59 protein-coding genes and 1 tRNA gene (2 of these 60 only partly in view) are annotated in these 57499 nt (G+C 39.4%); 47 read left to right on the top strand and 13 right to left on the bottom strand.

The window, feature by feature from the left end; all coding sequences use genetic code 11:
• On the top strand, positions 1-535 hold the final stretch of the coding sequence (gene flhB, locus G6W41_RS05965; RefSeq protein WP_002942594.1) for a flagellar biosynthesis protein FlhB. The gene continues 539 nt to the left of window position 1, outside the view; 535 of the gene's 1074 nt are visible here — the last part of the coding sequence; its start codon lies off the left edge, out of view; its stop codon occupies positions 533-535.
• Between the two features lie 44 nt (positions 536-579).
• Here flhB and G6W41_RS05970 read toward each other — a convergent pair whose 3' ends face one another.
• On the bottom strand, positions 580-2247 hold the full coding sequence (locus G6W41_RS05970; protein ID WP_087582132.1) for an anaerobic C4-dicarboxylate transporter: 1668 nt from the start codon (positions 2245-2247) through the stop codon (positions 580-582).
• 333 nt (positions 2248-2580) lie between these two features.
• Here G6W41_RS05970 and G6W41_RS05975 point away from each other — a divergent pair, with 333 nt between their 5' ends.
• Positions 2581-3012, top strand: a complete 432-nt coding sequence (locus G6W41_RS05975) for a DUF2809 domain-containing protein (RefSeq protein WP_242039917.1) — start codon at positions 2581-2583, stop codon at positions 3010-3012.
• A 95-nt stretch (positions 3013-3107) separates the two neighbouring features.
• Here the strand turns inward: G6W41_RS05975 and polA are convergent, their stop codons facing one another.
• A complete protein-coding gene (gene polA / locus G6W41_RS05980) occupies positions 3108-5744 on the bottom strand; it encodes a DNA polymerase I (protein WP_194170933.1) in 2637 nt (878 codons plus the stop codon).
• A gap of 175 nt (positions 5745-5919) precedes the next feature.
• Between polA and obgE the strand changes: the two genes are divergently transcribed.
• The 27 genes from obgE to G6W41_RS06115 all read left to right on the top strand — a co-directional run bounded on the left by obgE (position 5920) and on the right by G6W41_RS06115 (position 28153).
• Positions 5920-6978: a GTPase ObgE gene (gene obgE / locus G6W41_RS05985; RefSeq protein ID WP_103596185.1), complete on the top strand. Its 1059-nt coding sequence runs from the start codon at positions 5920-5922 to the stop codon at positions 6976-6978.
• A gap of 46 nt (positions 6979-7024) precedes the next feature.
• Entirely contained in the window at positions 7025-7360 is a 336-nt protein-coding gene (locus tag G6W41_RS05990; protein ID WP_103607551.1) for a GDP-mannose dehydrogenase, read from the top strand.
• Positions 7361-7376: 16 nt separating this feature from the next.
• On the top strand, positions 7377-8282 hold the full coding sequence (gene fmt / locus G6W41_RS05995) for a methionyl-tRNA formyltransferase (protein ID WP_194170934.1): 906 nt from the start codon (positions 7377-7379) through the stop codon (positions 8280-8282).
• 16 nt (positions 8283-8298) lie between these two features.
• Positions 8299-9087 carry a bifunctional hydroxymethylpyrimidine kinase/phosphomethylpyrimidine kinase gene (thiD, locus tag G6W41_RS06000; RefSeq protein WP_194170935.1) on the top strand — a complete coding sequence of 263 codons (789 nt, stop codon included), beginning with the start codon at positions 8299-8301 and terminating at the stop codon, positions 9085-9087.
• A gap of 1 nt (position 9088) precedes the next feature.
• Positions 9089-9724: a biotin--[acetyl-CoA-carboxylase] ligase gene (locus G6W41_RS06005; protein ID WP_194170936.1), complete on the top strand. Its 636-nt coding sequence runs from the start codon at positions 9089-9091 to the stop codon at positions 9722-9724.
• On the top strand, positions 9721-10503 hold the full coding sequence (locus tag G6W41_RS06010) for a ParA family protein (protein WP_194170937.1): 783 nt from the start codon (positions 9721-9723) through the stop codon (positions 10501-10503). Before G6W41_RS06005 ends, G6W41_RS06010 begins: the two co-directional genes overlap by 4 nt.
• A gap of 15 nt (positions 10504-10518) precedes the next feature.
• A complete protein-coding gene (locus tag G6W41_RS06015; RefSeq protein ID WP_009294347.1) occupies positions 10519-11379 on the top strand; it encodes a ParB/RepB/Spo0J family partition protein in 861 nt (286 codons plus the stop codon).
• A gap of 95 nt (positions 11380-11474) precedes the next feature.
• Positions 11475-11897 (top strand): FoF1 ATP synthase subunit B', encoded by a 423-nt coding sequence (locus tag G6W41_RS06020; RefSeq protein WP_194170938.1) that lies wholly within the window; start codon positions 11475-11477, stop codon positions 11895-11897.
• A 9-nt stretch (positions 11898-11906) separates the two neighbouring features.
• A complete protein-coding gene (locus G6W41_RS06025; protein WP_012001332.1) occupies positions 11907-12419 on the top strand; it encodes a F0F1 ATP synthase subunit B in 513 nt (170 codons plus the stop codon).
• On the top strand, positions 12419-12949 hold the full coding sequence (locus G6W41_RS06030) for a F0F1 ATP synthase subunit delta (RefSeq protein WP_194170939.1): 531 nt from the start codon (positions 12419-12421) through the stop codon (positions 12947-12949). The genes G6W41_RS06025 and G6W41_RS06030 overlap by 1 nt, the downstream gene beginning before the upstream one ends.
• A gap of 14 nt (positions 12950-12963) precedes the next feature.
• On the top strand, positions 12964-14481 hold the full coding sequence (atpA, locus tag G6W41_RS06035; RefSeq protein ID WP_103612135.1) for a F0F1 ATP synthase subunit alpha: 1518 nt from the start codon (positions 12964-12966) through the stop codon (positions 14479-14481).
• A gap of 9 nt (positions 14482-14490) precedes the next feature.
• On the top strand, positions 14491-15378 hold the full coding sequence (atpG, locus tag G6W41_RS06040) for an ATP synthase F1 subunit gamma (protein ID WP_103567600.1): 888 nt from the start codon (positions 14491-14493) through the stop codon (positions 15376-15378).
• An 11-nt stretch (positions 15379-15389) separates the two neighbouring features.
• Positions 15390-16787, top strand: coding sequence for a F0F1 ATP synthase subunit beta (gene atpD, locus G6W41_RS06045; RefSeq protein ID WP_002939420.1), 1398 nt, complete (start codon positions 15390-15392; stop codon positions 16785-16787).
• A gap of 18 nt (positions 16788-16805) precedes the next feature.
• Complete coding sequence (gene atpC, locus G6W41_RS06050) at positions 16806-17195, top strand: ATP synthase F1 subunit epsilon (protein ID WP_002939398.1); 390 nt, start codon at positions 16806-16808, stop codon at positions 17193-17195.
• Positions 17196-17780 carry a MotA/TolQ/ExbB proton channel family protein gene (locus G6W41_RS06055; RefSeq protein WP_009294341.1) on the top strand — a complete coding sequence of 195 codons (585 nt, stop codon included), beginning with the start codon at positions 17196-17198 and terminating at the stop codon, positions 17778-17780.
• Positions 17781-18179: a biopolymer transporter ExbD gene (locus G6W41_RS06060; RefSeq protein WP_002939405.1), complete on the top strand. Its 399-nt coding sequence runs from the start codon at positions 17781-17783 to the stop codon at positions 18177-18179.
• Position 18180: 1 nt separating this feature from the next.
• The gene (locus G6W41_RS06065) at positions 18181-19128 is read left to right on the top strand and encodes a TonB C-terminal domain-containing protein (protein WP_012001335.1); all 948 of its coding nucleotides are present in this window, start codon (positions 18181-18183) and stop codon (positions 19126-19128) included.
• Positions 19129-19152: 24 nt separating this feature from the next.
• Entirely contained in the window at positions 19153-20409 is a 1257-nt protein-coding gene (tolB, locus tag G6W41_RS06070) for a Tol-Pal system protein TolB (protein WP_009294339.1), read from the top strand.
• 64 nt (positions 20410-20473) lie between these two features.
• Entirely contained in the window at positions 20474-20980 is a 507-nt protein-coding gene (locus tag G6W41_RS06075; protein WP_002939415.1) for an OmpA family protein, read from the top strand.
• A 21-nt stretch (positions 20981-21001) separates the two neighbouring features.
• On the top strand, positions 21002-21844 hold the full coding sequence (locus G6W41_RS06080; protein ID WP_002939416.1) for a tetratricopeptide repeat protein: 843 nt from the start codon (positions 21002-21004) through the stop codon (positions 21842-21844).
• Positions 21845-21899: 55 nt separating this feature from the next.
• On the top strand, positions 21900-22484 hold the full coding sequence (locus tag G6W41_RS06085; protein WP_223154902.1) for an FKBP-type peptidyl-prolyl cis-trans isomerase: 585 nt from the start codon (positions 21900-21902) through the stop codon (positions 22482-22484).
• 9 nt (positions 22485-22493) lie between these two features.
• Entirely contained in the window at positions 22494-23423 is a 930-nt protein-coding gene (gene fabD / locus G6W41_RS06090) for an ACP S-malonyltransferase (RefSeq protein WP_194170940.1), read from the top strand.
• Positions 23420-24103: a 5'-methylthioadenosine/adenosylhomocysteine nucleosidase gene (locus G6W41_RS06095; RefSeq protein WP_021084954.1), complete on the top strand. Its 684-nt coding sequence runs from the start codon at positions 23420-23422 to the stop codon at positions 24101-24103. Before fabD ends, G6W41_RS06095 begins: the two co-directional genes overlap by 4 nt.
• Positions 24100-24858: a tRNA 2-thiocytidine biosynthesis TtcA family protein gene (locus G6W41_RS06100; protein ID WP_194170941.1), complete on the top strand. Its 759-nt coding sequence runs from the start codon at positions 24100-24102 to the stop codon at positions 24856-24858. Before G6W41_RS06095 ends, G6W41_RS06100 begins: the two co-directional genes overlap by 4 nt.
• 136 nt (positions 24859-24994) lie before the next feature.
• Entirely contained in the window at positions 24995-26098 is a 1104-nt protein-coding gene (locus G6W41_RS06105; RefSeq protein WP_194170942.1) for a Cj0814 family flagellar-dependent secreted protein, read from the top strand.
• A gap of 69 nt (positions 26099-26167) precedes the next feature.
• Positions 26168-27349 (top strand): Cj0814 family flagellar-dependent secreted protein, encoded by a 1182-nt coding sequence (locus G6W41_RS06110; RefSeq protein WP_194170943.1) that lies wholly within the window; start codon positions 26168-26170, stop codon positions 27347-27349.
• Between the two features lie 12 nt (positions 27350-27361).
• A complete protein-coding gene (locus tag G6W41_RS06115) occupies positions 27362-28153 on the top strand; it encodes a cell surface protein (protein ID WP_430733018.1) in 792 nt (263 codons plus the stop codon).
• A gap of 80 nt (positions 28154-28233) precedes the next feature.
• Here G6W41_RS06115 and G6W41_RS06120 read toward each other — a convergent pair whose 3' ends face one another.
• A complete protein-coding gene (locus G6W41_RS06120) occupies positions 28234-29070 on the bottom strand; it encodes a hypothetical protein (protein ID WP_194170944.1) in 837 nt (278 codons plus the stop codon).
• Positions 29071-29270: 200 nt separating this feature from the next.
• On the opposite strand from G6W41_RS06120, the gene G6W41_RS06125 reads away from it, so the two are divergent.
• The gene (locus G6W41_RS06125) at positions 29271-30419 is read left to right on the top strand and encodes a Cj0814 family flagellar-dependent secreted protein (RefSeq protein ID WP_194170945.1); all 1149 of its coding nucleotides are present in this window, start codon (positions 29271-29273) and stop codon (positions 30417-30419) included.
• On the opposite strand, the gene recO is transcribed toward G6W41_RS06125, so the two are convergent.
• The 7 genes from recO to bamA form a co-directional block, all read right to left on the bottom strand.
• Positions 30416-31030, bottom strand: a complete 615-nt coding sequence (gene recO, locus G6W41_RS06130) for a recombination protein RecO (protein ID WP_103590054.1) — start codon at positions 31028-31030, stop codon at positions 30416-30418. The two genes, G6W41_RS06125 and recO, sit on opposite strands and share 4 nt — an antisense overlap.
• The gene (locus G6W41_RS06135) at positions 31031-31954 is read right to left on the bottom strand and encodes a tRNA dihydrouridine synthase (RefSeq protein WP_194170946.1); all 924 of its coding nucleotides are present in this window, start codon (positions 31952-31954) and stop codon (positions 31031-31033) included.
• Entirely contained in the window at positions 31951-32949 is a 999-nt protein-coding gene (locus G6W41_RS06140; RefSeq protein WP_194170947.1) for a LapA family protein, read from the bottom strand. Before G6W41_RS06140 ends, G6W41_RS06135 begins: the two co-directional genes overlap by 4 nt.
• A gap of 9 nt (positions 32950-32958) precedes the next feature.
• Positions 32959-33315, bottom strand: coding sequence for an RNA polymerase-binding protein DksA (dksA, locus tag G6W41_RS06145; protein WP_009294329.1), 357 nt, complete (start codon positions 33313-33315; stop codon positions 32959-32961).
• An 11-nt stretch (positions 33316-33326) separates the two neighbouring features.
• On the bottom strand, positions 33327-33782 hold the full coding sequence (locus G6W41_RS06150; RefSeq protein WP_009294328.1) for a 23S rRNA (pseudouridine(1915)-N(3))-methyltransferase RlmH: 456 nt from the start codon (positions 33780-33782) through the stop codon (positions 33327-33329).
• 2 nt (positions 33783-33784) lie between these two features.
• Entirely contained in the window at positions 33785-34702 is a 918-nt protein-coding gene (gene accD, locus G6W41_RS06155) for an acetyl-CoA carboxylase, carboxyltransferase subunit beta (protein WP_194170948.1), read from the bottom strand.
• A 129-nt stretch (positions 34703-34831) separates the two neighbouring features.
• Positions 34832-37087: an outer membrane protein assembly factor BamA gene (gene bamA, locus G6W41_RS06160; RefSeq protein ID WP_107848304.1), complete on the bottom strand. Its 2256-nt coding sequence runs from the start codon at positions 37085-37087 to the stop codon at positions 34832-34834.
• 89 nt (positions 37088-37176) lie between these two features.
• Between bamA and G6W41_RS06165 the strand changes: the two genes are divergently transcribed.
• The 11 genes from G6W41_RS06165 to ribD all read left to right on the top strand — a co-directional run bounded on the left by G6W41_RS06165 (position 37177) and on the right by ribD (position 48177).
• Positions 37177-38007 carry a prephenate dehydrogenase gene (locus G6W41_RS06165; protein ID WP_009294324.1) on the top strand — a complete coding sequence of 277 codons (831 nt, stop codon included), beginning with the start codon at positions 37177-37179 and terminating at the stop codon, positions 38005-38007.
• A 61-nt stretch (positions 38008-38068) separates the two neighbouring features.
• Positions 38069-39439, top strand: a complete 1371-nt coding sequence (locus G6W41_RS06170) for a M23 family metallopeptidase (protein WP_194170949.1) — start codon at positions 38069-38071, stop codon at positions 39437-39439.
• A gap of 60 nt (positions 39440-39499) precedes the next feature.
• Positions 39500-40384: a UDP-3-O-acyl-N-acetylglucosamine deacetylase gene (gene lpxC / locus G6W41_RS06175; RefSeq protein WP_004317248.1), complete on the top strand. Its 885-nt coding sequence runs from the start codon at positions 39500-39502 to the stop codon at positions 40382-40384.
• A gap of 41 nt (positions 40385-40425) precedes the next feature.
• The gene (locus G6W41_RS06180; RefSeq protein WP_194170950.1) at positions 40426-40827 is read left to right on the top strand and encodes a glycoprotease; all 402 of its coding nucleotides are present in this window, start codon (positions 40426-40428) and stop codon (positions 40825-40827) included.
• An 8-nt stretch (positions 40828-40835) separates the two neighbouring features.
• Complete coding sequence (thrB, locus tag G6W41_RS06185) at positions 40836-41720, top strand: homoserine kinase (RefSeq protein WP_194170951.1); 885 nt, start codon at positions 40836-40838, stop codon at positions 41718-41720.
• A gap of 21 nt (positions 41721-41741) precedes the next feature.
• Complete coding sequence (locus G6W41_RS06190) at positions 41742-41996, top strand: hypothetical protein (RefSeq protein ID WP_004317260.1); 255 nt, start codon at positions 41742-41744, stop codon at positions 41994-41996.
• Complete coding sequence (gene infB / locus G6W41_RS06195; RefSeq protein WP_194170952.1) at positions 41983-44640, top strand: translation initiation factor IF-2; 2658 nt, start codon at positions 41983-41985, stop codon at positions 44638-44640. The genes G6W41_RS06190 and infB overlap by 14 nt, the downstream gene beginning before the upstream one ends.
• The gene (gene rbfA / locus G6W41_RS06200) at positions 44637-45002 is read left to right on the top strand and encodes a 30S ribosome-binding factor RbfA (RefSeq protein ID WP_004317240.1); all 366 of its coding nucleotides are present in this window, start codon (positions 44637-44639) and stop codon (positions 45000-45002) included. Before infB ends, rbfA begins: the two co-directional genes overlap by 4 nt.
• Entirely contained in the window at positions 44995-45411 is a 417-nt protein-coding gene (gene rimP / locus G6W41_RS06205; protein WP_194170953.1) for a ribosome maturation factor RimP, read from the top strand. The genes rbfA and rimP overlap by 8 nt, the downstream gene beginning before the upstream one ends.
• 1 nt (position 45412) lies before the next feature.
• Positions 45413-47062, top strand: coding sequence for a formate--tetrahydrofolate ligase (locus G6W41_RS06210; RefSeq protein WP_148803937.1), 1650 nt, complete (start codon positions 45413-45415; stop codon positions 47060-47062).
• A 53-nt stretch (positions 47063-47115) separates the two neighbouring features.
• Positions 47116-48177 (top strand): bifunctional diaminohydroxyphosphoribosylaminopyrimidine deaminase/5-amino-6-(5-phosphoribosylamino)uracil reductase RibD, encoded by a 1062-nt coding sequence (gene ribD, locus G6W41_RS06215; RefSeq protein ID WP_194170954.1) that lies wholly within the window; start codon positions 47116-47118, stop codon positions 48175-48177.
• On the opposite strand, the gene G6W41_RS06220 is transcribed toward ribD, so the two are convergent.
• The 3 genes from G6W41_RS06220 to G6W41_RS06230 all read right to left on the bottom strand — a co-directional run bounded on the left by G6W41_RS06220 (position 48174) and on the right by G6W41_RS06230 (position 49533).
• A complete protein-coding gene (locus G6W41_RS06220) occupies positions 48174-49037 on the bottom strand; it encodes a VIT1/CCC1 transporter family protein (protein ID WP_103597324.1) in 864 nt (287 codons plus the stop codon). The two genes, ribD and G6W41_RS06220, sit on opposite strands and share 4 nt — an antisense overlap.
• Positions 49038-49097: 60 nt before the next feature.
• Positions 49098-49182 (bottom strand) — tRNA-Leu (locus G6W41_RS06225).
• 48 nt (positions 49183-49230) lie between these two features.
• Entirely contained in the window at positions 49231-49533 is a 303-nt protein-coding gene (locus G6W41_RS06230; protein WP_004317263.1) for a F0F1 ATP synthase subunit C, read from the bottom strand.
• Positions 49534-49739: 206 nt separating this feature from the next.
• Here G6W41_RS06230 and G6W41_RS06235 point away from each other — a divergent pair, with 206 nt between their 5' ends.
• From G6W41_RS06235 to G6W41_RS06260, 6 genes are all read left to right on the top strand, one after another.
• The gene (locus G6W41_RS06235; RefSeq protein WP_194170955.1) at positions 49740-51086 is read left to right on the top strand and encodes a sodium-dependent transporter; all 1347 of its coding nucleotides are present in this window, start codon (positions 49740-49742) and stop codon (positions 51084-51086) included.
• On the top strand, positions 51086-52417 hold the full coding sequence (locus tag G6W41_RS06240) for a sodium-dependent transporter (protein WP_148803945.1): 1332 nt from the start codon (positions 51086-51088) through the stop codon (positions 52415-52417). The genes G6W41_RS06235 and G6W41_RS06240 overlap by 1 nt, the downstream gene beginning before the upstream one ends.
• 1 nt (position 52418) lies before the next feature.
• A complete protein-coding gene (locus tag G6W41_RS06245; RefSeq protein WP_107714289.1) occupies positions 52419-53771 on the top strand; it encodes a sodium-dependent transporter in 1353 nt (450 codons plus the stop codon).
• Positions 53764-54285, top strand: coding sequence for a TRAP transporter small permease subunit (locus G6W41_RS06250; protein WP_103648143.1), 522 nt, complete (start codon positions 53764-53766; stop codon positions 54283-54285). The genes G6W41_RS06245 and G6W41_RS06250 overlap by 8 nt, the downstream gene beginning before the upstream one ends.
• Positions 54273-55661 (top strand): TRAP transporter large permease, encoded by a 1389-nt coding sequence (locus tag G6W41_RS06255; protein WP_148803947.1) that lies wholly within the window; start codon positions 54273-54275, stop codon positions 55659-55661. The genes G6W41_RS06250 and G6W41_RS06255 overlap by 13 nt, the downstream gene beginning before the upstream one ends.
• 122 nt (positions 55662-55783) lie before the next feature.
• Positions 55784-57499 carry the 5' portion of a biotin/lipoyl-containing protein gene (locus tag G6W41_RS06260; RefSeq protein ID WP_103645678.1) on the top strand. It continues 87 nt past the right edge of the window, so 1716 of the gene's 1803 nt are visible here — the first part of the coding sequence; the start codon lies at positions 55784-55786; its stop codon lies beyond the right edge, outside the window.

The following is a 57499-nucleotide window of genomic DNA, read 5'->3' on the forward strand; positions in this document are numbered from 1 at the left end:
GCTTGCATGGCTAAAAGAGAAACTAATCATCCTAGTTAGCGTCATGCTTTTTATACTTTTTGTGATCGGTCTTGCTGACCTGCTCATCGTGCGTTTTCAGTATTTTAAAGACCTTCGCATGAGCAAGCAAGAGATCAAGGACGAGTATAAGCAGATGGAGGGTGATCCGCAGGTTAAGGGCAGGATCCGCCAAGCGCAAATGCGTGCTGCCAAGCGCCGTATGATGCAAAACATCCCACAAGCTGACGTCGTCATTACAAACCCAACTCACTACGCCGTGGCGATCAGATACGACAAAAGCCGCGACGAAGCGCCGATAATACTTGCTAAAGGGGTTGATTTCTTAGCACTTCAGATAAAAAAGGTAGCGGTTGAAAACGGAGTGCAAATTTATGAAAATCCACCTCTTGCAAGGGAGCTTTATAGGGTTTGTGAGGTCGATGATACGATACCAGCGCACCTTTTTAGGGCTGTGGCTGAGGTGCTTAGCTTTGTTTATATGAGTAACAAGCAGAAATTTCAAGATAAGCTTTGATGAAGAAATTTCTTGCCACCAAAAGGCAGCAAGAAATTTATCTATTATAGATAGCCAAACGCAGTAGCGAAGATATAGCCAAATATACAAGAGACTATAACGCCGATAAGGCCTGGGAAGATGAAGCTGTGGTTGATAACAAATTTACCAATATGCGTTGTACCACTTCTATCAAACTGAATAGCCGCAAGGTCGCTTGGGTATGTTGGTAGGATGTAGTATCCATAGCAAGCTGGCGCAAAGGCTAGGATTACAGCAGGATTTACATCGATATTTAGTGCTAATGGCACGAACGCAACCAAAGCTGCAGCTTGAGAATTAACAAATTTAGAGATGATAAGTAGCATAACCGCATAGGTCCAAGGGTGCTCTTTTACGATGCCACCTAGTGCTTCTTTCATCATCGGAGTATGCACTGCAAACATAGTCTCAGCCATCCAAGAGATACCAAATACAGCAACAAGAGCGATCATGCCTGATCTAAAGATCTCATTTTTACCGATCTTACTAGCATCTGTTGGAGTAAATATCAAGATGATTGCACCTGTTAAAAGCATGAAAATTTGGATAACATGAACCATGCTTAGACTCTTTGAAGAGGCTAGTTTGTTGCTTATGTTGATATAAGCACCTTGGAATTCCTCTTTTGCACCTTTTTCATTTATATATGTTACTGCACCATCAGCTGTGCGAGTAAGAGTTTGATTTGCATCTTTGCCGATGATTTTGACTGATTGAGCTTTTTGATTTGAATTTAGCTTGTCGTTTGAAACTTTTAGCTCAGCAGCTTCAGTTTGGATGCTGGCGTCTTTTATCTTTAAGGTTTTTAAGACTTTTTGCTCAGTTGGAAGGTTTGCTACTATTTGAACGACTGTTGCGTCTTTATAAGTAGTCCAGCTTGGGCGAAGATCTTTAAAATATCCAAGAAGTGCGACTACAAGGATAGAGCCTAAAAATATCCACATTGCAGCCCATTGGTGCATAGGAAGTTTTTTGCCTAGAAGTGTTGCGCTGTCGCCATAAACGTATTTTTTAAACTCAGGGTCTTGAAGTTTTGCTTGAAAGACTTCGTCTTTATCAAGGTCTTTGCCTCTAAACCAGCTAAAAATTCCTATCGCCAAAACGCCACAAAATGTTGATGGGATAGTGATCTTTAAAAGGTCTAAGTATCCATCAAAGCCAGCTAAGTGAGTTTTAGCATTGATAAGAAAGCTAGTGAGGGTTACAACAGCGACTGAAACTGGGCTAGCGATGATACCCATTTGTGAAGCGATAGAACTTGCAGCCATAGGACGCTCTGGGCGGATGCCATTTTTGATAGCGATATCATAAACGATAGGAAGCACGGTATAAACAACGTGTCCAGTTCCGCATAAAATAGTAAGCGTACATGTTACAAATGGAGCTAGGATACTTACATATTTTGGATTTTTTCTAAGTATGGTTTCTGCTATTTGAAGCATGACATCAAGACCGCCACTAGCTTGAAGTGTAGCACTTGCCACAACGACAGCAAGGATAGTTAGCATAACATCGATGGCAGGCTTACCAGGTTCGATGTTAAATCCAAAAACGAGAACTATAAGACCGATACCGCCTAGCATACCAAGCGCGATGCCGCCTTTTTTAGCTCCGTAGAACAAACAGATAAGGACGATGAGAAGCTGGATAGCAAACTGCACGCCTTCACTTAAATTCATGAGAAAATCCATGAAACCTCCTAAGTTAAATGTAAATTTAATGTTGATTATATCTCTTATGAATTGAGATTAAACTTATATTTTAAGATTAATTTGACAAAAGCGAGAGTTTTGCATTAGATAAAAGCTTGTGTTAGGTGATTTTGGTCTAAATTTCTGCATCACCACCACTCTTTTGAAATTTATAAATTTTACTTTGTATAAACTATAAAATCTAATTTTTTCATACTTTGTTTTTAAAAATTATTAATAAAAAAATTTAAGTTTTATTTTATATAACCCTAAAATATGAGAAGCATTTTTTATCTGTGTTAAAATCCGCGAGATAAATTTAAAAGGATAAATTTGAAAGAAGATGCTAAAGAAGCTATAAATTTGCCTGTAAAAAAAGATGAGTTTAGCCAAAAAAGAAGAGTAGGTTGGGTGGTGACTGGCGTTATTATTTTGTCGATAGAAATTTACATCGCTACCTTTATAAAAGGTGGTTTTATAAGGCACTATATCGGCGATGTGCTAGCTACTGTGATGCTTTATGCGTTTGGGCGAGCTATATTTAGGGTAGCTCCTATAAATTTAGCCATTGTTGTCTTTGCCATTTCACTTTTTATAGAAGCCTTGCAATACCTCAAAATTCTTGAAATTTTAGGTGTCAAAAGCTCAATATTACGGATAATTTTTGGTGGGACATTTGACTGGACGGACATTGTTTGCTACCTGGCTGGTTGCATTTTGGCTTATATGTTTGAAAATTTATCTATGCAAAAAAGCAAGCGCTAAAATTTACCTATTATATGCCGTTTAAATTACAAGATAAAAACAAAGTAAAAATAGGCTAGCTCATTTAAATTTAGATAGGCCAGCCAAAATTTACTCTACTTTAACTCGCCCCAGTTTTTGGCGATATTTAGCGATGTTTTAAGTGGCACATTTAACGTGTAAATTTCCTCCATCGTCTTTTGCGTCGCTCTGCCAAATTCCTGCGCAAATTCGTCTTTTACTTCAAAGATCAGCTCGTCATGTATCTGAAGCAACATACTCGCTTTTTCATCTAAATTTTCTCTAACTTTTACCATCGCCATCTTGACAAGGTCTGCTGCGGAGCCTTGAAAAACCGTATTTACCGCCTCGCGCTCAAACATGGCTATTTGCATAGGTGTGGCACTTTTAAAGTCAAAGTAGCGCTTTCTACCAAGTAGTGTCTGCACAAAGCCGTCGTTTTTGGCTGAAATTTTTATGCTCTCCAAAAACTCTTTGATCGTCGCAAACGCCTTAAAATAGCGCTCTATATACTCTTTTGCCTCTGCTCTTGTGATATTTACTTGATTTGCCAGCTTGCTTGAGCCCATGCCGTAAATGAGGCCAAAATTTATACTCTTTGCCACGGCTCTATTTTGTCCGTCGCTGCTACCAAATATGCTAATAGCCGTCCTTGCGTGGATATCCTCGTCATTTTTAAACGCCTCAAGAAGCGCAGGATCACGGCTAAAGTGAGCTAGCAGTCTAAGCTCGATCTGGCTGTAGTCAAGCCCCACAAAGCTATATCCCTCGCGCGCCTCAAAGCACTCTCTGACGTCCTTTGCGAGGCTGCCGCGTGCTGGGATATTTTGCAAATTTGGATTTTTACTTGAAAGCCTGCCGGTACTCGTGCCAGTTTGTAAAAAGCTCGTATAAATTCGCGAGCCCTCGTCCTTTTTCGCAAGTGCTAAAAGTGGCTCGCAGTAGGTGCTTTGCAGTTTATATAGCTCGCGATAAGCTAAAATTTTTTCAATCACTGGATGAGCGTCCGTAAGCTCAGCTAGCACGCTCTCATCGGTGCTGTATCCTGTTTTTGTCTTCTTTTTGGTAGGGAGCTTTAGGTGCTCAAAAAGTATGACGCCAAGCTGTTTTACGGAGTTTATGTTGAAATTTTCGCCACTTAGCTCGTAAATTTCACTTGTTAGCGCCTTTAGTTTGGTGTCGTTTTCAAGGATGAGCTTTTGCATCTTAGCTTCGTTTATCTTGATGCCGTTTTGCTCCATGTCAAAGAGTGTGAGGATAAAAGGAAACTCGTGCGTATCGGCAAGGGCGAGCAAATTTTTATCAAGCGTGTTTTGAAAAGTTTTATAAAATTTAAGCGTTATCCAAGCGTCCTCACTCGCGTATTTAGCGGCATTTTCTAGTGGCACATCGCCAAAAGTTTGTCCCTTTTTGACCACATCTTCAAATTTGATCGTGTCGTAGTCATAAAGCCTCTTTGCCAGCGCGTCCATGCCGACACTCGAGTTTGGATCGCTAAGCCACGCAAGTATCATCGTGTCTTTAAAATTTGCTGGAGGGTTGAGCCCAAGGTTGTTTTTTACGATCTCAAAGTCGTATTTTAAATTTTGTCCGATCACGCAACCTTTATAAATTTGCCCTACCGCCCAAGTGGCAAATTTTAGGCTGATTTGCTTTGGCGCACCTAGGTAGTTGTGAGCCACTGGCACGTAGTAGGCGTCTTCGTCGTTAAAGCAAAAGCTAAAACCAACGATCTTTGCGCTCTTGCTATCAACGCCCGTGGTCTCAGTGTCAAAGGCGACGATGGTCTCTGGCGTGACGCTTGAGAGCAGCTTTTCGATGCTTGCCTCATCAAGTAGTAAATTTGCTCTAAAGCCAAGCTTAAATTCAGCATTTTCTTCTTTTTGCAAGCTCTTAAGAAGCCTGTTTAGATCGTATTCTTTTAAAATTTCTGAGATATTTATCAAAGGATTTTGCTCTGGAAATTTAGAGTGCTCAAGATCAAGCGAAGTGATCGCGTCATAAAAGAGCGTGGCTAGCTTTTTGCTCAAAAACGCCTCGTCCCTTGCAGCTGCTAGCATATTTTTGGTGCGCTCGTTTCTAAGAAGGGCTAAATTTTCATAAATTCCTTCTAAGCTGCCATACTCGGCTAAAAGCTTCTTAGCTCCCACTGCGCCGATACCTTTGACGCCTGGGATGTTGTCTGAGCTGTCTCCTGCGATGGCTAAAAAGTCCCTTACCTGAGCTGGATAGACGCCATACTTTTCAAAGCAGCTAGCGCTATCGTGGTCGATCTTGCTTTGTGGGCTGTAGATGCTCACTTTGCCGTCCTCTATGAGCTGGTAAAGGTCCTTATCATGCGTGACTATTCGCACAAATATATCTTTATCTTTGCAAATTTTAACCGCACTTGCGATGATATCATCGGCCTCGTAACCCTCACGGCTAAGGCTGTAAAGTCCCATTTTTTCTATCATATCTATACAAACTGGCAGCTGCTCTTTTAGCTGAGCTGGCGGCTCGCTCCTGTTTGCCTTGTATTCGCCTAAAATTTCATGGCGCAGGGTCTTGCCCTTGCTATCAAGTGCGAAGATGAGGTAGTCGCTTTGGTACTCATCTTTTAGGCTCGCTATGAAATTTGCAAAGCCACTTATCATGCCACTTGGTTTGCCCTCTCTGTTTTTAAGCCCACTCATAGCGTAGTAAAGCCTAAAAAAGAAGCCAAAAGTATCAATAATCGTAAGTGTTTTCATTCTCTATCCTTTTGCGCCATTTTATGAAATTTAGGCAAAAATTTGGCTGATTTTATAAATTTGTTAGACGCTAAAAGCAAAGTGAGATTTTAAACGCAAAACAAATTTTAATCATTTAAAAGATATAATCTCGCCTAAAATTCAAACTAAATAATAGATAAATTTAAGGTAAAAAATGTTTATAGATAGCGTGAAATTAACCCTAAGCTCAGGGCATGGCGGTGCTGGTGCAGTAAGCTTTCGCCGCGAAAAGCACGTCATTTTAGGCGGCCCAGACGGCGGTGATGGCGGTGATGGCGGAGATGTATATTTTGTCTGCGACAACAACACCCACACACTGGCAAACTACAAGGGCAAAAAGGCGATGAGAGCGAGCGATGGCGAGGCTGGCATGGGCAAAAGAATGACTGGCAAAAAGGGCGAGAGCCTAGAGCTTATCGTACCACCAGGAACGGCGGTCTATGACGCACAGACAAACGAGCTACTTTGCGACATGGTAGAAGAGGGGCAAAGGACGCTATTTTTAAAAGGCGGCAAGGGCGGACTTGGAAATTTTCACTTTAAAAACTCTATCAACCAAGCTCCAGAGTACGCTCAAAAGGGCATGCCAGAAGAGAGCGTAGAGGTTAGGCTCGAGCTAAAACTGATAGCTGACGTGGGACTTGTTGGCTTTCCAAATGTCGGCAAATCAACCCTCATCTCAGCCGTCTCAAACGCCAAACCACAGATAGCAAACTACGAATTTACCACGCTTACGCCAAAGCTCGGACTTGTCGAGGTCGATGAGTTTAGCGGCTTTGTCATGGCCGATATCCCTGGCATCATCGAGGGAGCAAGTGATGGACGCGGCCTAGGCGTGCAGTTTCTAAAGCATATCGAGAGAAATAAAATTTTGCTTTTTATGATAGATAGTGCAAACTACAGAAGCATGAGCGAGCAGTTTAGCGTGCTAAAAGAGGAGGTCGCTAAATTTTCAAGTGTGCTTGCTAGCAGGGACTATGCTATCGCGATCACCAGAGTCGATGCGGCTGAAAATTTAGATGAAAATATAAAAGAATTTATGAAAAGTATAAATTTAGAGCCAAAACAAGTTGGTAAATTTGTCTATAAGCAAGACCTATACAGCTTTGACGCGAAAAAGCCATACTTTGTCTTGCCGATCTCATCAGCGACAAACGAGAACATCGACGAGCTTAAATTTGCACTGCTTGAGCTGCTAAAAAAGGAGCTTTGAGTTGCGAATTTTTAGTGCTTTAAACTTAAAAATTTAAGAGTATAAAATGAAGAAATTTTTTTGCATTATGCTATTTTGCCTTGGTGCATATAGCTGTGATCCAGCGGATCCAATATATATGTTTTTAGATTTTAATGACATAGATCGTGACGGCACGCTAAATTTAGATGAGTGGAGAGCATGTAAGGCACCGTCTGAACTAAAAATAGCGCCAGATCTATGCACTAGTGAGGAATTTAAGAGCTTAGATGCCGATCAAAATGGCAAAGTTAGCGTTAATGAGCTAAGAAATTTGGTATTGCAAAAGATTAGCTGGCAGAAAGATCCATGCGCCTCTTGGCCGCCAAGCAGTAAAAACGCAGATCAAAATAAAAGTCGTTGAAATTTAAAGGAAAGTGATGAATGTAGTTTTTATGGGGACGCCTGATTATGCTGTTAGGATACTTAGGCATTTAAAAGAAGCTGGCTTTAATATAAAAGCGGTCTTTACCCAGCCTGATAAGCCAGTTGGCAGAAAGCAAATTTTAACCCCAAGCGAGGTTAAAATTTACGCGCAAAATGAGCTAGTAGGCGTGCCACTCTTTACACCACATACGCTAAAAGATGAGGCGGTGGTTGCCGAGCTAAAGGCATTTGAGCCTAAATTTATCGTAGTGGCGGCTTATGGCAAAATTTTGCCTGGGAGTGTGCTTGAAGTGGCGACTTGTATAAATTTACACGCCTCGATCTTGCCAAAATATAGAGGCGCAAGCCCCATTCAAAGCGCGATCCTAGCAGGCGAGAAGCAAACTGGCGTCACAGCTATGCTAATGGATGCTGGCCTTGATACCGGCGATATACTAGACTTCATCTACACGCCTTGCGAGAGCAAGATGTCAAGCGAGCTTTTTAGTGAGCTAGGCGAGCTTGGCGGTGAGCTAATCGTAAAAGTGCTTAAGAATTTTGAAAATTTAAAGCCACAAAAGCAAGACGACGCGCAGGCCTCACACTGCAAAAAGATAAGTAAGAGCGACGGGCTTTTTAGCTTTGATGAAGAGGCGGGGCAAATTTATAATAAATTTCGCGCGCTCACACCTTGGCCAGGGCTTTATCTGGCAAGTGGGCTAAAAATTTTATCACTTGAGCTAAGCGAAAAAAGTGGCAAAAGCGGAGAAATTTTAAGCGTAGAAAAGGACCACGTCGTGGTTGCTTGCAAGGGTGGGGCAGTTAAAATTTACGAGCTTCAAGAGCCAAGCAAAAAGCCAACAAACGCAAAAGCATATATAAATGGTAAGCGCCTTAGCGTTGGCGATGAATTAAAATAAATTTAAAGGAGCGGTTATGAAAAATGCGCTAAGTATAGCAGGTGTTGATCCAAGTGGCGGAGCTGGAGTTTTAGCTGATATAAAGGTATTTATAGCACACGGCGTATATGCGATGGGAGCGATCACAGCGGTCACTGCTCAAAATACAAAGGGCATATTTGGTATGCAGTTAGTTGAGCCAAAGCTCATCGAGGATCAGATCAAGGCGATATTTGATGATATAAGAGTTGATGTGATAAAAATAGGCGTTGTCCCAAGCGTTGAGATCATCAAAAGCGTCGCAAAAACGCTAAAAGAGATCAAAAATTTACCACCAGTCGTGCTTGATCCTGTCATGAGCTGTAAAAATGGCGACATCTGGCTAGAGGGCGCTGCAAAAGATGCGATCGTGGAGGAGCTTTTCCCGCTTGCAAGCGTGATCACGCCAAATATCTTTGAAGCGCGCGAAATTTTAAAGCGTGAGCTAAAAGGCGAGAGCGAGCTAAAAGAGGCTTGCAAGGATCTTTTGAAATTTGGCACAAAGAGCGTCTATCTAAAGTGTGGCGAGATAGAAGGCAAGTCGCTTGATATATTTTATGATGGCAATGAATATGAAATTTTTAGCGACGAGCGCATAAAAACGACAGCGACACATGGCTCAGGCTGCTCGCTATCAAGTGCGATCGCTTCAAATTTAGCAAATGGGCTTAGTCTAAAAGAGAGCGTAAAAAACGCGCATGATTACATCTTTAACGCTATCAAAAATGCGGTCATCATCGGTGGCGGACAAAATCCGGTAAATCACTTCTATAAATTTAAGGTGTGATTTGAAGGTTGAGTTTTTTCAAAGTCTGCCTTCGACGCAGGAATTTTTGATAGAAGCCCTAAAAAACGGCGAGATAAAGCCACCGCACATGATCGTGGCGCACAATCAAACCAAAGGGGTCGGTAGCCGCGGCAACAGCTGGGAGGGGCTTGGTGGAAATTTATTTATGTCATTTTGCGTAAGCGAAGATGAGCTGCCAAGCGACATACCTCCGCCATCGATCTCGATATATTTTTCTATGCTGATGCGTGAGGTCTTGAGCGAACTTGGCTCAAAGTGCTGGCTAAAATGGCCAAATGATTTTTACGTGGATGAGCGTAAAATAGGCGGCACTTTGACAAATAAAGTGGATGAAATTTACATTTGTGGCATGGGGATAAATTTAGCTAGCGCACCCGAAAACGCGGGCATTTTGGATATCAAAACTAGCGTAGATGAGCTAGTTTGGGGCTTTGTTAGCATGCTTGATAAAAAGATTTTATGGAAGCCAATTTTTAGCAAATTTAGGATAGACTTTTGCAAGTCAAAAAGTTTTATTACGCATATTGCAAATAGAGCTGTTTCGCTTCAGGATGCTGAAATTTGCGAGGATGGAGCGATATTATTAAACGGGGAAAAGGTATATTCGTTAAGATGAGCGAGATAATAACAATAGCTAACCAAAAAGGCGGCGTTGGCAAGACCACAACGGCCGTAAATTTAGCCGCATCACTGGCGGTTGCTGAGAAAAAAGTATTATTAATAGACATCGATCCACAGGCAAACGCGACGACCGGACTTGGTTTTAGTAGAAGCGACTACGAGTTTAACATCTATCACGTCTTAACAGATAGGAAAAAGCTCTCACAAATCGTGCTAAAAACTGAGATCTCAACGCTTTTTCTAGCTCCGTCAAACATAGGACTTGTCGGCATCGAGCAAGAATTTAACGATCAAAGCAAAGACTATAAACTAATCCTTAAAAACAAAATTTCAGAAGTTGTAGATGACTATGATTTTATCATCATCGATAGTCCTCCAGCACTTGGCAGCATCACGATAAATGCTCTTAGTGCAAGCGATAGTGTGATCATCCCGATCCAGTGCGAATTTTACGCACTTGAGGGCTTGGCGCAGATCCTAAACACAGTTAAGATCATCAAAAAAACGATAAATCCAAAGCTAAATATAAAGGGCTTTTTACCGACTATGTTTAGCTCGCAAAATAATCTCTCAAAAGAGACTATTGCAAATTTAAAGCAGCATTTTGAAAATAAGCTCTTTAAAAGCAAAGACGGCAAAGAAGAATTTGTTGTCGTCCCAAGAAATGTAAAACTTGCTGAAAGCCCAAGTTTTGGCAAGCCGGTGATACTTTATGATATAAAATCACCAGGCTCGATCGCATATCAAAATTTGGCATATTGTATTTTAAACTAAAAGATAAGGAAAAAAATGGCGAAAAAAGGTGGATTAGGGCGCGGACTTAGCGCGATACTTGAAGATGTAGAGCAGGCCTACAGCAAAGAGATCGCAAATTTAAACGACTCTGAGATAGTCGAAGAGATAAATATAGATGAAATTTTACCAAACCCTTACCAGCCAAGGACGCATTTTGACGAAGAGGCTTTAAAAGAGCTAAGTGCCAGCATCAAAAGGCACGGTCTCATACAACCAATAATCGTCATCAAAAAAGATGACGGCTATATGCTAATAGCTGGTGAGCGTAGATACCGTGCTACAAAGATGCTCGGAGCAAGCAAGATAAAGGCGATCATCGCTGATATCAAGTCTCAAAATTTAAGAGAGCTTGCGCTTATCGAAAACATACAACGTGAAAATTTAAATCCAATCGAACTTGCAAAGTCATATAAAGAGCTCATAAATGAGTATAAGATCACGCAAGATGGCTTAGCAAACATCATCCATAAGAGTAGAACTCAGATAACAAATACAATGAGGCTCTTGCTACTTAGCGACTACACGCAAAGACTTTTGCAAGAAGATAAGCTCACGCAAGGCCATGCTAAAGTCATCGTAGGACTTAGTAGCGAAGAAGAAAGAATGGTCGTCGATACGATCATTGGACAAAAGCTAAGTGTTAGAGATACAGAAATCTTAGTAAAAAAGATAAAAAATAAAGAAGAAGTAAAAGAGCCAAAGCCTCAAATTTCAGAGGAAATGAGCAAAAAGTTATCAAATTTACAAGAAATTTTTAAAAATTTGAAGATAAAAACAAAAGTAAAATCTAAAAATTTAATATTAGAATTTAGCGATATTTCGCAGGTAGAAGAATTTATCGCTAAGCTAAAATAGAATTACAAATTTATTTTTATTTTTAGTATTTTATTGTAAAATCAGACTTTGATTTGAATATTAAATAAAACTTAATAACAAAATAAGGAGAGTGGATGTTAGAAATAGATGTGCTATTGATGCTTTTAACGGCTATCGTTCTCTTTGTCTTGATCGCCATTTTAAATCCTTTGCTATACAAGCCAATGCTTAAATTTATAGATGACAGAAATGCCTCTATAAAAAATGACGAAGAGAGCACCAGCAAAAATGCAAGCGACTTAAGCGTTCATGAAAAAGAGATCGAAGAGATCATACAAAATGCAAGATCTGAGGCTAACAAAATAAGACAAGAAGCCTTAAATTTGGCAAAAGAAGAGTCTTTAAAAGAGATAAATGCGGTAAAAAGTAGTTTAGAGGCTGATTATAATGAGTTTTTAAACGCTTTAAGCTCTCAAAAAGATAGCCTAAAGGCAGATCTATCAGCTAAACTACCTGAGCTTAGAGCAGCTTTAAACGCTAAGCTCTCTAAAATTTAAAGGAAATTTATGAAGATAAAAATTTTATTTTTTCTAGCACTTCCATTTCTAGCATACGCTAGCGAGCATGGTGGAACAAACTACGACATAGTCGAGAGAACGCTAAACTTCTTACTTTTCTTTGCTATTTTGGTCTATTTTGCTGCTAAGCCACTAAAAGCTCTTTATCAAAGCAGGATCGACAGGATCGCAAATAAGCTTGAGAGTATCCAAGAGAAGCTTCGTGAGTCAAAAGCCAAAAAAGATGACGTTTTAAAGCGTGTAGAAGAGGCTAAGCAAAATGCAAATGCTCTAATCGAAACTGCGAAAAAAGAGGCTGTAAATTTAGCTGCTAAAGTTAAAAAAGAGGCTCAAAACGATATCGCAAATATCGAAAAAGGCTACAAAGAGCAAAAAGAATTTGAAGAGCGCAAGATGACAAAAGGCGTTGTAAATGAAATTTTGAGCGACATTTTCTCAAGTGATAGCCTAAAAGTCGATCAAAAAGAGCTTGTAAATATCATACTTAAAAAGGTTAGCTAATGAATGAAGTAGTAGCTAAAAAATACGTAAAGGCGATCTTAAGCGACGTAAAATCAAATGAACTTAATGTATTTGTTGAAAATTTATCAGAGCTAGCTGCTGCTTTTGCTAGCGATAAATTTAAAAGCATTATAAGTTTGCCAACACTAAAGGCTTCACAAAAGGTTGAATTTGTACTATCTTTGGTTAAAAATCAAGATGCAAAATTTTCAAATTTTATAAAGCTTCTTGGTGCAAACAAAAGGCTGGAGCTTATACCTGCGATACTAGACGAGATGAAGATAGAGCAATCTTTGCTTGAAAATACATATCGCGGTGAGGTCATTGGAAATTTTGATCTAAGCGCTGAGCAGCTAAAAGCTTTGGAAGAGAATTTCTCTAAGAAATTTGACTCTAAGATCAAGCTTGATGGCTCAAAGAGCGATTACAACGGTGTAAAAGTTGAGTTAGATGATTTAGGTGTCGAGGTAAATTTCTCTATCGACAGACTAAAAAGTCAAATGAGTGAATATATATTAAAAGCAATTTAAAAAGGAGTGAAAGCGTGAGTGCAAAAATTAAAGCTGACGAAATTAGCACGATAATCAAAGAGCGTATCGAAAATTTTGATTTAAGTGTTGATGTAGAAGAGACCGGTAAAGTCATCTCAGTCGCTGATGGCGTTGCTAACGTTTATGGTTTGAAAAACGTTATGGCTGGTGAGATGGTTGAGTTTGAAAGCGGCGAAAAGGGTATGGCTCTTAACCTTGAAGAGAGCAGTGTTGGTATAGTTATCCTTGGAAAAACTAGCGGTATCACAGAAGGAAGCTCTGTAAAAAGACTTAAAAAACTTCTACGTGTGCCAGTTGGCGACGCATTGATCGGCCGTGTTGTAAATTCACTCGGTGAGCCAATAGATGCAAAAGGTCCAATCGAAGCTACCGAATCTCGCTTCGTCGAAGAAAAAGCAAAAGGTATCATGGCAAGAAAAAGCGTTCATGAGCCACTTCAAACAGGTATCAAAGCGATCGACGCACTTGTGCCAATCGGTAGAGGTCAAAGAGAGCTTATCATCGGCGACCGCCAAACTGGTAAAACAACAGTTGCCATCGATACTATCATCAACCAAAAAGGTCAAGATGTCATTTGTATCTATGTAGCTATCGGTCAAAAGCAATCAACTGTTGCTCAAGTCGTTAAAAAACTTGAAGAGTACGGCGCTATGGACTACACGATAGTTGTAAATGCTGGTGCTAGTGACGCAGCTGCGCTTCAATACCTTGCACCATACGCTGGCGTAACAATGGGTGAATATTTTAGAGACAACTCTCGCCACGCACTAATCATATATGATGACTTGTCAAAACATGCGGTTGCTTACCGTGAGATGTCTTTGATCCTAAGAAGACCACCAGGTCGTGAAGCTTACCCAGGTGACGTTTTCTACCTTCACTCAAGACTTCTAGAAAGAGCAAGTAAGCTAAATGACGCACTAGGCGCTGGATCTTTAACAGCTCTACCTATTATCGAGACACAAGCGGGCGACGTTTCAGCTTATATTCCAACAAACGTTATTTCTATTACAGATGGTCAAATTTTCCTTGAGAGCGACCTATTTAACTCAGGTATCCGCCCAGCGATCAACGTTGGTCTTTCTGTATCTCGTGTTGGTGGTGCAGCACAGATCAAAGCTATCAAACAAGTTTCTGGTACGTTAAGACTAGACCTTGCTCAGTACCGCGAACTACAAGCCTTTGCTCAGTTTGCAAGTGATCTTGATGAGAGCTCAAGAAAGCAACTAGAGCGTGGTCAAAAGATGGTTGAAGTACTAAAACAACCTCCATATTCTCCGCTTCCAGTTGAGAATCAAGTAGTTATCATATTTGCTGGTGCTAAGGGCTATTTAGATGATGTTGCAACTGTAAATGTAACAAAATTTGAAGCAGAGCTATATCCATATATCGAGGCAAAATACCCTGAAATTTTTGAGCAGATCAGAACTAAAAAGGTTCTTGATAAAGAAGTAGAAGAAATTTTACATAAAGCGTTGAAAGATTTTAAAGCGACTTTTGCCGCTAACTAGGGCTAAGATATGTCAAATTTAAAAGATATAAAACGAAAGATCAAGAGCGTCCAGAACACTCAAAAGACGACGCGTGCGATGAAGCTTGTCTCAACAGCAAAGCTTCGCAAAGCTGAAGAGGCTGCACGCTACTCTAGAGTCTACGCACTTAAGATCAATGAGGTTTTATCGGAGATAGCTTATAAAATCAATCAATACGCTTCAGTTATGACTGAGAGTAAATTTTTCAACACAACAAAGAGTGTAGAAAAGGTTGATATTATATTTGTTACCGCTGATAAAGGGCTTTGCGGTGGCTTTAATGTCCAGACTATAAAGACAGTTAGGCGCATGATCGATGAGCTAAAAGCCAAAAAGATCAAAGTTAGACTAAGAGCTGTTGGTAAAAAAGGCATTGAATTTTTCAATTTCCAAGGCGTTGAACTACTTGAGACTTATGTCGGAGCTAGCTCATCACCTACATATGAAAAAGCTCAAAAGATCATAAAAGATGCCATTGATGATTTTACAAACGGCATAACAGATAAGGTTGTGCTAATACACAATGGCTATAAAAATATGATTTCTCAAGAGATTAGAGTAAATGATATTGTGCCTATTGAGCCCTCTAAGATAGTTGCGGTTGAGACAAATTCTTTGATGGAATTTGAACCAGAGGACAACTATACTAAGATTATGGATGAATTGCTCAATAAATATTTTGAGTATAGTATGTATTATGCTTTAGTTGACTCTTTGGCGGCTGAGCACAGCGCTAGAATGCAAGCTATGGATAATGCAACAAACAATGCTAAAGAGCGTGTAAAACAGTTAAATCTTGCTTACAACAAAGCAAGACAAGAGTCTATTACCACTGAGCTTATCGAGATCATCAGTGGTGTTGAATCAATGAAATAAAAGGAGTATGAATGAAGGGTGTTATTAGTCAAGTTATGGGCCCTGTGGTCGATGTTGACTTTAATGACTACTTGCCGAAGATCAATGAAGCTATCGAAGTTTTCTTTGAGGTTGAGGGCAAGAAACATAAACTAATATTAGAAGTTGCTGCTCACCTAGGTGATAATAGAGTTAGAACGATCGCTATGGATATGAGCGAGGGTCTGACTCGTGGCTTAGAGGCTAAAGCGCTTGGTGCACCTATAAGTGTGCCAGTTGGCGAAAAAGTTTTGGGTAGAATTTTTAACGTAGTTGGCGATTTGATTGACGAGGGCGAGGGTATAAATTTTGATAAGCATTGGTCTATCCACCGCGATCCTCCTCCATTTGAAGAGCAAAGTACAAAGAGTGAAATTTTTGAAACTGGTATCAAGGTAGTTGATCTTCTAGCTCCTTATGCAAAGGGTGGTAAAGTTGGTCTATTTGGTGGTGCTGGTGTTGGTAAAACAGTTATTATTATGGAGCTTATCCACAACGTTGCGTTTAAACATAGTGGTTACTCTGTATTTGCAGGCGTTGGTGAGAGAACTCGTGAAGGAAACGACCTTTATCACGAAATGAAAGAAAGTAACGTTTTGGATAAAGTTGCCTTGTGCTATGGCCAAATGAACGAGCCACCAGGAGCAAGAAACCGTATCGCGCTAACTGGTCTTACAATGGCTGAGTACTTCCGTGATGAGATGGGACTTGACGTTTTGATGTTTATCGATAACATCTTCCGTTTTTCTCAATCAGGTGCAGAGATGTCAGCTCTACTTGGACGTATTCCGTCAGCTGTTGGTTATCAGCCAACTCTTGCAAGTGAGATGGGTAAATTCCAAGAGAGAATTACATCAACCAAAAAAGGTTCGATCACCTCTGTTCAAGCTGTTTATGTTCCAGCTGATGACCTTACAGACCCAGCTCCTGCGACTGTTTTTGCTCACCTTGACGCTACGACAGTTCTTAACAGATCGATCGCAGAAAAAGGTATCTATCCAGCTGTTGATCCACTTGATTCAACATCAAGAATGCTCGATCCTCAAATTTTAGGAGCAGATCACTATAAGGTAGCTCGCGGCGTTCAAGCTGTGCTTCAAAAATATAAAGACCTTCAAGATATCATCGCTATCCTTGGTATGGACGAGCTTAGCGAAGAAGATAAGCTAACAGTTGATAGAGCAAGAAAGATAGAGAGATTTTTATCTCAGCCATTCTTCGTTGCTGAAGTATTTACAGGTAGCCCTGGCAAATACGTAAGTCTTGACGAAAATATCGCTGGCTTTAAGGGAATTTTAGAAGGTAAATATGATCATCTACCAGAAGCAGCATTTTATATGGTTGGAAATATAGATGAGGCTTTAGCTAAAGCTGAAAAACTTAAGGCTTAAATTTAAAAAGGAAGCGTAATGGATAAATTACATTTAGAGATCGTAACTCCTCAAGGTCAGATATTTAATGATGACGTGAGTAGTGTAGTGCTTCCAGGTAGCGAGGGTGAGTTTGGTGTTTTGCCAAACCACGCCTCATTAATATCTCTTTTAAAAGCAGGTATTATAGATATAGAAGATAAGCATAAAAAGCATGATGTAGTTGCTATTAACTGGGGCTATGCAAAGATCGATGAGGGCAAAGTAGTTATATTAGCTGACGGTGCGGTCTATGTTTCTGGCAATAGTGAAAGTGAACTTGCAAATTCATTAGAAGCTGCTAGAAATTTGATAGAGAGTATGAGCAGTGATACAAATGCTTTTGCAGCAACTATATCAAAAATGGAAAATGTAGTGAGAGCAAGATAAGTGGGCGGAATAGATATATTTTTAAATTACATTCAAAGAAGTAGTTTTATTACAATTATAGTTTTAACTTGGTTGTCAATATATTTTATAGTTAGTTTTACAATTCTTTTTTCAAGAATGGCTGGCATAGGAGCTTGGCAAAAACGCGAGCAAAATGCGCTTGAAGCATTGCTTATGGGCGCTAAAAATATACCAAATGACTCATCTTTAAAGAAATGTGCAAGTGGTAGAATTTCGAAAGAAAAGCTAAATGTTTGCATAAGCATTGCCGAAAAAAATGCTACAAGTGGGCTTACATGGCTTAGTGTAATAGCTTCTACTTCTCCATTTATCGGTCTTTTTGGAACAGTTGTATCTATCTTGGAGACATTTTCACAGCTAGGAAATGGCGCAGGTTCATCTCTTGGAGTTATAGCCCCAGCTATCTCTGAAGCACTTGTTGCGACAGGTTGTGGAATTTTTGTTGCGATCCCAGCATATACATTTAACTTGCTTATAAAAAGAAAAGCTTACGAATTAATGAGCGTTATCGAGCGTCAAGCTGACGTTATGATAGCACTTAAAAAAGATGACGAGACGTTATAGATGGCTCTTAAATTTGACGACGAAACACCAGAGCTAAACATAACGCCTCTTGTTGATATCATGCTTGTTTTGTTGGCTATTTTAATGGTTACAATGCCAACTATAACATATCAAGAAGATATAACATTGCCAGATGGCTCAAAGGCAAAAACATCTACATCCAAACAAAAAGATCTTATAGTGTCTATAAATGCACAAGGACAAGTTAGGATAGATCAAAGTACAATGAGCCTTGCTGAACTTCCAGATAACATTGCACTAATGAGTGCAAAATATGACAAAACCTCGCCTATATACATAAAGGCTGATAAAAATTTAAAATACGATGATGTTATGTTTGTATTAAAGACTTTAAAAGGTGCTGGTTTTAATAAAGTAGCTTTAGAGACAAACGGTTAAGATGCCTAATAAAGTTAAATTTCCAACGCTTAGTTCGTTTTTTGTAGCGTTTTGCATTTACATTATCATTGTGCTTGCTTTGTTTATAAAGCTTACTTTTTTTAGCGAGCCTCCTAAAAAATATACTGATGACAAAGATGCTATTATGGATGTAGTTATGGTTGATAGAGAAGTTGATCAAACCATAAAAGCGCCAAAACAAGCAAAAGAGGTCGTAAAAGAGACAAAACCAGAACCTAAAAAAGAGTCAGAAGAAGATAAACAAGAGACTACAAATAAACCTGTTGTGCCAGATGAACCATTGCCAACCCCAAGCTTACCAACTCCTCCAAAAGAAGAGCCAAAACCTGAGCCTAAAAAACCAGAACCAAAGCCTGAAATCCCAAAACCTAGTGAAGAGCCTAAAGAGGATGTCAAGCCAGAGCCAAAACCTGAGCCTAAACCTACGCCAAAGCCAGTTGAAAAGCCAAAACCAAAAGAGCCAAATATAAAAGATCTCTTTAGTGATATAGACTCGACTAAACTTAAAAAAGATGATGGTATAAAAAAGGCTGAAAATAAAGTGCAAAGCCGCAAAAAAAGCGAGGCTTCTAGCTCAAAAGCTGCAAAAGAGGCTAGCGATATTATAAAGAGCCTAAAAATAGATCAAAACCCAACTGCACCAAAGTCACAAATGACTGGCACTTATGATCCATTGATGGGTGCTATAACAAAGCAAATTCAAAGAAGATGGCAAAGCTATAAAGCTGACTCTGCAAACCTTGCCAAAGTAAAAGTCATGATAGATCAGAGTGGAAATTTTAGCTATGAAATTTTAGAGCTATCATATAATGAAGAGTTTAATGCAAAGGTAAAAGAGTGCTTGGAAAAGCTTACTGCAGAGAAATTTCCATTTAATCCAGACAAAAGTACTACTTTTAATTTAAATTTAGAAGATAAAATAAACTAAAATTTATAAATTTACGGAGTAGAGATGAAGAAAATTTTTCTTTTTTTGTGCGTTGCTCTAGGGCTTTATGCTGCTGATGCGACGATATCTGTTATCAATCAAGGTGTTGCTTTGCCAAAGATAGCTTTGCAAGATGCAACTACAGCTGTTAGTGATGCGGGCTTTAAAGATAAATTCTTTAAGATCATGCTAGGCGACTTGAAAGTTAGCTCAGACTTTGAGGTTATAGAAGATCACGTGCCTTCAACCTACGAGGGAACAGCAGCTACAAATACAATGAGCGACAAAGGTGTTGAGCTTATCTTTAGATATGCTCTTGAAGGTTCTATGGGTTCACCTCTTACTTTAAGAGTAAAACTCATCGATGCAAAAACTGCAACTACAAGGTATGAGAGAGTTTATAATATGCCAGATGGTGCAAAGTACCCATTTTTGGCACACAAGAGTATAGTTGAGCTAACAAATGAGCTAAATTTACCACCAGTTGGCTGGATGGAGAAATTTATCATCCTAGCAAAATACACTTCAGCTCGCCAAAGCTCTATTATAGTGGCTGATTACACACTTACATATCAAAAGACAATAGTAAGCGGTGGTCTAAATATCTTCCCTAAATGGGCAGGCGCTGATCAGAGTAAATTTTACTATACATCTTATGTAAATAACAGACCTACTTTGTTTAGATATGATCTAAATTCAGGCACTAAAACAAAGATAATAGATAGTATGGGTATGCTTATAGCATCTGATGTTAGCAAAGACGGAAGTAAAATTCTATTAACTATGGCTCCAAAAGATCAACCAGATATTTTCATCTATAATACAGGTAGCAAAAAATTAACTCAGATCACAAACTATCCAGGCATTGACGTAAATGGAAATTTCGTAGATAATGACAGTAGGATAGTTTTTGTTTCAGATAGACTTGGATATCCAAATATCTTCGCAACACCTGCAACTTCAGGCGGAAGTGTTGAGCAAATGGTATTTCATGGTAAAAACAACAACTCAGTAAGCACTTTTGAAAACTATGTAGTTTATTCAAGTAGAGAGGCTAGTGGTGGCTTTAATATCTATCTGATCTCAACTCAAACAGATTTTATCCGTCAGCTTACAGCAAATGGTAAAAATAACTATCCAAGATTTTCAAGTGATGGTCAAAGTGTCGTATTTATCAAAGAACTTGGCGGTCAAAGCTCGCTTGGCGTTGTTAGATTAAATGAGAACAGAAGTTTCCAATTTCCACTAAAAGTAGGTAAAATTCAATCTATTGATTGGTAATATTCTGGTAATATTTAAAAAAAATATGTTATAATTCGACCAAATTTTTCAAAAAGGATAAGGAATGAAAAAAGTAGTTCTAGCAAGTGTTGCAGTTGCAACTTTATTGTTGAGCGGTTGTAGCTCTAAAAACCCTGAAGTTGATATGAATGCAAATTCAAATCAATCTGCAGATAACTCAGGTAGCATGAGTGATGCTGATAGATTAGCAGCTCTTATCGCTAACATCGAGAGCCAAGTTAAAAGTGTATACTTTGACTTTGATAAATTTAATATCAAAGCTGACCAACAAGGTGTTGTTAGCTCAAATGCATCAGTATTCAACCAAGCTGACGCTCAAGCTCTTTCTATAAAAGTAGAAGGTAACTGCGACGAGTGGGGTACAGATGAGTATAACTATGCTCTTGGTCTAAAACGTGCTAAAAGTGCTAAAGACGCTCTTGTAAGAAATGGCGTTAGCGCTGATAGAATCGCTGTAGTAAGCTTTGGCGAAAGCAACCCAGTTTGTACAGACAAAACAAAAGCTTGCGACGCTCAAAACAGACGTGCAGATTTCAAAGTACTTCCTTAATCTGTAAGTAATTAAATAATAATGAATAAAAAAATAATCATTGCGGCTCTTCTTGGAGCCGCTTTCTCTATAGGTTCAGCTCAAGAAGTTTCAGCATTTGACGCAGGTAATATGGATAGCGCAAATCCATATGGACTAACAGATGATGAAAAGGCAACTCTAAGCAACAAAAGAAGTGTTCAAAATATTGAAGAAAACATGGATAATGTTTCAGAACAACTTCAAGGTTTGCAAAGCTTGATTGAGAGTATGAGTGCTAGGATGAATAAACTTGAGCAAAGAATGAACGATATCGAAACCAAAGTCAATGGTGGTATAAGCGATTCTGGTGTAAGTTTGACATCGTTAAAAGCTTATGTTGATGAGACTAGAGATATACAAGATAAAAACTATAAAAACATTACTGCTGCCTTAAATAAATTAGGTGCAATAATGGATAAAAACGCTGCTCAACCAAAGCAAAATGCAAATCCAAAACAACAAAATAAGCCAACTTCAAATTTTAGTGGCAAAAGCGACAAGGATATTTTAGCTGATGGCATTAAGCTTTTAAATTCTGGCAATAGCACAGAAGCAGCTGAATATTTTGAATATTTAAATAAAAAAGGCTATAAAACTGGTGCTTCAAATTATTATCTAGGCGAAGTTGCTTATAGTCAAAAATCATACAGCACAGCCATACAATACTATAAAAAAAGTATACAAAGTGAAGATAAAGCTGACTACACTCCAAAACTTTTGTATCACACAGCTATAAGCTTTGATAAGATCGGCGATACTCAAAGTGCAAATAGGTTTTATAAGGCTTTAAAAGTAGGCTACCCAGATAGCAAAGAAGCCAAAGCCGCTCCTAACAGAAACTAAAATTTACTCTTTTTTAGATATAATCTCACATTAATCAAAACTAAATTCCAAGGAGATTATTGTGAGTAAAGATCAAGTTATAACAATGTTTTATGAGCTAAAAGACGCTAATACTGGCGAAATTTTAGAGTCAAATATGCAAGAAGGTGGTCAAATTTCTTTTATTACAGGACATGGCCACATTATAGAAAAGCTTGAAGAAGAAGTTAGTAAATTAAAATCAGGCGACAAGGCTACTATAAACATTAAAGCAGCTGAGGGTTGTGGCGAATACAATAAAGATGCCATTCAATCACTTCCAAAAGAGCAATTTGCTGGTATAGACCTGCATGAGGGCATGGAGCTTTTTGGTCAAAATGAAGATGGCTCAAGCGTTCGCGTCATCGTTAAAGAGATCAAAGATGACGAAGTGACAGTTGATTTTAACCACCCATACGCTGGCAAAGACTTGCTATTTAATGTTGAAATTTTAGAAGTTAGAGACGCAACTGAAGATGAAAAAGCAACTGGCATGGTAGCAGGCGCTCACACTTGCGGTTGTGGCGGACACGATCATGATCACGAGCATGAGTGCTGCGGTGGTCACGGACATGGCGAAGGTGGTTGCGGTTGTGGCGGTCACGGACATCACCACCACTAAGAAGCCAAAATGAAAAAATTTGCTTTTATTTTTGCGGGTCAAGGCTCGCAAAGTGTTGGCATGGGGAAAGATTTTTATGAAAATTTCTCTTCGGCAAAACTTCTATTAAATGACTCTTGCAACGACACAGGCATTGATTTTGAAGAGCTTTTATTTACTCAAAACGACAAGCTAGATAAGACAGAATTTACCCAACCTGCCATCGTTTTAAACTCGCTTATGAGCTATCTAGCTTTTAATGAGCACATAAAAGCTAAGCCAGAGTTTAGCCTAGGCCACTCACTCGGAGAATTTACAGCCCTTGCGGTTAGTGGCGCATTTAGCTTTGTTGAAGCGATTAGACTTGTAAATTTACGTGGTAAATTTATGCAAGAAGCCTGCGTTGGCAAAGATGCTGGCATGATGGTGGTGCTTGGACTTAGCGATGAAGTCGTTGAGGGGATTTGTAAAGAAGCACAGAATGAGGGCTTGCAAATTTACGCTGCAAATTACAACTGCGACGGTCAGATAGTTGTAGCTGGCGTAAGAGCTGACCTTGCTAAATATGAGGCAAAATTTAAAGAAGCAGGTGCAAAAAGAGCGATGCTTTTAAATATGTCAGTGGCTAGCCACTGCCCGATACTTGAGCCTGCTAGTGTTAAACTAGCAAACGAGCTTGGGGGCGTTTTGGCTGCGAATTTTGCCCCAGTCGTTTCAAACGTAAATGCAAAAATTTACACTGATAAAAACGAAGCGCTAGTGCTTTTAAAAGAGCAGCTAACGCATCCAGTTCACTATAAGCAAAGCATCAAAAACTATGAAAACGAGGTTGATTGCTTTATCGAGCTTGGAGCGGCGACACTTAAAGGCATAAACAAAAAGATCACAGAAAAACCGACATACAGCGTCACTGACATGGCGAGCCTTGAAGAGGTTGTGAAGATTTTGGAGGAGAGATGATAGCGATACTTGGAGCGATGCAAGAGGAGATAACGCCGATCCTTGAGATGGTTGGCGAGTATAAAACTACCGAATATGCAAATAACAAATTTTACGAGGCAAACTATAAAGGCAAGGACCTAGTCATAGCCTACTCGAAGATCGGCAAGGTAAATGCGGCGATCACTGCGACCTTGATGATAGAGAAATTTAAGGCTTCAAAGCTGCTTTTTACAGGCGTTGCTGGCTCACTTGATGAGAGCTTAAAGATAGGCGATATGCTATATGCCACTAGCCTTGTGCAACACGACCTTGACATCACGGCGTTTGGACATCCATACGGCTTTGTGCCAGGGACAAGTATCTTTGTTAAGAGCGATGAGGGTCTAAATGAGCTAGCTAAAAATGTCGCTAGCAAAAAGGGCATGAGCTTAAATTCAGGTATCATCGCAACTGGCGATCAGTTCATCTGTGACAACGAGAAAAAAGAGTGGATCAAAAAGATATTTAACGCGAGTGCTACCGAGATGGAGGGAGCGAGCGTTGCGCTAGTTTGCGAGACGCTTGGCGTGCCATTTTTCATCCTTAGAGCCATCAGCGACGGAGCTGGCAATGAGGCTGAATTTGACTTTGATAAATTCTTACAAGACTCAGCAAACGTCAGCGCTAAATTTATCCTAGAAATGGTGGAGAGCTTATGATAGAGCTTAGCAAGAGACTGCTTAGGCAAGTTGGCCAGACAAACGCTAGATACAAGATGATAGAGGGCGGAGATAAGATCTTGCTTGGCCTTAGTGGCGGCAAAGACAGCCTCGCACTCGCTCACGTGCTAAAGCACATCCAAAACGTCACGCCTGAGAAATTTGAGTTTAAGGCAGTGACGCTAAGCTACGGCATGGGCGAAGACTACGCATATCTTACCAAACACTGCAACGAGCATGGCATAGAGCACGAGGTGATAGGTAGCTCGATATTTGAGATATCAAAGGAGAAGATCCGCAAAAATTCTAGCTTTTGCAGCTTTTTCTCGCGCATGAGAAGGGGTTATCTCTACACCTACGCGCTAAATCACGGCTTTAACAAGCTCGCGATCGCTCATCACTTAGACGACGCGGCAGAGAGCTTTTTTATGAATTTTACCTACAATGGCGCGCTTAGGACGCTTGCTCCAAAATATAGAGCAAAAAATGGCATCGTCGTGATCAGGCCATTTATCTTTGTGCGTGAGAGGCAGCTTCGCGAAAATGCGATCAAAAATGAGCTAAGAGTTGTTGGTGATGAGGCGTGTCCTGCGATGAGATTTGACGTGAAGATGCCGCACGCTAGATATGAGACCAAGCAGCTTCTAGCAAATTTAGAAAAAGAAAATCCAAAGCTCTTTACATCGCTTAAAGCAGCATTTGAAAACATCCACACAGATACATTTTTTGGTATCAACGAAGGCAGTGAAGAGTAAATTTAACTCTTCATTTTTTGCCCTTAAAGCTAAATTTAAAACCAAATTTCTTACAACCACCCAAAAGTCACAACTCATTTTGAAGCAGGAACGCTCCTTGCTTACTAAATATAAATTTGATAAGCAAGGATGAAAAATGAGCATTTTTAGCGTTAGCACGCAAAAGTATAGCTCAGTAGCTACTGAGGCAAAAGCAAGGAAACTTCAAAAAGAGCAGTCTGAAAGTGTCAAATTTCAAAACGCTCTTGCAAATAATGAAAAAACAAAAGACATTGCACAAAATTTACAAAGGCTCGAGCTTACAAAAGATACACAGCAAAGCATTTATAGCGTGAAATTTAAAGATAAAAACGAGCTTGGCTATCAAAGCGACAATGCTGGCTTTATGGACGCTAGCTTTAATAAAGCAGCCAGCTTGCCACAGGACTTTAAGCTTCACAAAAGCACGATAAAAGAATTTCTAAACTTCGCAACAAAGCAAAATAACATAAATAGCGTCCTTTACAGCAACGCAAGTGGCAAGCTTTTTGACAATGATGTCTTTGAAAATATCGACATTGCAAACACGATAGGTCAGTATTACGCCATTTTTTCTCAGGTAATGGGCAAGAGTTTAAACAAAGATAGTTTTACAGATAGCGACCTAGCAAGCCTGCCAAAAGGCTACATCTCGCAAGGGATGAAAGGCATTGATTTTAACGCAGATTTGAGCGATAGATCAAATATTGATTTTTTAAATAGTCGCAAAAACGAGGTCGTTACAAATATCTTTAGTAGCCAAGATGAAATGAAGCTCGCATCAAATTTAAGCGAAGATCTAGCAAAGCTAGGCATAAAAACAAACCTTAAAAAGCTAAATTTTGCAAATTTAGAGCAGGAAAACACTGGTGGCTTTAGCCCAGATGTCTCTTACTATAAAACGGAGTCTGGTTACAAAAAAGAGGCTTTGTTTATTAGTTTTCTAAAGTCAGAAAGTCCTGCGATCCTAGAAGGTGGAGAGACTGCGCTAAAGCCTGAAGTCTTGCTAAACAACGCTTTCATCGCCGCCCAGACGAAGGATCATAGAAGTAAAAGCTTAAGCGATGTGGCTACTCTTAAAAAGCTAGCAGAAGATAGAGAAAATTTTAAAAATTTAGTGCTTGAGCTACTAAAAAAGAGCACCGTAAAGCCAAGCGAAGATAATATAAATTTAGCTTTTAATAAGCTAAATCAAATTTATGCTTTAGGCAGGCAAAAGTAGCTAAATTTACTAGGTAAATCTTTTCACAAAAAAGACGATATCTTTAGCATGAAACTAAAAGGATATTAGATGATAAATGCACTTGGTAGCTACCCATTAAATTTAGAGCAGAGCATAAAAGTATCAACTAAAGTTGCCACCAAACAAACCAGCTCAGAGGTTTTAGGCTACAAGGTAGATAAGGATGGCTACTTTACAGATGAGTTTAATAAACAAGCTGGCATACCAAGTGATTATAAAATTCACTCAAGCACGCTGGAGTCGTTAGTAAGGATAGAGACGCAGTCTGACTATATGCAAAGGACTTTTGATAGCATCGACATACTAAAAACCGTAAATAATGCCTATAAAATTCTCTCCCAAGTAGTTGACGAAGACACACTAAATTCAAAAGATAGCTTTAGCTTAGATGAGATAAGAAATTTCCCTCAAGGCTTTGAGTATAACCGCCAAAGTATGCAAGTAACCAAGATCCATAACTCCATTCATGAATTTGGCTCGGCTGCGGCTGATTTTAACGGCAAAGAGTCAAATAAGCAGATGATAAGCACGCTTTTTTTCAACCCAAGCTTTAAAGGAGGAGACGGCAGACAGCCACTAAAGCCAACAACAGATATCTTTAACAACAACAATGGCGGCAAGGAGAGTGTGGGAAGTGGTGTATTTATGGATCCGCATGGAGAGAAATACACTAATAAAGATGGCTCAATAACTAAAGGCGGACTTATAGCAGCCGTTATAAACAACAACCTTGATGTAAGAGAGGGCGAGACAACAGCACAAGGCAAAAGAGAAGGCTATGATAAGAGCATAGATAGTAAAGAATTTAATAGAGCTTTTGAGCTGTTTGATCTAATGGGCGAGATGAAATTTGGACCTGGCTTTATAAATGCTACTGATAATGACATAGCTGGCATGCCTAAATATATGCAAGACTACATCAGATCTAAAAGAGACTTTGTCTATATCGACTTAGAAAGTGGCTTTGTCAGCACTCCTGAAGATAGACGTAGGGGATATGAAGAAGACGAACTATCATTTAAAAAGATGATGGAGCATAATCTAAAAATGCTAAAGCTTCTTTTTGGTGAGATAGACAAGGACGGTAAAAAGAGTAAAGACTTTATGGATAGCTTTTTAAAATTTAGCATGCCACCTTTAAATTTAGTAAAAGAGCTAAATGAAAACCCAGCTGGAAAATACCTAGTAGATATGCTTGGTATAAAAAGAGATGTTGATATAAAGGCGTAAGGGGGAGCTGAAATGTTTATTACTACCTATAATGGATCGATGCAATATAAAGAAATTTTAGATGACTATATAGCTCACGGCAATAAAAATTTATCTGCAGAAGATGAGAAAGCTAAAGTTGATGCTTATATGCAAGGACCATTTGGTGCTGGACTAGATAAAATAATCGGTATAGAAGAAGGAACGGAAGACTGGATAACAAAAACCATAGATAAAATAGATAGTATGCTATCGAACAAATACTCTCCAGAAGAGCGAAGGGCTCTATACGGAAAATATCCAGAAACCATAGAAAAAGCGATAGATTGGGAGCTTCAAGGTTATATGGATTTTCTGAGGGATAACTCTATAGAGGGCAAACCAACAATAGAAGGTAAGATGATAGGTCTTGGCACAAAAGAAGAGGAGGCTGACCTAAGAGCCTTTATGGATAGCATGTCCTCTCTATATCCAAATAATAACAAGGAGTCGCTTAGTCTTTTAGATAGAACCGATCTAAGCATAGATGAATTTAAAACATTATTTGCCAAAGCAAGAGAAAAAGCAACAAAGGATGTTGAAGAACAAAGAAAGCAGATAATCAAAGAAGAGCAAGAATACAATGCAAATTTTGCCAAAGAGCAAAGCGAGAAGAAATTTAAACCTATGCAGGTTAAGAAGAAGTATGAGACCTATGATATAAATAAGGATCAAAAATTTCTCTATGCAAGAGAGCTTTTAAAATTCAAAGAAAAAAGAGGCATAGACGTCTTAGAGCTTATGCAAAAGATAGATAAGAAGCAAATTTTAAATAAGATGGCTTGATAATAAAGTAGAACGAGGATCATTCTCTACCTTGTCATGGGATGACTTAGTGGCGGCTTGCACTAAATACAAAGATAAATTTAAACCTTTTTATCGACAACCTTTTTACCATTTTCTTCAAGTTTTTGCATAATACGAAGTACATCGATACCTCGTTCTCTCTCAAGTTCTTGAAGCTTAAGTAAATATGAGAATTTCTCATCCTTAGCAATGTCATAAGTTTCAGTGTTTTTGCTTTCAGCTTGGATAGGAGTAAATTTTTTCTCTTTGGTGTCGTCTTTTTCTTCTTCAACGCTCTCTATATCATGAAGACCTTTTTCGTTCATCTCTTTTAATATATTGACAGCATTTTTGGCATCTTCGCCAGATAAAGTTAGATCAAACCGCTCTTTTAGTGCATATTTAGCCCACTCCTCTTTAAACTCATCAACGCTCATATCGCTATCAAGTAGATCAATAGTCCTTGAGTTTTGCATAAATAGCAGCTGGCGATCGCCACGATATTCATTTAAAAATTCATTTACAGTGTATGGGGTATCTCTTAAAATTTTTGGCTTATCATTGTCTGGTTTTGCTTGCTGACCTTGTATGTATTCAACAAACAAACCTTTGCTTTCATTTATGAAATTTTTGAGATCTGACAGCTGCTCACTTGTAAAATCAGGATCGTAGCCTCTAAGCTTTCCTATGATAGTGACTTTTGCTTCATCGCCTTTTGTAAAGCCAGATAGCGGATATATGTGCCTATCATAAGCCGCAGCTTGAGCTTTTCTATCTAGCCTTGCGTATTTAGGAAAGCTCATACCATATCCCATATTGTTATCAAGGATCTCGTTTATATCATTAAATTTAAACCCCATCTCACTAGCTATGTGCTCTCTAGATAGATAAGGATACGGCGAGCTAGAAATTTGCATTTTACTATCCTTAGTAAATTTTAAACTACTCAACTATTTTTTCAAAATTTATTTGAGTAAGGTTTTTCTTTGATTTAAATCGACCTTTTAGCGATTTAGTTTATATATGACTTATCTCTACACAAAATGCTCCTCTGTTGATAAAATTTTACGGCACAACTTTTGCTTACTCTTTGAAGCTAAATTTCAAGGAGTAAGCTATGAAAGTCTCTTATAACTCCATCTTAACAAAACAGCACTACCAAAAACATACAAAAAGCGAAGGCTTTGCAAATTTCTTGCCTAACACTCCAAATATAAATTCGATCAGCCAAGTCACTACTCCTAAAAATGACTTTGTTTCATCTAGTAGTATCGACTCTCTTTATCAGGCTAAATTTACTTCACAAGAGGGTTATGGATATAGTGTAGATGCCAAAGGATTTATGGGAGCTGACTTTAACAAAGCTGCAGGTTTGCCACAGGACTTTAAAATTCATAAAAGCACGCTTGATGCGATAGTGCTACACAATCAAAAGCACCCAAACTTTACAAATATTTTAATGGATACAAGAAAGGATAATGCGCTATTTGGAGAGGATAGTTTTGCAAATATCGATCTAGCAGACACTATAAAGCAATACTATAAAATTTTTGATCAAATTTCAGCTGGAGTTATTAGTAAGGGTAAAGAGTTTTACTCAAATGAAGATCTGGCAAAGATGCCAAAGGGCTACTTTTCAAAAGATAAAAAAATAGAGCATGTTGAATACCTAATGGGTAGGATGACTAGCGATGAGCTAGATGGACTAACTGATAGGAGTAATGAGAAGGTAACTCATGTATTTAGAACAGCCCAAGACGCAGAAGATGCACATAGGTTATGGGATGATCTAAGCGATATAAATGTAGAAGTCAATGGAAATTTCCTTGACTTTTCTCCAGAAGTGATGACAACTGAGCATACTATCCCTTATATGTGGGTTAGTAGTGCTGGATATGACTTCAAGCCTGATATGTCTGTATATGATAATGAACAAGGCTATACTAAGGAGCAAATCTTTGTAGCATTTTTGAAAAACGAGCAAGGTCTTGTGCTGCAAGGTGGCACAACAAGAATAACTGATGAGGCTCGCAATGTATATAGAGACAAACTCATACTTACAAAACAAGATAGAAGCGAGATAGGCATACCAAAGGCTTATTATGATGAGATACTATCTGGCAAGAAAGATCTAAAAGATATACTAGCTAGGATTTTAAAGCTTAGAAATTTAGAGCTTAAAAAAGATCAAACGCTTGAGGGGCTAGCAAGTAAGATAATGGACGTTTTAAAAGAATTTGATGAGAGGATGAAAGTAAAAGCTTAAAGCCCGTCAAGTAAAATTTTATAAAGGCGGTTTATCTCATCGTCATTTAGCTCGATCGTGCTTTTTGTATCAAATAAATTTTTGATCTTACTAGCGTCAAATTCGCTCCTGTCAAGGCAGTGCTTGTGAGATGGTAAAAAGCCACGAGTGAGGCAAAGCTCGCTTTCTATCTCCTCGTCGCAGATAAAGCACTCAAGCTCGCTGTGAAGCCTGCCTTCAAACTCTAAAATTTTGACGTAGCTTTCGATTATAAGGCGTTTTGGATTTTGCAGCTGCATCTGTTTGGCGCAGCGATCAAGCTCAAAAAAGTAAATTTCATCGAGCTGCTCGACCTCTTTTAGATGATCATAAAGTAGGCGCATGAACTGCTGCCAAATGATGAGCTTATCGCGCTCAAGCAGCCATTTAAAGCCCAGGTGAAGTATGCTTCTAAGCTTTGGTAGAAATTTCGCCTCTTGCTCGAGCTCAAAGTCGATCTTGTAGCCAGTCATGATGTTTGAGTGACGAGCGCCAAAAAATCTATACGACTTTACGAGCAAATTTGGCGTTAGCACAAAGACTAAAAGGTCCTCGTCTCTGACCTTTTGCACGCGCAGGATGTAGCCTTGCATCTAGGCAAAAAACTCCCTTATGCGCTCTCTCATCACGCGGGCATCTTTGATGAAATTTATATCGTTTCTAAAGGTTGTTGCGCCGTCAATGCCCTTGCTGTATTGGTGCAGATGCTTTCTAAATATGCAAAGTCCATGCTCGCCGTAGTGTTCGATCATCGCATCAAAGTGGGCTAGTATGATCTCTTGTTTTAGTGCCTTATCCACGCTACTTTTGGTCTTTATCTCATAAAATATCCATGGGTTGCCGATACTTGCCCTGCCGATCATAAGGGCGTCACATTTTGTAAAATTTAAAATTTCATCTGCATTTTGTGCGTTTATATCGCCATTTGCGACGACTGGGATTTTCACGCTTGCCTTTACTCTAGCGATCGCTTCGTAATCAACCCTTGCGCTGTATCCACCAGCTCTGGTGCGACCATGCACTGCGATGTAGTCTGCGCCGGCTTCTTCGCAGGCTTTTGCTATGTGCTCTTCGTTTTTGTCGTTAAAGCCAAGTCTAAATTTAACGCTTAGGCTCTCTTTGTTTGAGATGCTTTTAACCGCGTCAATTATGCTTTGAAGTTTGTCAAGATCATTTAGCAAAGCCGACCCCGCGCCTTGTCTAACGACCTTTGGCACAGGGCAGCCGCAGTTTAGATCGAGCCCGTAAATTCCATCAAATTTATTGATTATCTGCACGGCTTTTTTTATATTTTCTATATCACTGCCAGCTATCTGGACGACGTAGGGCTCTTCGTTTGGGGATTTTTTAAGCATTTCAAGAGTTTTGTCACTGCTCTCATAGACCAGAGCGTTTGCGCTGATCATCTCGCTAACAGTGACATCGCAGCCAAATTTCTTGACTACGCTTCGTAACGGCAGGTCAGAAAAGCCAGCAAGTGGCGCTAAGAAAAGTGGCTTTTTACTAAAGTCTATCATTTAAAAAATAGCGAGCTAGGCACCATTTTACCGTTATCTCGTAAAAATAGTAAAACCTTTATCTCTTTAAACTCATCAGGGTCGCTACCCTCGATAGCTTCTCTTACTTTATCAAGCATCTGAAGCTCAAATAACGCATATACGTAGGCTTCATCAGCGTCAGCATGGATGCTTTTTAGCTTTTCAAAAATGCCGATAAACGCATCTGGTTTTAGTTTATTTTTAAGCATTATGGCTACTTTGTCGTATTGTGCTTTTGTCACTTTTGCGTTGTTTAGAATACCAAAAATTTCATCGCTGCTTAGGTCGATCTCATCATTTACAAAACGCGTAATAATGGTCATTATATCTTCGCTTGCTAGCTCTGGATCTATTTTTTTGATCTCGCTAAATGAAGCTGTTTTTATGAGCTTGTTAAAGGCTGCCTTTTTAAGGCTCTCGTTTTGTTCTTGGTTTTTAAGCACGTCAAGATAGTAAGTAGGCAGCTGCTCGATCTTGTTTAGCTCGTTTAGGATGTTTAGCTTGCTATCTTTTGCTAGTCTAAATTTCTTTAGATCGACGATCTCTTTGTTTTTTATGCTTTTTATGGTTTGTAAGATGTTGTTTATCTCACCGTCATCAACGCCAACATCTTTAAGCTCGCCTACTGGTGAGATAGAGCGAGTGAGCTGCGAGGCGATCTTGTAAGTGTCGGTTTTAAAGTCTTTGTTGCTCTCAAAGCCAAGAAGCGTCTCTTTTGCAAGGTCTTTATAGAGCTGGCTATCTTTTTTTATCCATTTTTTATATCTATAAAAGGCGTATCCGTGATATGCGATGTGAAGTAGGGCAAGAAGCGCCAAAAGGGCTACTGGAAGTGCCACCCAGACAGCTACTGGCAAGGTTATGGCTTGACCTAAGAGCTCAAAGGTGAAGTCTGAACTATTAAGAGAATAGGTAAGTCCTGCAACAACTGCTGTGTAGATGATGCAGTAGACGAGAAATTTTCTGGTTTTCATATTTTCTCCTTAGTTTTTTGCTGTTTTTTCTATTATCTCACGACAAGCTATGCAGTATTTTGCATGCGGTTTTACTTTTAAGCGAGGGATGCCGATCTCCTCTTCGCACATGTCACAAATTCCATAAGTCTTGTTTGCTATCTTTTCAAGCGCCTCGTCAATCTCGTGAAGCTCGGCTCTTTGCTGGGTTGAGATAGACTGCTCTATAAGCTGGTCGGTATTTACTGAGGCGATGTCAAATTCATCACTTACGCCACTATCTCTTAAACCGCTTACTTCAACTGATGAGTCATAAATATTTTTTTTGATTTGTAATTTTCGCTCTTCAAGTAGCTTTTTGAAAAAATTTAGCTCGTTTTGAGTCATTTTATATTCCTTTATTTGTGATATGGGTGGTTTGCATTTATGCAAAGCCCTCTAAAAATTTGCTCAAAAAGTACGAGCTTGGCGACTTTGTGTGCCATAGTCATCTTGCTTAAGCTTACGACTTTTTGTGCCTTGTTTTTTAAATTTTGGCTAAGCCCATAAGCTCCACCTATGAAAAAATTGATCTGTGAATTTGAGTTTAAAATTTGAGCAAATTCTTGGCTGTCAAGCTGTGAGCCATTTTCATCAAGCATCACGCAAAAGCCTTTTAAATTTGGCTCGTAAATTTCATCATAAGCTCTTAGCGCATCGCTTCTGCCGCTGCTTTGAGCCTTTGCTATCTTTTCATTAAATATTATTTTGTCGTTTATCTTGGCAAATTTTGCACTCATTTTTATATATTCTTGTATCTCGTTTTCAAAGTTGTCACGCGATGATTTTTGAATGCTAAAAACCGAAATTTCCAAACTTACCCTTTGGTTTTTAGCTTTAGCTCAAAGCCAGCTTCGCTAGGAGTTATCACTTCGCTTTTAGAGATCATAGCTTTGTTATTTGTAAGAAATTTAACCACATCGCTTATATATTTTTTGTGTTCGCTTCTTGGTACGATGTCATCTATGAGGCCATGCTCAAGCAAAAATTCAGCCCTTTGAAAGCCCTCTGGGAGATCAGCGCCTATGGTTTGTTTGATGACCCTTTGGCCAGCAAAGCCTATTAGCGCGCCAGGTTCAGCGATTATTAGATCTCCAAGCCATGCAAATGATGCGCTAACGCCGCCCATCGTAGGATCTGTAAGGATAGAAATGTATGGTAGCCTTGCTTCATCAAGAAGTTTTAGGGCTGCTGAAGTCTTTGACATCTGCATTAAAGAAAATGTGCTCTCTTGCATTCTAGCGCCACCAGATGCGCTTACGATGATTAAGGCTTGTCGTTTTTCGATCGCGCGTTTTATCGCTCTTACGATCTTTTCGCCCTCGACTGAAGCTAGTGAGCCGCCCATGAAGCCAAAGTCAAAAACAACTAGCTGGATCTCTTGTCCGTTGCATTTGCCTTCGCCACATATCACTGAGCTTGTGCGTCCTGTTTTTTCTTTATTTTCTGTGATTCTTTTTTTGTATGATTTTTTATCGACAAAATTTAAAGGATCTACTGGTTTTAAATTTGCGTCAAATTCTACAAAGCTACCTTCATCGCAGATCAAATTTATGCGATCATCAGCTTTCAATCTCATGTGGTAGCCGCATTTTGGGCATACATTAAAACAAGCTTCAACTTCTTTGTAATACATCAGTGAGTGACAGTTGTCGCATTTTACCCAGTGTGTAGGTGCTTCTTCTGGACGAGGTTGAGCTTTTCTTATCTTTGAAAAAATGTCTGAGAAATTCATCTTTTTACCCACTTATATTAAAAATTGTGGGATTATATCTAATGTTAGCCTTGCTTTTTCTTATATGATTTAAAGTTCGTTTGTTTGTGGGGGATTTAAGGGGCAAATTAGCCCCTTAAAAGTATCTTATTAGAAGCGTCTTCCGATAGTAAATTCAAATGTATTTGTATCATCGCCCTCTTTAGGTTTAAGAGCTTTTGCGAAGATTAGTTGAAGTGGTCCGATCGGAGTTATCCACTCGATACCTGTACCAACTGATGATCTTTTTATCTCATTTAGGCTATTTTCGCCGATCATACCATAGTCGTAAAATACAACGCCACGCATTTTGACACGCTCTATTATAGGGAAGCTCATCTCAACTGAGTTGTTAAATGATGTTTCGCCGCCGTATTCATAGTAATCGCCTTTGTATTTTACTTTTGGAGATACGGTTCTGCTCTCATAACCACGTAAGCTTCTTATACCGCCAAGGTAAAGTCTTTCGTTGATCGGAGTATAGCCTCTCTCCCAAATTTTGCCAAAGCTTGCTTTGTATCTTAGGATAAGATCGTAGTCGATGTACTCTCTAAGACCTAGATAGTAGTTGAAATTTGTGCGGTTTTTAACAAAATCCATATCACCACCAAGTCCTGCTATCTCAAATGATGTACTAGCTATGATACCGCGTCTTGGCAAGTAGTAATCATCAGTGCTGTTATATGTCAAAGCTGGTGTGATAGCGCTTTTTATAGCTTTGCCTTCTCTATAAATTTCTTTGCCTGTGTATCTATTAATATCTCTTAGCTCATCATCTTTTAGAGTAACTTTACTTTGCTCGATGTTATAAGTAAGTGATGCACTTAAATTTCTAGTTAATTTTCTACCTAGTGTTGTGCTAAAGCCATAGCTTCTCTCTTTATATGTTCTCCAGTCATAGTCGTTTGCATAGAGTGTTCCGCCAAGGCTATACTCTGAGTCAAAAATTCTTGGATTTGTAAGACTTATCTGACCTGAAAGCTCTCTATCGCTCTTATCCACGCTTACTTGTCCTTGAAGACCAGAACCAAAGATGTTTGTGTCAGAAAGTGCAGCGTTAAGTAGCAAGCCATCGCTACTTCCGTATCCGATACCGCCACTTATCGAGCCAGTTGAAGCCTCTTTTACTTTTACTTTTAGATCGACTGTATTTTTATCAACCGGGTCCTCTTCTATCTCGACATCGTCAAAGTAGCTTGTTCTTTTTAATGCATCTTTTGAGTCTTGAAGGTCAGTTCTACTATATAAATTTCCCTCAGTTAGATATAGCTCACGTCTTACGACACGATCAACTGTTCTATCGTTTCCTGAAATTTGAACGTTTCTTATATATACTTTTTCGCCAGGATCAACTTCGTAGTCGATATCAACTGTTTTATTTTCATCAAATTTGTCAGTCTTTGGATAGACTTTGACAAATGCATAACCCTTGTCAGCTACCATATCGTCAAGCTTTTTCATATCTTGGCGAAGTCTTGCTGAGTTCATTGTATCGCCAGCTTCAAGTCTAAAGTCATCTATGATCTTTTTAGTATCAAGTCCTAGCTCTTCAGGTGCTGTGATGCTTACATTTGAAACCTTATAAGGCTCGCCCTCGTGGATGTAGTATGTAAGATCAGCTGTGTAGTTATCAAATGACGCATTTAGGTAAGGTGACGAAACAGTCGCGTCTAAATAGCCTTTCTGAAAATACTTATCTTGAATCCTTGCCGGGTCATTTTCAAGCTCAAAAAGTTTAACTTTTCCGTCGTTTCTACCCCAGAGCCAGCCCATAAATTCTCTACTTTTGTTTGCAACTACTGGCTCGATATCATCATAGTCAAACTCTTTTGCGCCGACTAAATTTACCTTTTTGATTATCATATTTTCGCCACGGTTTATATTTAGAGTGATGAAAAGTGAGCTGTCGTTGTCTGCAACTGGCTGTTTTTCTACATCAACAACTGTGTCAAAGTAGCCCTTTGACTCGTAGTACTGGCGAATTCTCTCTTTTGTTTTTTCGATAGTTAGCTCATCATACATATTGCCAGGTTTGATGTTGATTAGCGACTCGATCGCAGTTTTGTCGTTTGTCACAACGCCCTTTAGATCGACTCTAGCTACACTTGGCTTCTCTTTTACTTTTACTAAAAGATTGCCATTACCTGTATCTTCTATGTAGATATCATCAAAATAATTTTGCTTGTATAAATTTGTGATAGCCTTGTCGCTAAGCTTTGGCGTTAGCTCTTGACCGACTTTTAGCCCCATTATCTGCGTGGCTACATCAGGTGAAAGGTGGATTAGACCTTTGAAATTTATTGACTGAATTGTTTGTGCATTTAGACCGCTTAAAGCTAGTGCTAGTAAAAATAATTTCTTTTTCATTAAATTTAACCTAGAGTTTTAGTATAAGTGCGTATAATATCATATTTTATTTTTAAAAAATTTAAATTTTATAATTTTAAAGGTTTTTTATGAAAATAGGTATCATCGGACTTGGTCTTATGGGTGGCTCGCTTGGTCTTGCATTAAAAGATGAAAAATTGATCTCATGTGTCAGCGGATATGATAAAGATGAAAATCACAGCAAAAAAGCGCTTGAACTTGGCTTGGTGCATGAAATTTTAAGCATCGATGAGATGAAAAAGAAATGTGACATCATCTTTTTAGCTGTGCCAGTAGAAGCTATCGTAAGCATCGTGCAAAATTTAACCGACATTAGCGAAGATACGACGATCATTGATTTTGGCTCGACAAAGCAAAAGATAATAGAAGCTGTGCCAGAAAAAATTCGTAAAAATTTCATCCCAGCTCACCCGATGGCAGGTACTGAGTACTCTGGTCCTGAGGCTGCCTTTAAGTCACTTTACACAGGCGCAACTGTCATAGTTTGCGACTTTGCTGAGAGTGCAGAAAAACATGTAAAAAGAAGCGTTGAACTATTTTCTTGCCTTGGTATGAAGATCATTTTCATGAGTGCAAAAGAGCATGATCATCATGTGGGTCTCATCTCGCATCTGCCTCACGCTATTGCATTTTCGCTTGCTAGCGGGATCTTAAAAGAAGAGGATAAAAGGCACATCGTTGCACTTGGCGGACCGACATTTAAGGGCATGATACGCGTCGCAAAGAGTTCGCCATTTATGTGGAGTGATATCTTTAAGCAAAATAAGAACAACGTTGTTGCCGCGATAAATATGTTTGAAAAAGAGCTAAATTTATGCAAAGATCTCATAAAAGATGAGCGCTGGGATGAGCTTTTTGATTGGATGAGCGAAGCTAGAGCTGTAAGAGAAATTTTGTAATTAACTAAAAATTTATTGATTAAATGTAAAATTTCGCAAATAAAATTTAAGGTAATAATATATGTATAGACGTGGAATAGGCGGTTTTGGTATTGTTGTAGTTTTACTTGTTTTGATATTAGCTGGTGGCTTTGGATATGCTTTGATGTCGAAAGACTTTGAGCGAAATGAGCCAATTATCGGCGTTGCTGATAAGGTTTATTGGAACCTTCGCTCACCTATGAATATCAAATTTAAAGATGACAGCGGCATAAAATTTGTGCGCATCAGCATAAATGACGGCAAAAATGACCTAAATTTACTAAATCAAATCATACAAAATCCAAGCACTGAGCTTGATGTAAATTTAACCTTCCCAAAGACTGGCTTTTTTGCTCAAAAAGATACTTATGAGATGAGCATAGAAGCGGTCGATACTAGCAAATGGGGCTTTTTTACAGGCAATAAAGCAAGCAAAAAAGTTGAAGTCGTGCTTGATACCTCTAAGCCTGATCTTTACGTGCTTTCTCAGTCTTACTCTATCTCAAAAGGCGGTAGCGCGGTTGTTGTCTTTAGAGCGACTGATAATCAGCTAAAAGAGGTCTATGTTCAGACAAATTTTGGTAAGAAATTTAAGGCTGTGCCATTTTACAAAGAGGGCTTTTACGCAGCACTTGTTGCTTGGCCAGTGCAGGTTGAAAACTTTAGCGCTGAGGTTATCGCAAGAGACTTTGCAGGCAATGAGAGCAAGTCTCACGTGAGATATTTTTATGAAAATGTAAAATACAAAACTTCAACTATTGCTTTAAATGATAGATTTTTAGACGGAAAGATCGTTGATCTAACAGATCAATATGCCAAAGATCCAAACGCTCTTTCAAGGCTTGAGAAGATGAAATTTGTCAATGAAACACTAAGAAATTCAAACGAAGAGAAGATAACAGCACTTACTTCAAACGTCGATACTGACATCACAAACGGCTTTAATATCATCCCATTTTATCCGCTTAGAAATGGCAAAAAAGTAGCTGATTTTGCCGACCACCGTTTCTATACATATAATAATGAGCAAGTAAGTGAGTCATGGCACATGGGTATAGATTTTGCAAGCGTGGCATCAGCTCCGATAATAGCCAGCAATGCAGGTCGCGTTGTGCTAGCATCTGAGAATGGAATTTATGGTTTAAACATTGTGATCGATCATGGGTTTGGACTTTACTCACTTTACGGACACTGTTCAAGTGCGAAGGTAAAAGAGGGTGACATGGTTACTGCTGGCGATCAAATAGGCACAACTGGAACGAGCGGTCTTGCGCTTGGAGATCACCTTCACTTTGGAATTTTGGTCCAAGGCGAAGAGGTAAGACCTCAACAATGGATGGATAAAAAGTGGATAAAAGACAATGTGACAAGTGTCTTAGATGCCGCAAAGGCGATGATAGATAAGAATTAAATTTGCAAATTTGATTTTTTAGTGCTATCATAAGCGAACAAAAAAATATAAGGAAAATTTTTGAAACAAACTACTATCGCAAGACGCGTTGAGACCGTTGGTATAGGGCTTCATAAGGGTGAGCCGATAAGACTTATACTAGAACCTCTTGATGCAAATTCAGGTATTATTTTGCACCGCGAAGATCTTGGTATTAGTTTTAAAGCTGAGCCTAAAAACGTTATAAATACACAAATGGCAACCGTCGTTGGCAACGAAAAGGGCTTTATCAGCACGATAGAGCACCTAATGGCAGCTGTAAATGGATATGGCATTGATAATATTAGAATTTCAGTTGATGCAAATGAAATTCCTGTCATGGACGGCAGTGCGATAAGCTTTTGTATGTTGCTTGATGAAGCTGGTATAAGACATCTTGACGCTGGTAAAAAAGTCATCCTTGTCCGCCGCGAGGTCGAGGTGGTTGAGGGGTCAAAATTTGTGCGAACCTCACCTTCAAGAAATCCAAAATTTGACTATACGATCAAATTTGACCACCCAGTTATCGGCGAGCAAAGATATGTTTTTGAATTTAGCAAGAGCTCATTTGTAAAAAATATAGCTCGAGCTAGAACTTTTGGCTTTTTAAAAGATTTGCAACGCTTGCAAGCTCAAAATTTAGCCCTTGGTGCATCGCTTGATAATGCCGTGGCTATCGATGATACGCATATTTTAAACCCAGAGGGTTTGAGATTTGAAAATGAGTTTGTAAGGCATAAAATTTTAGACGCAGTTGGCGATTTGAGCTTGCTTGGAGCACCTTTATTAGGTGATTACACAGCATTTGCGGGCAGCCACGATCTAAACCACAAACTAACACTTGCTTTAATGGCAGATGAGAAAAATTATGAGATCGCAACGCTTAGTGGCGAGCTTTTAAAAGAGTATCAAAAGGTATTTGCATAAAAAATATTGAAATTTTAGTAGTCTCTTTATCGACTCCACTTTTGGTTGGAGTCTATAAAGATGGCGTAAAATTTGATGAGGTCACAACTGACGAGCATGTCAGCGAAGCTCTGATAAAAATCCTAGAAAATTTATCCTCTAAATTTAACATCACAAAGATCATCTACGCAAACACGCCAGGCAGCTTCATGGGGCTAAAGGTGGCCTACGTCATCTTGAAAACTTTTTCTTTGGCAAAGGGCTGTGAATTTTACGCGGTTAGTGGCTTTAGTCTAAATGGCGGCGAAGCGATCAGGGCAAATAAAAATTTAAGCTTTGTCTTGAAAAATGGCGAAATTTCACTTGAAAAAGTTGAGCCTGTGAGATTTGTGTTGCCTTTAAATTTAGATGAATTAAAACTAAATTCAGATACACTTCCAAATTATATCATTCAAGCTGTTTAGGAGAAAATTTGAATATCTTAATCCCTGCCACAAGTGCAAATTTAGGACCTGGTTTTGACGCTTTAGGACTTAGCTTAAAGCTTTTTAATAGCGTAAAGATCGAACCATCTAAATTTAGCTCAGTCTCGATAAATGGCGAGGGAAGTGATAGCACAAATTTAAAAAGAAACAACATTTTTTTAAGCATTTTTAATGAAATTTTTTTAGAGCTAACCGGTAAAAATGAAAACTTTAGAATAGTTTTTGAAAACAATATCCCATTTTCAAGAGGGCTTGGTAGCAGCTCCGCAGTGATCGTTGGAGCCATAGCTTCAGCTTACGAGATGGCTGGGTTTAAGGCTAGTAAAAGCGTCGTTTTAAATAAAGCTATCATCTATGAAACACATCCAGACAATATCTCGCCAGCAGTTCACGGCGGATTTATTAGCGCGGTTGTAAAAAATGGCAATGTTTATGCAAATAAAATAAATTTAAGCGATGATATAAAAGCAGTCGTCGTCATCCCAAATAAGCCGATGAGCACTGCATCATCAAGACAAATTTTGCCAAAAAACTACACTATGAAAGAGTGCGTAAATAACCTCTCCCATGCTGCATTTTTGACCTCTTGTTTTTATGAAAAAAGATACGATCTTTTGAGGGTAGCAAGTGAAGATATGATGCATGAAGAGCGCAGAATGAGTGCTTTAAAAGAGCTTTTTGACGTGCGAAAAGTAGCTTATGAAAATGGAGCGTTAATGAGCACACTTTCAGGCTCAGGCTCAAGCTTTTTAAACATCGCATATAAAGATGACGCTAAAAATTTACAAGATGCTTTAAAGAGTAAATTTGGTGATTTTAGAGTTGAAATTTTTTCATTTGATAACGATGGATACGAAATTACGCAAAGCTAAAAACAAGTTTAAAAAGGTATAATGAATAAAAATAATCCAGTAAGGACATGCGTCGCTTGCAAAGTTAAATTTTCTCAAAACTTGCTAAAAAGATACCGCTTGGTAGGCAAGAATTTAGAGTGCGGCAAAGGAGATGGCCGCAGTTTCTATCTATGTGATGGCTGTTTGCAAAAAGACGACAAAATTTTAAAAAAAATAATTGATAAACAAACTAAAGGTGCCCTCGGACTTGACGCACCTAAGTTAAAGGAGATACTCTTAAATGAGCAATGTTAGGATTTCAGAGATCGCAAATGAGCTTGGCTACCCAAGTAAAGAGATAGTAGAAAAAGCTCAAGAACTAGGCCTAAAGGTCAAAACTCACTCAAATGCTGTGAGCCTTGAAGAGGCTGAAGCAATATATGAATACGTTCAAACTGGCGTAATACCAGATAAATTTAAAAAGAAAAAGAGCGAGCCAAAGGCAAAAAAAGAGCCTAAAAAAGAGGCAGAAAAAGAGCCAGCAAAAAAAGAAGAAAAGCCTAAAACTGAGCCTAAAAAGGTAGCTGCTAAGGCTGAGCCAAAGCCTGAAAAACCTAAAGCAGAGCCTAAAAAAGAGGTGCAAATTTTAGAGGAAAAACCTAAAACTGAGCCTAAAAAAGAAGAGCCTGTAAAGGTCGAGCAAAAGCCAGCAGAAGCGCCAAAACCAAAAGAGAGCTTGGCTGATGTCACTCAAAAAAGACGCGGCCTTGTGATAGTTAAAAAGAAAAAAGATTACGAGGCGCCAGCTCCTGTAAAGGATGAGAAAAAGGCTGAGGCGGCTGTAACTAACATTAGCGACTTTAAGAGTATGTTTTCTGCTAGCGATGAAAATTTGGCTAGAAAAAAGAAAAAAGAGAAAAAAGTAACAGTTGTAAGCAAAAAAGATAGCGCTGAGAAGATGGACTTGCTCGGTGGAAGCGACTTTGGTGACATCGTGCTTGAAGATGAAGATGTGGTGGTGCTACCTGATTTTAGCTTTAAAACCCCAGCTCCAGCTCCGATGCAAAGGACAAAACAGCCAAGTGCGATGAAGACAACCGTCAATAACACGATAAATTCGTTTGGCGAGGGTGGCATACAAAGAAGAGCTAGAAAAAAACACAAAAAGCCTGAAAATAAACAAAATAGCGAAGCTGTAACTTCGATAAATATCCCAAAAGAAATTCGTGTTTATGAATTTGCTGAAAAGCTAAACAAACAGCCAAGCGAGGTCATAGGTAAGCTATTTATGCTTGGCATGATGACAACTAAAAACGACTTTTTGGATGAAGATGCGATAGAAATTTTGGCTGATGAGTTTAATGTCGAGGTAAATATCATCGACGATCAAAAAGAGTTTGACTACGTAGCAGCCTATGAGGAGGAGATAAAAGATGATGAAAATCTTCAGCCAAGAGCGCCAGTCATAACCATCATGGGTCACGTCGATCACGGCAAAACCTCGCTACTTGACTACATAAGAAAGTCTCGCGTAGCAGCAGGCGAGGCTGGTGGCATCACTCAGCATGTGGGCGCTTATATGGTAAATAAAAATGGCAGAAACATCACATTTATTGACACTCCAGGTCACGAGGCATTTACAGCTATGCGTGCAAGGGGCGCTGGCGTAACTGATATAGTTATCATCGTTGTTGCAGCAGATGACGGCGTAAAACCACAGACAAAAGAGGCAGTTAGCCACGCAAAAGCCGCTGGCGTGCCAATAATCATCGCAATAAATAAAATGGATAAAGAGTCAGCAAATCCTGATCTAGTAAAAACAGGCCTTGCTGAGCTTGACATCATGCCAACAGAGTGGGGCGGTAAGTATGAATTTGTACCAATATCTGCAAAAACAGGCATGGGCATAGATGATCTACTTGAGATCGTGCTTTTGCAAGCTGATCTTTTGGAGCTAAAGGCAAATCCAAAGGCAAACGCAAAGGCTACTGTCATCGAGAGCTCACTTCAAAAGGGCCGTGGTCCAGTAGCTACCATTATTGTTGAAAATGGCACGCTTCATGTCGGAGACACTGTCGTAGCTGGCGTTGCGTATGGCAAGATAAGAAGCTTGCTTGATGATCAGGGTAGGCCATTAAAAGAGATAAAGCCAGGCGAATGTGGCGTCATAGTAGGCCTTAGCGAGATAGCAGAGGCTGGCGAGACATTAATAGGCGTAAAAACTGATAAAGAGGCTCGCGAATATGCACAAAAAAAGGCTGAATATATCCGTCAAAAAGAGCTTAGTAAGAGCACAAAGGTTAGTATTGATGAGCTTAGCGCTAAGATCGCTGAGGGCGAGCTAAAGACACTTCCAGTCATCATCAAAGCTGACGTTGGCGGATCACTCGAGGCGCTAAAAGCGAGCCTAGAAAAACTAGCAAATGACGAGATCAGAGTAAATGTCATCCACTCAGGCGTTGGCGGTATCACGCAAAGTGACGTTGCGCTTGCAGGTGCAAGTAACGACTGCATCATCCTTGGCTTTAACATAAGGCCAACTGGCGAGATAAAAGAGAAGGCAAAAGAGAGCGGCGTCGAGATAAAAACTTACAACGTTATTTATAACCTAATCGACGATGTGAAGGCGATTTTGGGCGGACTAATGTCACCGATCATCAGAGAAGAGCAGCTTGGTCAAGCTCAGGTTCGCCAAGTGATCCATGTGCCAAAAGTAGGCGCAATCGCTGGATGTATCGTCACTGAGGGTACGATAAACAGAGGGGCAAAAATTCGTCTTATTAGAGAAGGTGTGGTCGTTTATGAGGGCTTAGTTAGCTCATTAAAACGCTTTAAAGATGACGTTAAAGAGGTAGCTAAAGGCTACGAGTGTGGCGTTGGTATCGAAAATTTCAACGACATTAGAGAAAATGACTACATCGAAAGCTTCAAAGAAGTCAAGGAGAAAGCTACTCTATGAACGCTAACGAAATAAAGCGTATGAGGACAGAGAGCGTGCTAAAAGAGCTCATACCAGAGGCTTTAGCCACTCTTGAAGATAGCATTTTAAAGGGGCTTTGCGTTACTGACGTCGAGTGCAAAAAGGGCAGATACGACGCCTTTGTCTATCTTGACAAGATGATGTTTGACGAGCGCGAGCAAGAGTATATTTTGGGGCATTTAAAGCGCGTTTGCAGGCATTTGCAAAACCACTGCATGGCAGCTGAGGGCTGGTATAGATGTCCAAATTTTCACTTTAAATTTGACGATAGATTAGAGTATCAAAACCATATGGATAAGTTGTTTGATAAAATTTCAAAGGATTTAAACAAAAATGGATAATTTAGACAAACTAGTACGTGAGTGCGGCGTAGAGCTTTATGACAGTGAGATCGCAAATGAAAATGGTAGGGCTATTTTTAGAGTTTATATCACAAAAGATGATGGAGTGAGCCTTGATGACTGCGAAAAAGTGAGCCGTCTGCTCTCACCTATCTTTGACGTGACACCGCCAGTTAGTGGGGACTATAACCTTGAGGTTAGCTCTCCTGGCCTTGAGAGAAAGCTTAGCAAGCCTTCGCATTTTAAAGCGAGCGTTGGCGAGCTAGTTAAAGTTCAAACCGAGGCTGAGAAATTTGCAGGAAGGCTTGTAAAAGCAGACGAAGAGAGCATCGCGGTAGAAAACGAAGAGGGAATTTTTGAGATCAACATCAGTGAGATAAAAAAAGCAAAAACATATTTGGAGTGGTAAAATGCTAAGCGACATTGAGATAACTCACCAAACAAAGTTAGAACACATCAGTAAAGTTGCCGCAAGACTAGGCTTAAACGAAGACGAGCTTGAGCTTTACGGCAAATTTAAGGCTAAAATTTCCCCTAGACTTGCGCCATCAAACTCAAAGCTCATCTTAGTCACCGCGACTAATCCAACCCCATACGGCGAGGGCAAAACGACTATGTCAATAGGTCTTGCTGACGCACTAAATTTACTTAACAAAAAGGTTTGCTTGGCACTTCGCGAACCATCTCTTGGACCAGTTTTTGGCATAAAGGGTGGAGCAGCAGGTGGCGGCTACTCGCAGCTTGCGCCGATGGAGGATCTAAATTTACACTTTACTGGCGATTTTCATGCGATAACATCGGCAAATAACCTCATTTCAGCGATGATAGATAATAGCCTCTATCAAGAAAATCCACTAAAAATAGAGAAAATTTTATGGAAGCGCTGTATGGATATAAACGACCGCGCGCTAAGATTTATCACCGTTGGTCAGGGCGGTAGAACGGACGGCGTGCCAAGAGAAGATGGCTTTAACATCACCGCTGCAAGCGAGATCATGGCTGTGCTTTGTCTAGCTACAAGCCTTTCTGATCTAAAAGAGCGCGTGGCAAACATCATGGTCGCCTATGATAGCGATAAAAAGCCTATCTACGTGCGTGATCTAGGCTGCGAGGACGCTGTTTGCATACTTTTAAAAGATGCGATCAAGCCAAATTTATTTCAAACACTCGAACACACACCTACGCTCGTGCATGGTGGCCCATTTGCAAATATCGCACACGGCTGCAACTCCGTCATCGCGACAAAAACAGCTCTAAATTTAGCCGACTACGTCATCACTGAAGCTGGTTTTGGCTCGGAGCTTGGCGCGGAGAAATTTTTAGATATAAAGTGCAGGATCGCTGAGATAAAACCAAGCGCCGTGGTGCTTGTAAGTACGATCAGGTCGCTAAAATATAACGGCGAAGCAAATAAAGATGAGATCACAAAACCAGATATGAACGCCCTTAAAAAAGGTATCGAAAACCTTGGCGGACACATCGAAAATTTAAAAGTCAAATTTGGTCAAAACGTAGTTGTAGCGCTTAATAAATTTGGCTTTGACACTGATGAAGAGATAAATTTCGTAAAAGAGTACTGCCGTGAGCTTGGCGTAGAAGTGGCAGTTTGCGAGAATTTTGTAAAAGGTGGCAAAGGCGCGCTTGAGCTTGCCCAGCTAGTTTTAAAAGCGTGCGACAAACCAAGCAAGATAAATTTCACCTACGAGATGAGTGACGATACAAAAACTAAGATAGAAAAGGTCGCTAAGGAAATTTATGGAGCTAGCGAGGTGGTCTTTGAAGAGGCTGCTCTTAAAAAGCTTGAGATGATAAAAGAGCTAAATTTGAGCCATTTGCCAGTTTGTATCGCAAAAACACAGTACTCATTTAGCGACGATGCGAAGCTTTTGGGCAGAGCAAAGGGCTTTACATTTAGTGTAAAAGACCTTGATATTAGAACGGGGGCTGGCTTTATCGTCGCTGTTTGCGGCAAGATCATGCTTATGCCAGGACTTCCAAAAGTGCCAGCTGCTGTCAATATGAAGATAGACGCAGAGGGCAAGATCGACGGCTTGTCGTAAATTTATAAAAACACACTGGCAAACGCTGGTGTGTTTAAATTTAAAGGGCATGGATGAACGACGAATTTTACATGGGTCTTGCTTTAAGCGAGGCTTGGAAATTTCAGATCCTGACCTATCCAAATCCAGCCGTTGGGTGCTTGATACTTGATGAAAATGGTCAAATTTTATCTTGCAAGGCTCATGAAAAGGCTGGATATTTACACGCTGAACCGACAGCGGTACTCTTTGCGCTTTGCAAAAAAAGTGAAAAATTTAAAGATGATTTTATAAAAGCATATAATGCTAAATTTAGCTCTAAGATAAAAGAGGGTGAATTTGGCCTTTTAGAGCCAAAATTTAGCTACGAATTTATACTAAACAACCACTCAAATTTACTAAAAAATGCAAAAGCTTACGTCACGCTTGAGCCTTGCTCGCACCATGGCAAAACGCCACCTTGTGCAAATTTGCTAAAAGAGCTTGGTTTTAGTGAGGTCATAATCGGCAGCCACGATGAAAATAAAATAGCAAGTGGTGGCGCAAATTTGCTGCAAAGCGCTGGAGTGAAAGTTAAATTTGGCATTTTAAAAGAGCGCTGTGATAAGCTGCTTGAGCCATTTTTGGCATATCAAAATGGTGGATTTAGCTTTTTAAAAATCGCTCTTAGTAAAAACGGCGTGGCAAGTGGTGGCATCATCACAAATGAGCTTAGCCGCACGCATGTGCATAAACTAAGAAGCGTTATAGATAGATTGCTGATCGGTGGTAACACGGTGCGGACGGACCGACCAAAGCTTGATAGCAGGCTAGTAAGCGGTAGCAAAAATCCAGACGTTATAATCTACTCAAGAAGTGATAAATTTGATGAAACATTGCCACTTTTTAGTGTGCCTGGTCGCAAGGTGAGCATTCAAAAAGAGTTAAATCTAAAAGGACTTTGCATGTTTGAAGGGGCTGGCGAGTTTTTAAAACTTGCAAAAGAGGGCAAGCTAGCAAATGTAAAATGGCTACTTATCTATCAAAGCTCAAATTTCAAAATTGGTGAAAATTTGAGCTTTGATTTAAATTTAAAGCCACTTTTTAGTGGGAATTTTGGGGATGATAGTTACACTTGGTATGAAATTTTGGATTAAATATCTAGTCCAAAATAGTGTTTGACTAAAAAGCCGATGCCAAAAGATATTATCGCGACACCAAAAGTTATCACGCACATCTCAATCACTCTTGGTAAAAATTTAAGCTCCTTTGCCACGCTTATATAAAAGTTGTAAGTGATGATGGCAACCAGTGCAAAGAAAAACATCGACAAGACGGCGTAAAGACCGCTTGTAAAGATGAAAAATGGAAGTATCAAAAATGCCGTTGTTATGATGTATGAGCCACCTGTGTAGAGCGAGTAGGTAAGCGGTTTGATCTCATCACTTGGATTTTCTTTTGATTCAAGATACGCTGAGCCAGCCATAGAGAGTGCAGCTGCCACGCCCATGATAAGGCCTGTTGCGCCAACTGATTTTGTATTTGAAAAGGCAAGCGCGATGCCGCTTAGTGTGCCTGTTAGCTCAACTAGCGCATCATTCATGCCAAGCACGATGCCACCAGCATTTACTAGCTTTGTGTCTTTTAACATGGAGATTAGACTATTTTCGTGGTTCATCTCCTCTTCGTAAATATCACGAGCTTCAGGATATTCATCTACTATGTCAAGATAAAATTTCTCTGCATTTTCTTCGCGTGACTCCATAAATTTCAGAGTAAAAGAGGTGCCAAAAATTTTAACAAGTATCGTATAGAAGATGACTTTGAATAAATTTGCACTTCTGCTCTCGCCAGTTATCTTTTGACAAAAAGCATAGTGGCGTCTCTCTTCTGCGATTAATTTTCGAAGTACCTTTTTGTTCTCTTCGACTTTTTCGCTAGCTTCTAGAAGCGAGTATATAGCAACATCGTCTGCTTCGTTTTGTAATTGTTTTAAGGCACGCTTTTTATCTAACATAAAATTTTCCTTTTTTATAGCTTAGAAATTTAAGATTTTGATTTAGAAAGAGAGATAAGATGGTGCGATCAGCGAGACTCGAACTCGCACACCTAGCGGCACTACCCCCTCAAGATAGCGTGTCTACCAATTCCACCATGATCGCAAAAAAGAACAAAAGCCCCAAAAGAGGGGCTAAATTTAAGCTTTACGCTTAGCCAAGCATTGGGTTTGCGTAAAGAACGATAAGTGTAATAACAAGTGCGTAGATAACTTGTGCTTCGATCATCGCAAGAGCGATAAACATTGTAGTCATAAGTTTGCTACCTACACCTGGGTTTCTAGCTGTTCCGCTGATAGTTGCAGCAGCTGTGTTACCCATACCTATAGCACCGCCAAGAGCTGCAAGGCCAAGGCCGATACCGCCAGCGATAACTGAATATGATCTGATCATCTCGCCGTCAGCGCCAAATGCGAATGCAGCAAGACCAAGAATTAAAAAAACGATCTTTTTCATCGTTGCTCCTTTAAAATTTTAAAGCTCTTTCGGATCTGTCCCCTACTTAAACTTTATGAGCCGTAATATTACAAAAACAAAACTTTGTTTCAAATAAAAACACTAAAAATTTAAATTGCCTATAAAAAATTCTTGGCTTAGAAAAATGAAAGTTTTTTTATGCTATCTTTGAAAGAATTTAATTTATTCTTAATCTTAGGTTTTCAATGATAAACGAGAAATTTTCAAAGATAGGCTTTGTCCTTGCGATGGCTGGTTCTGCTGTGGGTCTTGGCAATGCCTGGAAATTTCCTACGATGGTGGGAAATAACGGCGGTTCGGCATTTATAATTTTATACTTGCTTCTTACATTTGCTATCGCGTTTGTGGCGTTTTTAGCGGAGCTTAGCATCGGCAAACTTGGCGAAAGCGACATCGTAAGCTCACTTTATAAACTTGCTCCAAAAAATAAAAAAGCTTGGTCGCTCTCTGGCTTTTTCATGATCGGCGCGATACTTATAGCTTCATTTTATATGGTTGTTATTGGCTGGATTTTAAAGTATATCTATCTTAGTTTTTCGCCACTTTTATCTGATACAAAAGCGGCAGGCGAGCAGTTTAACACGCTTTTATCAAATGATCTAAGCAGTGCCGTGCTTTGCTTTAGCCTAGTCTTTTTGATGGTCTTTTTTGCCGTTTCAAAAGGCGTAAAAAGTGGCATCGAAAAGCTAAATATATGGATGATGCCAAGCCTTTTTGTCTTGCTGGTTTGCATGCTTTTTTACGCACTTAGCATGGGAGATGGCTTTGTGAAAGCGGCTAAATTTTTGTTTGTGCCAAATTTTAGCGCGATCACGCCAGATGTTGTCTTGCAGGCTCTTGGATTAGCGTTTTTCTCGCTATCTATGGGTGTTGGCGTCATACCAACATACGCTGCAAATTTACCAGAGAAGACAAATTTAATAAAATCAACGCTTTCTATCATCTTTATAAACATCTTAATAGGCATTATGATGGGGCTTGTCGTATTTACCTTTATATTTGCTTATGGAGCTGATAGCACGGCAAGTGGTCCGGGGCTTATATTTGTCTCGCTTGTCACGCTTTTTGCAAAGCTTGGCATCGTTGGCAACGTCATGGCGGTCGCATTTTTTGTATCGCTCTTGTTTGCTGGTATCACGAGCGCGGTTTCGATGATCGAGCCTTTTGCTTATTATTTGGTTAGAAAATTTGAAATTTCAAGAAAAATGGCGCTTCTTTACATCGGCGCCTTTGTCTATATCTTGGGCATCTTTTGCATACTTTCATATTATTCAGACACATCAAGTGCTTTTAGTGTTTGTGGTAAGCCGTTTTTTGACGCGCTTGACTTTCTCACATCAAATATCATGATGCCAATAGGCGCTATCGTATTTAGCTTTTTTGTTGGCTATAAGCTTAAAAAAGAGAGTTTGTATTTGCTTTTTGGCGATTTTATGGGAAGAGCATTTTTTGAAATTTGGTACTTTTTCTTAAGATATGTCGTGCCAGTTGCCATTTGTGCGATAATGATCTACCAGATGGCAGGTAAATAATGGCGGAGAGATTTAGTAAAATTGGCTTTATCCTCTCAATAATCGGAGCGGCTATTGGCCTTGGTAACGCATGGAAATTTCCATACATGGTCGGCAGTAACGGCGGTTCGGCATTTATCCTTATATATCTATTTTTTGCCTTTGCTGTTGGTCTTAGCATATTTTTTGCTGAGATGGCGATGGGTAAAATTTCACGCCTTGATACGGTTGGAGCGTTTAAATCTCTAGCTACAAAAGGGGCAAGCTCTTGGAAATTTGCCGGTATTATCATGGTGACTGGGCTATTTATCGCATCTTTTTACACGCTCATCATTGGCTGGGTGCTAAAATACGTCATTCTAAGTCTTAGCGAGCTACCTAAAGATATCGCAAGTTCAGAGACGTTTTTTGTAAATTTCACCTCAAATGGCATAGGCGAGCAAATTTTATACTTTAGCATCGCATTTTTTGCCTACTTTTTCATCCTTACAAAAGGTGTAAAAAGTGGTATCGAGCGCATAAATGTCTATCTCATACCAGCTCTTTTTATCTTGCTTTTGCTTATGCTTGGCTACTCTTTTGGCATGGAGGGCTTTGACAAAGCGGCTAAATTTCTACTAGTGCCTGACTTTTCAAAGATAGATCAAGCAGCTGTTTTAAACGCTCTTGGACTTGCTTTTTTTACGATGTGCGTTGGCATTGGCTGCATACTTACTTACTCATCAAGTCTAAGCGATGATACAAATTTATTTACCTCATCGCTCTATGTCGTCTTTGCAAATATCATAATAAGCGTCATCATCGGCCTTATCGTCTTTACATTTACATTTGAGTTTGGCTCAGAGCCATCAAAAGGCGCAGGGCTTGCTTTTATCTCGCTGCCAACGCTATTTGCTAAGCTTGGCTTGCTTGGAAATTTCTTGGCATTTACATTTTTTATATCGCTATTTTTTGCTGGCATCACCTCGGTTATCTCGATGGTTGAACCGTTTATATTTTTCTTAAGCAAAAGCCTAAAATTTAGTAGAAACAAATCGATCATAATCGTCGCTTGTGTGGTTTATATTTTAGGAATTTTATGCGCATTAAGTGGCACAAACGAATTTAAAGATGCACTTACATTTTTTGGTAAGAGCTTTTTTGACCTGCTTGATTATCTCAGCTCAAACATCATGCTCCCGCTTGGTGGCATCTTGTTTGCTATCTTTGTTGGCTACTTTATGAAATTTGAGCTTTTAAAAGAGCTATTTGTGCCTTATATGGGCAAGGTTGTATTTAACATTTGGTATTTTTTAATTAGATTTGTGGCTCCACTTTTAGTTCTGGTGGTGCTAATAAGGGAGATCTCATAATATGGCAAAAGAACAATTTTCTAAAATAGGCTATGTCTTAGCAGTTGCTGGATCGGCTGTCGGACTTGGCAACGCATGGAAATTTCCATACATGGTTGGTGAAAACGGCGGTTCGGCGTTTATTATCCTATATCTTTTGATAACTTTTCTAGTTGGTGTGCCTATCTTTATGGCAGAGCTTAGTATCGGCAAGCTTAGCGAGAGCGACAGTGTAAATGCTTTTAGAAAGCTAGCAGCTAAAAATAAAAATTTATGGCAACTAGTTGGAATTTTAGCCATGGTGACAGCAGCCATCATCTCGTCATACTATATCGTGATCATCGGCTGGGTCTTTAAATATTTCACGCTCTCATTTACTGGTCTCCCAAGCGATATAGATAGCTCAAAAGTGATATTTAACGATCTTTTGACGCATGGTCTTGGCGAGCAGACACTTTACTTTGTTATAGCATTTGCAGCCTGCTTTTTCATCCTATCAAAAGGCGTAAAAAGCGGCATAGAGAAGCTAAATGTTTGGATGATGCCAAGCCTATTTATCATGGTTTTGATCATGCTTTTTTACTCTGTGACGATGGATGGCTTTGTAAAATCGGCTGAATTTTTGCTGATCCCAGACTTTAGCAAAATTTCATTTAACTCACTCTTGCTTGCTCTTGGACTTGCATTTTGGACGCTATCTCTTGGTATGGCAGCGATCATTACTTATTCAGCTAGCCTAAGCGATGATACAAATTTAGCCACTTCAACGCTTAGTATCGTCTTCATAAATATCGCGCTTGCTATTATGATAGGTCTTGTTATTTTTACCTTTATATTTGAATTTGGTGCTACTCCGTCTCAAGGACCAGGTCTTGTCTTTATCTCGCTACCAACGCTATTTGCTAAGCTTGGCGCGATCGGTCAAATTTTGGCTGTAGCATTTTTTGCTGCACTTATCTTTGCTGGTATCACTTCAGCCATCTCTATCGTTGAGCCATTTGTCTTTTTCTTGATCAGAGAGTATGGCATGAGTAGGAAAAAAGCGCTTTGCATAGTTGGAGCTGGGATTTTCATAGTGGGATTTTTATGTCTTTTATCAAATATAGAAAATGTTGGCGATAAATTTATGATATTTGGTAAAAATTTCTTTGACTTCCTAGACTTTACTGCTTCAAATATCTTGCTACCAATTAGCGGTATCGGTGGAGCGATATTTGTTGGATATTTTATGAAAAAAGATGCTTTATATGTGCTATTTAGCCCATATATGAGTGATTTTGTATTTAATACATGGTATTTTTTACTAAGATATGTAGCACCAGTTTGTGTGCTCATCATCATGATAAATGAACTATTAAAGGTTTTTAATGGATAAGATTGAGAGATTTTTTGACAAAGCTGGTGATATAGTCGGCTATATTTGTATGTTTATTATGGCTTTGATGATAATAGACGTATTTTTTAACGTTGTGGCAAGATACTTTTTCTCTTACGGCAACGTTGCATTTCAGGAGCTTGAGTGGCACTTTTTTGCTGTGATATTTCTATTTGGCATGAGCTATGCTCTAAAAGAGGACGCACATGTTAGAGTTGATATCTTTTATGCTAAATTTTCAGAAAGAAATAAAGCTCTTGTAAATATGCTTGGCACTGTATTTTTTATCATACCATTTGCGCTTTTGGTTTCAAATTTATCATTTGGATTTGTAGGAGATGCTTACAGCTCGGCAGAGGCCAGCGCAGATCCAGGCGGTCTTACCCATAGATGGATCATAAAAGCGATGATCCCTTTTTCATTTTATGTGCTTGTATTTTTTGCGATCGGCTTTTTTATAAAAAATTTAAATCGCTATAAAAAAGCTAGTAAGGAGAAAATATGGCGGGATTAATAATGTTTATAGCCGCGCTATTGATGCTTGGCATTGGCTTTCCAGTCGCATTTACCTTTGGCGCGGTTGCGATGATATTTGGCATGGTTGGTAGTGTTGTAGAGAGCCTTAGCGATGGCGACGGACTACTTGGCAGTATAGAAGTATTTAAAGATATGTTTAACTTCATGCCTTATAGAATTTTCTCTATCATGGAGAGTAGAATTTTTATAGCAGTTCCACTCTTTGTCTTTATGGGCGTCGTGCTTCAAAAGTCAAAGCTAGCCGAGAGACTACTTGAGAGTATGGGTATGCTGTTTGGCGAAATTCGTGGCGGTATCGCTATTAGCACTATCTTAGTTGGAGCGCTTCTTGCAGCATCAACTGGCGTTGTAGGTGCTAGCGTTGTTGCTATGGGCGTTATAAGCTTGCCTGTAATGCTAAAGTATAAATACGACCAATCCCTTGGTTGTGGCACGATATGCGCTGCTGGTACGCTTGGTCAGATCATCCCGCCTTCTATCGTGCTTATCATCTTGGGCGACATCTTCTCAGTGCCAGTTGGCGAGCTTTTTCATCAAGCCATTGTGCCAGGATTCACGCTAGTTGGAGTTTATATAGTTTATATTTTGATAGTTGCTTATCTTAAGCCAGAGGTCGCTCCTATCGTAAAAGACGAGAGTGGCGTTAGTAAATTTAAGCAGATTGTTAGAGCGCTAATTGCGATCTTTCCGCCACTTTTGCTAGTTATTTGTGTGCTAGGATCCATTTTTGCAGGTATCGCTACACCAACTGAAAGCTCAGCGTTTGGCTGCGTTGGCGCTATCATCTTGGCAATATTTTATAGGACATTTTCATTTTCTATGATGAAAGAGGCTTTGGCTGAGAGCGTAAAAACTACAGCTCTAGTCTTTGCTATACTTGTTGGTGCGACTGCCTTTTCTATGGTCTTTAGCTACACTGGAGGCGATGAGATAGTTGAAAATTTCATGACAAATTTACCAGGCGAGAAGTGGGGCTTTATAATCTTTAGTATGGCTGTTATCTTTGTGCTTGGCTTTTTTATAGATTTTGTTGAAATTTCATATATCGTGCTTCCTATCTTGGTACCAATCGCCGCAAAACTAGGCATAAACCCAGTCTATCTAGCGATCTTAGTTGCTATGAATTTACAAACTTCATTCTTGACACCGCCATTTGGATTTAGTCTATTTTTCTTAAGATCAGTCGCACCTGCTGAGATAAAAACAGCTGCTATTTATAAAGGTGTGGTGCCTTACATCATCATCCAAGTGGCAGTTTTAGTCTTTTTCTGCGTCTTTTTGATGGAGATAAAGCCGATGCTTGATACGAGCCACGGCGGATTATTTAACTTCTTGCTCTCACTTTTTAAATGATATAAAAGTTTTTGGTTGTAAAATACCAAAAACAAGTAAAATGGCTAATTTGAGTTTCTGTCAAATTTAGCCATTTTTTATGACCGCTTTTTAGTAAATTTATAAATTTAATGAGGTGAAATATGGCAAAGAAATTTATCGATGTTATGGATACGACCTTTAGAGATGGCTTTCAGTCAGTTTATGGCGCTAGAGTGCTTATGAACGACTTTTTGCCCGCGCTTGAAGCAGCCAAAGAGGCTGGCATAGAGCATTTTGAATTTGGCGGTGGGGCGAGATTTCAAAGCCTTTATTTTTACCTAAATGAGGACGCTTTTGCGATGATGGATAAATTTAGAAGCATCGTAGGACCAAAAGCAAACCTTCAAACCCTAAGCAGGGGCGTAAATACTGTCACCCTTGACACTGGTAGCCGCGAGCTAATAGACCTTCACGCAAAACTTTTCAAAAAACACGGAACTACTACTATTAGAAATTTTGACGCACTAAATGATGTTGAAAATTTAAAATACTCAGGCGAGAGGATCGCTCATCATGGACTAAAACACGAAGTAGTCGTTACTATGATGGATCTGCCTAGTGGCTGTGTGGGAGCACATGATGTTAAATTTTATGAGAAAATTTTAAGAGAAATTTTAGATGCAAATATCCCTTATCACAGCGTTTGCTTTAAAGATGCAAGCGGCACAAGTAGCCCACAAAAGGTCTATGAAACCATAAAAATGGCTAGAAAATTACTCCCAGAAAAAACTCATATCAGACTTCACACACACGAAACTGCAGGCGTAAGTGTTGCTTGCTATCTTGCAGCGCTTGAAGCTGGCGTTGATGGCATAGATCTAGCCGCAAGCCCAGTAAGTGGCGGCACAAGTCAGCCAGATATCTTAACCATGCTTCACGCAGTAAAAGGGAAAAACTACGATCTTGGCGGACTTGACGTGGAGAAAATTTTAAAATACGAAAGCGTTTTGAATGATTGTTTAAAAGAGTATTTCTTACCGCCTGAAGCTGTGCAAGTAAGCCCTCTAATACCATTTTCACCGATGCCAGGTGGCGCGCTCACTGCAAATACCCAGATGATGAGAGATAATAACATCTTAGATAAATTCCCAGAGGTCATCCTTGCTATGCGCGAAGTGGTGCAAAAGGGCGGGTACGGCACTTCAGTAACCCCTGTTAGCCAGTTTTACTTCCAGCAAGCCTTTAATAACGTGATGTTTGGCAAGTGGAAAAAGATCGCTGAGGGATACGGCAAAATGGTGCTTGGCTACTTTGGTAAGACCCCAGTTACGCCTGATAAAGAGATCATTAAGCTTGCTAGCGAGCAACTAGGCTTAAAACCAACTACAAAACATGCAGTTGATATAGCCGATAAAGATGAGAGTAAGTCGCTTGCGCACGTGAAAGAAATTTTAAAACAAAATAAGATCAAAGTTACCGAAGAAAACGTCTTTATAGCAGCAGCTTGTAAAGAAAAAGGCATCGCGTTCTTAAAAGGTGAGGCCAAAGTAAATGTAAGAAAGATCGATCCAAACGCTAAGGCAAACGATGGCAGACAAACTCAAAGCGGTAGATATAGCGTCGTGGTGAATGGTAGTCGCTACAACGTTGAAGTAAGCGAAGGTTTTAACGACAGTATCCAAGTAAAATCAATCACTGAAGTTGAAGGCAAGAGTGTAAAAAGCGCCAAAAGTGCAGTAGCAGGCGCAACAGAAAATGACATCGTCGCAAGCTTGCCAGGCGCTGTGCATAAAATTTTAGTTAGTGCAGGAGATCATGTCAAAAAAGGTCAGGCCATAGTCGTGCTTGAAGCGATGAAGATGGAGATAGAGGTCAAA

The organism is Campylobacter concisus, assembly GCF_015230035.1.
GTDB classification, from domain to species: domain Bacteria; phylum Campylobacterota; class Campylobacteria; order Campylobacterales; family Campylobacteraceae; genus Campylobacter_A; species Campylobacter_A concisus_BK.

What these genes read in the sequence shown, in the direction of transcription:
- rbfA (WP_004317240.1), top strand. Translation starts at nt 44,637, where the DNA reads ATGAACGCTAACGAAATAAAGCGTATGAGGACAGAGAGCGTGCTAAAA.
- G6W41_RS06095 (WP_021084954.1), top strand. Translation starts at nt 23,420, where the DNA reads ATGATAGCGATACTTGGAGCGATGCAAGAGGAGATAACGCCGATCCTT.
- atpD (WP_002939420.1), top strand. Translation starts at nt 15,390, where the DNA reads ATGAAGGGTGTTATTAGTCAAGTTATGGGCCCTGTGGTCGATGTTGAC.
- infB (WP_194170952.1), top strand. Translation starts at nt 41,983, where the DNA reads ATGAGCAATGTTAGGATTTCAGAGATCGCAAATGAGCTTGGCTACCCA.
- G6W41_RS06190 (WP_004317260.1), top strand. Translation starts at nt 41,742, where the DNA reads ATGAATAAAAATAATCCAGTAAGGACATGCGTCGCTTGCAAAGTTAAA.
- G6W41_RS06125 (WP_194170945.1), top strand. Translation starts at nt 29,271, where the DNA reads ATGAAAGTCTCTTATAACTCCATCTTAACAAAACAGCACTACCAAAAA.
- ribD (WP_194170954.1), top strand. Translation starts at nt 47,116, where the DNA reads ATGAACGACGAATTTTACATGGGTCTTGCTTTAAGCGAGGCTTGGAAA.
- G6W41_RS06255 (WP_148803947.1), top strand. Translation starts at nt 54,273, where the DNA reads ATGGCGGGATTAATAATGTTTATAGCCGCGCTATTGATGCTTGGCATT.
- thiD (WP_194170935.1), top strand. Translation starts at nt 8,299, where the DNA reads ATGAAAAATGCGCTAAGTATAGCAGGTGTTGATCCAAGTGGCGGAGCT.
- G6W41_RS06165 (WP_009294324.1), top strand. Translation starts at nt 37,177, where the DNA reads ATGAAAATAGGTATCATCGGACTTGGTCTTATGGGTGGCTCGCTTGGT.
- polA (WP_194170933.1), bottom strand. Translation starts at nt 5,744, where the DNA reads ATGAAAACACTTACGATTATTGATACTTTTGGCTTCTTTTTTAGGCTT.
- G6W41_RS06115 (WP_430733018.1), top strand. Translation starts at nt 27,362, where the DNA reads ATGTTTATTACTACCTATAATGGATCGATGCAATATAAAGAAATTTTA.
- G6W41_RS06020 (WP_194170938.1), top strand. Translation starts at nt 11,475, where the DNA reads ATGTTAGAAATAGATGTGCTATTGATGCTTTTAACGGCTATCGTTCTC.
- G6W41_RS06060 (WP_002939405.1), top strand. Translation starts at nt 17,781, where the DNA reads ATGGCTCTTAAATTTGACGACGAAACACCAGAGCTAAACATAACGCCT.
- atpG (WP_103567600.1), top strand. Translation starts at nt 14,491, where the DNA reads ATGTCAAATTTAAAAGATATAAAACGAAAGATCAAGAGCGTCCAGAAC.
- G6W41_RS06220 (WP_103597324.1), bottom strand. Translation starts at nt 49,037, where the DNA reads ATGTTAGATAAAAAGCGTGCCTTAAAACAATTACAAAACGAAGCAGAC.
- G6W41_RS06120 (WP_194170944.1), bottom strand. Translation starts at nt 29,070, where the DNA reads ATGCAAATTTCTAGCTCGCCGTATCCTTATCTATCTAGAGAGCACATA.
- recO (WP_103590054.1), bottom strand. Translation starts at nt 31,030, where the DNA reads ATGCAAGGCTACATCCTGCGCGTGCAAAAGGTCAGAGACGAGGACCTT.
- G6W41_RS06235 (WP_194170955.1), top strand. Translation starts at nt 49,740, where the DNA reads ATGATAAACGAGAAATTTTCAAAGATAGGCTTTGTCCTTGCGATGGCT.
- G6W41_RS06065 (WP_012001335.1), top strand. Translation starts at nt 18,181, where the DNA reads ATGCCTAATAAAGTTAAATTTCCAACGCTTAGTTCGTTTTTTGTAGCG.
- G6W41_RS06025 (WP_012001332.1), top strand. Translation starts at nt 11,907, where the DNA reads ATGAAGATAAAAATTTTATTTTTTCTAGCACTTCCATTTCTAGCATAC.
- fabD (WP_194170940.1), top strand. Translation starts at nt 22,494, where the DNA reads ATGAAAAAATTTGCTTTTATTTTTGCGGGTCAAGGCTCGCAAAGTGTT.
- fmt (WP_194170934.1), top strand. Translation starts at nt 7,377, where the DNA reads ATGAATGTAGTTTTTATGGGGACGCCTGATTATGCTGTTAGGATACTT.
- G6W41_RS06010 (WP_194170937.1), top strand. Translation starts at nt 9,721, where the DNA reads ATGAGCGAGATAATAACAATAGCTAACCAAAAAGGCGGCGTTGGCAAG.
- G6W41_RS06030 (WP_194170939.1), top strand. Translation starts at nt 12,419, where the DNA reads ATGAATGAAGTAGTAGCTAAAAAATACGTAAAGGCGATCTTAAGCGAC.
- G6W41_RS06100 (WP_194170941.1), top strand. Translation starts at nt 24,100, where the DNA reads ATGATAGAGCTTAGCAAGAGACTGCTTAGGCAAGTTGGCCAGACAAAC.
- bamA (WP_107848304.1), bottom strand. Translation starts at nt 37,087, where the DNA reads ATGAAAAAGAAATTATTTTTACTAGCACTAGCTTTAAGCGGTCTAAAT.
- G6W41_RS06015 (WP_009294347.1), top strand. Translation starts at nt 10,519, where the DNA reads ATGGCGAAAAAAGGTGGATTAGGGCGCGGACTTAGCGCGATACTTGAA.
- G6W41_RS06245 (WP_107714289.1), top strand. Translation starts at nt 52,419, where the DNA reads ATGGCAAAAGAACAATTTTCTAAAATAGGCTATGTCTTAGCAGTTGCT.
- G6W41_RS06140 (WP_194170947.1), bottom strand. Translation starts at nt 32,949, where the DNA reads ATGAAAACCAGAAAATTTCTCGTCTACTGCATCATCTACACAGCAGTT.
- G6W41_RS06230 (WP_004317263.1), bottom strand. Translation starts at nt 49,533, where the DNA reads ATGAAAAAGATCGTTTTTTTAATTCTTGGTCTTGCTGCATTCGCATTT.
- G6W41_RS06105 (WP_194170942.1), top strand. Translation starts at nt 24,995, where the DNA reads ATGAGCATTTTTAGCGTTAGCACGCAAAAGTATAGCTCAGTAGCTACT.
- atpC (WP_002939398.1), top strand. Translation starts at nt 16,806, where the DNA reads ATGGATAAATTACATTTAGAGATCGTAACTCCTCAAGGTCAGATATTT.
- G6W41_RS06080 (WP_002939416.1), top strand. Translation starts at nt 21,002, where the DNA reads ATGAATAAAAAAATAATCATTGCGGCTCTTCTTGGAGCCGCTTTCTCT.
- G6W41_RS05990 (WP_103607551.1), top strand. Translation starts at nt 7,025, where the DNA reads ATGAAGAAATTTTTTTGCATTATGCTATTTTGCCTTGGTGCATATAGC.
- G6W41_RS06110 (WP_194170943.1), top strand. Translation starts at nt 26,168, where the DNA reads ATGATAAATGCACTTGGTAGCTACCCATTAAATTTAGAGCAGAGCATA.
- G6W41_RS06240 (WP_148803945.1), top strand. Translation starts at nt 51,086, where the DNA reads ATGGCGGAGAGATTTAGTAAAATTGGCTTTATCCTCTCAATAATCGGA.
- G6W41_RS05970 (WP_087582132.1), bottom strand. Translation starts at nt 2,247, where the DNA reads ATGGATTTTCTCATGAATTTAAGTGAAGGCGTGCAGTTTGCTATCCAG.
- G6W41_RS06135 (WP_194170946.1), bottom strand. Translation starts at nt 31,954, where the DNA reads ATGATAGACTTTAGTAAAAAGCCACTTTTCTTAGCGCCACTTGCTGGC.
- tolB (WP_009294339.1), top strand. Translation starts at nt 19,153, where the DNA reads ATGAAGAAAATTTTTCTTTTTTTGTGCGTTGCTCTAGGGCTTTATGCT.
- rimP (WP_194170953.1), top strand. Translation starts at nt 44,995, where the DNA reads ATGGATAATTTAGACAAACTAGTACGTGAGTGCGGCGTAGAGCTTTAT.
- G6W41_RS06250 (WP_103648143.1), top strand. Translation starts at nt 53,764, where the DNA reads ATGGATAAGATTGAGAGATTTTTTGACAAAGCTGGTGATATAGTCGGC.
- G6W41_RS06075 (WP_002939415.1), top strand. Translation starts at nt 20,474, where the DNA reads ATGAAAAAAGTAGTTCTAGCAAGTGTTGCAGTTGCAACTTTATTGTTG.
- G6W41_RS06210 (WP_148803937.1), top strand. Translation starts at nt 45,413, where the DNA reads ATGCTAAGCGACATTGAGATAACTCACCAAACAAAGTTAGAACACATC.
- G6W41_RS06170 (WP_194170949.1), top strand. Translation starts at nt 38,069, where the DNA reads ATGTATAGACGTGGAATAGGCGGTTTTGGTATTGTTGTAGTTTTACTT.
- dksA (WP_009294329.1), bottom strand. Translation starts at nt 33,315, where the DNA reads ATGACTCAAAACGAGCTAAATTTTTTCAAAAAGCTACTTGAAGAGCGA.
- accD (WP_194170948.1), bottom strand. Translation starts at nt 34,702, where the DNA reads ATGAATTTCTCAGACATTTTTTCAAAGATAAGAAAAGCTCAACCTCGT.
- obgE (WP_103596185.1), top strand. Translation starts at nt 5,920, where the DNA reads ATGTTTATAGATAGCGTGAAATTAACCCTAAGCTCAGGGCATGGCGGT.